This window comes from Frankia sp. KB5 (genome assembly GCF_002099325.1).
GTDB lineage: Bacteria > Actinomycetota > Actinomycetes > Frankiales > Frankiaceae > Frankia > Frankia casuarinae.
The window spans coordinates 1-44,081 of the sequence record NZ_MRUJ01000107.1; the positions used below are offsets into that span (position 1 = coordinate 1).

The window sequence follows — 44,081 nt, forward strand, 5'->3', positions numbered from 1 at the left end:
GGGGGCGCCGCCCCCGACGGCCAGCGGCAGCATCGCCCAGGCATGCTCACCCGCCGCGGCGGCGACGTCGGCGACCTCCGGCACCGGCCAGCGGGCGAGCAGCTCGTCGCGGTCGACGAGAAACAGCGCACGACCGCCCCGCATGACCTCCGCCACCGGATGTACCGCCCCCAGCGCCACCTCCGACCAGCGGGCGAGGCCGTCGGCGGGACCCGGCGGGGCGTGGAAGAGCAGCCGGTCGTGCGCCTCGTCCACGAGCGCGACGCCCCGGCCGGCGGCCCCGGCCATCCGCCCCCCGACGTCGAGGACGGTGGCGACGACGTCGTCCACGGTCAGGGTCCGGGCGAGCGCCACGGCCAACGTCGCGGTCTGTTCGGCCCGTTCCGTCGCGATCCGGGCCCGCTGGTCGGCCGTGGCCCGGTCGGCCTCGGCGGCGCGTACCTCGGTGAGGTCGCGGATCACCCCGAGCCACTCRCTGGGCCGGCTGTTCGGCCGGCCGGCCGCCGGCATGGGAACGATGCGGGCCTCGACCACCCGCATGGCGGTGCGGTCGCCTCCGCCACCGGAGATCCGGAACTCGGCCTCGAAGGTCTCACCGTGCTCGATCGCCCCGTGCCAGGCGCGCCCGACCCGCTCCCGGTCGTCGGGGTGGACCACGCCGAGCCAGCCGAACCCGGCCAGCTCCGCCGGATGCCGCCCGGTGAAGGCCCGCAGGCGGGGCAGATCGGCATCGAGTGCCCCGTCGCCTTCGGCGTGGAACACGTCCACCGCGGCGGCGTCCACGAGGCCGAGGTAACGTGCGTCGGCCCGCGCCCGCTCCCCCTCGACCGCCCGCGTCCCGCTGGCGTCGATCGCGACGAACGCCACGCCCACCAGCCCGACCTGAGGGTCGTTCACCGGATACCAGCTGGCGAGCCACGTCTGCGGCGGCCCGGAACCATCGGTGGCGACCATGACCTCCAAGTCCACCACCGGCTCGCCGGTGCGCAGTACCCGTGCCAGCAGAGCGTCGAGTTCCTGGCCGGTGTCGCCGAGGAGCTCGGAGACGGTACGGCCGAGGTGCTCGTGGACCGGCCGGCGGTCGAACCGGGCAAGTGTGTCGTTGACCCGCAGGAACCGCCCGGCCCGGTCGAGCAGGGCGAGACCGACCGGGGCCCACGCGAACAGCGCGTCCAGCATCACGAACGTGGCCGCGGGGTCGGTTCCCGGGGCGTGTCCGGGCAGGGGGAAAGCGGACCGGACACGCCCCGGCAGCCCCGCCGGATCGGACCGGCGCATCCCTGGCGCCTCCGGCGCGCGGCGCGGCTCGGTGCCGTCGATGACGTCCCGCGTGACCGGCTCGGCGGTCACGGCCGAAGCGGCCGGCCGGGCGACCATGGGCCAGCCCTCGGGTAGTCCGGGTAGCTCGGGGTCGGCTCCCCGGTCTTGACCGGGGCCGGTCTCCGGGCCGGGAGCGTGCTTCGGGCCGGGGACCTGGTTCGGGCCGGGATGCGCGCGTGGGGCGGGGTTGGTGTGTGGGGCGGGGTTGGTGTGTGGGCCAGCCGACGGTCCCCCTTGGGGATCGGGTGACCGGATTCGGTCCCGGGGAGACATCCCCCTGGCCGGACGGAACAACGCCCGATGACGGGGAGGCGGATCCCGGGGGGCTCACGGAGAAGCGCGCACCCGCGGGCCCCGCGGCCACCGACCCCAGATCCACCGACCCCAGATCCACCGACCCGAGGTCCCCCGGCAGCGCCTCCGACAGCCCAACGTTCGCCGGCCGGTACATCGGCACGAGAGACGCCTGCCCAGGCATCCCCTCTAAGGGGGTACCAGGCGCCCCGGCAACTCCCGCAGAATCAGGGGAGAGCATCGGGAATGCGCCGGAAGCGGGCCGGACAGGCGGCTGCGCGGAGTGCGGCGACGTCATGGGAGACGATTGTGGACGGCGTGCGCATGTTGTGCTGAACCACCCCGGATAGTCGCCCCGTCCGGAGTCGGGTGGTTCGGTGTCCAGAACCGCCGAGGTCCGACGTCCGCGCGGGGCGCCGACGGTCCAGCAACGATCTCCACGGACAGCACGGTCACCCGCCCGGTCGACACGATCACTGGATCCAACGTGAGATGAACCACCTCCGGCACGTCGTCGGCGAGCCGGGCGATCTTGAGGAGCAGGTCCTCCAGCGCGGCGATGTCGACCGGCGTCGAGCCGAGGTATCCCAGCAGCAGCGGCGCCGCCCGCACCGAGCGCACGAGGCGCGCCGCGTCAACGTCGGTGAGGGGAAGGATGTGATGTGCGCGGTCCTCCAGCAGCTCGGTCGCGGGGCCCGAGAGGCCGAACGAGACCAGGGGACCGTACCGGGGATGCTCCTCGGAACCGACAACCACCGACACGCCGACCGGGGCCATCCGCTGGACGACAATCGGCACCTCCGCCCCGAGCTGGGAGCGCAGCGACGCCCATGCCGCCCGCACGGCTGCCGCGTCGGGCAGGTCGAGACGCTGACCGCGCAGGTCCGGACGATGCCGGTAGGGCCGCGACCGCGCCTTGAGCGCCACCGGATAGCCGCGCTGGCCCGCCGCCTCGACGGCCCGGCGCGGGGACGTCACCAGGACGGCCGGCTCCACCGTGACGCCGTAGCAGTCCAGCAGGGCGGCAGCCCGATCCTCCGGAAGGCGACCGGTGAGTCCGGCGACGAGCGAACGCGCCTCGTCTGCTCGCACCGTCGTCGTCGGCACGGTGCCGATCGGGCGCGCCCACCACTGGGCGTAGCCCACCACCCGGCGCAGCGCGGCGACGGCAGCCTCCGGCGACGAATAGGCCGGGATGCCAGCGAGCTCGCCGGGCATCTCGACCCCCTGCACGGCGGCGAGAACCGGGATCTCGATGGTCGCGGCAGCCGCGACGGCGTCCACCGCGATCGGCCCGGCCGGGGAGGGCGGCAGCCGGACCAGCGTGGCGATCAGCGCATCCGCCCGGTCCGCGGCGGAGGTCAACGCCCGGGTGAGGTCCCCGGGGGAGCTGCCAACCGGGAGGAGCACCTCCTCGACTCTGAGCCCGGCCGCGTCGGCGGCGCGGGCCGTCAGCCGGACCAGGGCCCGGGAGTCGCCGACGACGGCGACCCGACCGCCCGCGGGCAGCGGCTGCGTGGTGAGCAGCAGCGCGACGTCGAACGCCTGGGAGACCTGGTCGACGCCGATCACCCCGGCCTGCCGCAGAAGCGCGTCGTCAAGGGTCGAACGGCCGGAGTACACGACGATCACTGGTTTACGCCGACCCACCCGCCGGGCCAGCCGGGCGAACTTGCGGGGGTTACCGAAGGTCTCCAGATGCATGATCACCGCGTCGGTCTCGGGGTCCTCCTCCCAGTACTGGAGCAGGTCGTTGCCGCTCACGTCGGCCCGGTCCCCGGCGGAGACGAAGACCGACAGACCGACCCCGCGCGCGGCCGCCGCCGCCAGGATGGCCCCGCCGAACGGACCCGACTGGGAGTAGCAGCCGATGCGGCCGGCCGGGGGCATCCGGGGCACCATCGAGGCGTTCAACCCCGCCGCCGGATTCTGGATGCCCATGCTCGCCGGGCCGACCACCCGCATGCCATCCGCCCGGGCCTCAGCCACCAGGGCCGCGTCTGCGGCGGCGTCGCGCTGGTCGGTGAGGACGACCAGCCCCCAGACTCCCGCCCGCCCGCAGGCGGCGACGACGTCGGGCACCTGCGCGGGCGGCACGCACACCACGGCCAGGTCGACCGGACGCGGCACGTCCTCGATGCCGGCGTAGGCCTGGATCGACGCCACCGCGCCGCCGGCCGCGGCCGCCGCCGGGTTCACCGGGTAGACGGGGCCGTCGAAACCGCCGGCGAGCAGGTGACGCAGGACCGCGTTGCCCACGGACGCGGCAGACCGCCCCGCACCGATGACGGCGATCGCGCGCGGATGCAGCAGCCGACCGATCGAGGCGGCCTCGGCATGGTGCTCCCGGGCCCGCATCACCCCGACCGACTTCTGGGTGGGGGTGATCTCGAAGGACAGCCGGACCGCGCCCGAGTCCCAGGTCCTCGAGACCGTGTAACCGGCATCGAGGAAGACCCGGATCATCTGCTGGTTCTCCCCGAGCACGTCGGCGTCGAAGCGGCGGATCCCACGGTCCCAGGCCGCGGCGGCAAGATGCTCCAGCAGCACCGAACCCAGCCCTCGTCCCTGCTGGGCGTCCTCCACCAGGAAGGCGACCTCCGCCTCGGTCGGCCGTGCGGCGGTGCTCTCCCAGTGGGAGACCGCGACCAGGTCGTCGCCGATCATCGCGACGATGGCGCCGCGCAGCCGCTGGTCCACGGTCGTCATCCGGTGGATGTCGGCGTCGCTCAGGGCACGGCGCACGGCGAAGAACCGGAAGTAGATCGACTGGGTCGACAGCCGGGTCCAGAAGGTCCGCAACAGCGGGCCGTCCGTCGGCAGGATCGGGCGGATGTGGGCGGTGCCGCCGTCACTGAGGATGACGTCGGCCTCCCACTCGGCCGGATAGACGACCGGAGGCTCGGTGCTCACGCGGCGCTCACCCGGTTCTCACGCAGTGCTCAGCTCTCACGCAGGGCTCAGCGGTCGACGGTGGGGTCGAGGCCGTGCAACGGCAGCACCTGACGCCGGGTCGCCGCCACCGTCCGGTCCAACGGATCGTCGGGGTCTCCCTCTCCCGCGTCCCAGGGACGATACCGGACACTCACCCCGTCCCCGAGCGTCCGGGGCATGGCGGYGGCTCCGACGGACTTCTGCCCGGTCGCCGCCCGCACCCGTCCCGGCGCCGCGGAGCGCCAGTCCTCCGGCAGGGCGCGGCCGGCATCCAGGGGCACGTGGCCGGCGATCGCCAGCAGCTGCGTCCAGGCCCGCGGCACGACCGTGTCCAGCGCGTACCCGCCACCGCCGCAGGCCAGCCAGCGTCCGTCGCAGACCTCGTGGGCCAGCGCGTGCAGCAGGTCGTAGGAGGCCCGTTGGCCGTCCACCGACAGCGCCAGATCGGCCAGCGGGTCGAAGGCGTGCGTGTCGCAGCCGTGCTGGGTCACCAGCACCTGCGGCCGGAAGGACCGCAGGAGCACCGGCACCACCCCGGAGAAGGCGCGCAGCCAGCCGGCATCGCCGGTGGCGGGGGGCAACGCCACGTTCACCGCGGTGCCCTCCGCGGCGGGAGCACCCACCTCGGTCGGGAATCCGGTGYCCGGGAAGAGGGTACTCCCCGTCTGGTGTAGGGAGATGGTGAGCACCCGCGGATCGTCGTAGAACGCCGTCTGCACGCCGTCGCCGTGATGCACGTCCACGTCGACGTACGCCACTCTGGTGGCTCCGGCGGAGAGCAACCAGGYGATCGCGATCGCCGGGTCGTTGTAGATGCAGAATCCGCTCGCCATTCCCGGCATCGCGTGATGCAGCCCGCCGGCGATCGACACGGCGTGCCGCGGCGGCCCGCTCCACACCGCCCGTGCCGCCTCGATCGTGCCACCGGTGATGAGTGCGGCGGCCTCGTGCATCCGTTCGAAGATGGGGTTGTCGGCCGTGCCCAGRCCGAACAGGGCCGCGAACCTGGCCTGCGCCGGGTCGGGCGCGGCGCGGACCGCGCTCAGGTAGACCGGATCGTGGATCAGGCCGATGAGGTCGTCGGAGGCGAGGGTCGGCCTGGAGATCCGGATGCCCGGCGCGTCGAGAACACCGAGACTCATGGCGAGGTCCATGGTGAGCTCGAGCCGCACGGGATGCAGCGGATGCGTCGGCCCGAAGTCGTAGCCGGCCATGACCGGATCCCAGGCCACGACCGTCGGCTCGACCTGCGGCTCGACCTGCGGACGGCCGTCGGTCCGCCGCTCGGAATCGCCCGGGACACCCATCTGTCGACCGTAGCCCGATCACGCTCCCAGAGATAGCGGTGGTGTCGATGACGAGGATCCGGGGCCATCGGTGAGGCACGTAGATCTGCCCGGAATGGCCTAGGGTCAGTGCCCGTGGCAGCAGACCGAGTGACACCGGACCATGCGGCGATGGAAGACGGGCGGCAGCCGGCCGGCCGTGATGGTGGGTCGGTGGCTGCCGGCACGCCACTGTGGGAACCGCCTCCCCGTCGGATCAGCCAGGCCGCGGTGACCAACTACCGCGCCTGGCTCGCCGCCGAGCGGGGGGTTGAGCTCGCCGACGACACGCGCCTGTGGGAGTGGTCTGTCACCGACCTGGACACGTTCTGGGAGTCGATCTGGGATTTCTGCGCGGTCGAGGGGGACCGCGGCACCGGTCCGGCGCTCGCCGACGCGGCGATGCCCGGCGCGGTCTGGTTTCCCGGTGCCCGGGTGAACTACGCGGAGAACGCGCTCACCCGGCGCGGGCCGGCCCCGGCCGTCATCGCCGTGCGCGAGGACGGTGCCACGGCCGTGGTGTCCTGGGACGAGCTGCGCCGGCAGGTGGCGAAGGCGGCGGCGGGACTGCGGAGCCTGGGTGTCGCCGAGGGTGACCGGGTCTGCGCCGTGCTGCCGAACACCGTCTACGCGATGGTGGGGATGCTGGCCACCGCCAGCATCGGCGCGGTGTGGTCGTCGTGCTCGCCGGAGCTCGGCCCGACGGCCCTGCGCGCGCGGTTCGGCCAGATCGACCCGAAGGTCCTGATCGGCGTTGACGGCTACAGCTACGGCGGGAAGAGCTACGACGCCCTCGACACCCTCGCCGCGCTCGCGGGCGACCTGCCGGGACTCGGGGCAAGCGTGATCGTGCCGTACCTGTGGCCGGACGCGCTCTCCCGGGCCCGGGCCGCGGGGCTGCCGGGGCTGCTCACCTGGGACGAGCTGATGGCTTCGGAGACCTCCGAGCCCGAGTTCACCCGGGTCGCCTTCGACGCGCCGCTGTGGATCCTCTACTCGTCCGGCACGACCGGCCCCCCCAAGGCGATCGTGCACGGCCACGGCGGTATCCTGCTGGAGCATCTGAAGTCGCTGGCGTTGCACCTCGATCTCGGTCCGGACGACCGGTTCTGCTGGTTCACCACGACCGGCTGGATGATGTGGAACTATCTGGTCTCCGGTCTGCTCGTCGGCGCGACCGTCGTGCTCTACGACGGAGYGCCCGGCTATCCGGCGCTCGGCACCCTGTTCGGTCTGGCGGAGGCCCTGGAGCTCACGTGCCTGGGCACGTCCGTGGGCTACCTGCAGGCCTGCGAGGACGCCGGGCTGGTCCCGCGCGAGTTCGCCGATCTGTCCAGGCTGCGCACCGTCGGATCGACCGGATCGCCACTGTCCGCAGCCGGCTATGCCTGGGTGTACGAAGCGGTGAGCCCGACCGTGATGCTGTCGTCGATCAGCGGTGGCACCGACGTCTGCACGGCGCTGGTGGCGGGCCTGCCGACGATGCCGGTGCGGGCCGGGGAGATCGGATCACGCGCGCTGGGCTGCGCGGTGCGCGTCTTCGACGAGGCCGGCGAGGAGGTCGTCGACGAGGTCGGTGAGCTTGTCGTGACCGCGCCGATGCCGTCCATGCCGCTGTGCTTCTGGGCTGACCCGGACGGCGGYCGGCTGCGGGAGAGCTACTTCTCCGTCTACCCCGGCGTCTGGCGCCACGGGGACTGGGCGAGGATCACACCTACCGGTGCCGTCGTCATCCAGGGACGTTCGGACGCGACGTTGAACCGCGGCGGCGTCCGGATCGGTACCAGCGAGCTCTACAGCGTGGTCGAGCGGGTCCCCGGGATCRCCGACAGCCTCGCGGTCGACACCGCGGACGAGCGCGGGCACGGCGAGCTGCTCCTTTTCGTCGTCCTCACCGAGCCCGGCCTGACCGAGGCGGTGGCCGCTCGGCTGCGCGAGGTTCTGCGCGCCGAACTCAGCCCACGCCACGTTCCCGACCGGATCATCGAGATCACCGAGGTCCCTCGGACCCACACCGGCAAGAAGCTCGAGGTACCGGTGAAGCGCCTGCTCGCCGGGACCGCCCTGGACGAGGCCGTGAGCCTCGACTCGGTCGCCAACCCCGATGCCCTGCTGCCCTTCGCCGCCGCCTCGGCCCGGTCGCGGCGGTCGGCGTCGGAGCCGATGACGGGAAGCRCACTGGAACCCGGCACCGGATCCGACGGAGAAGCCGAACCCGGAGCTTGATACAGCAAAGTCGGATCTTCACCCGGCAAAAACGAAGATCCGACTTTCATCGATCCCGCGATCATGACGTGACCGCCATGATCGCGGTACTCCTGTCTTCCACCCGTGCCGCACCGTGCACCCGTACCGCACCGTGCACCCGTGGACGTGCCCCCGCGGACTCGACCGCAGGTGCGCTCGCCCGATCGATCAGTCGAGGAACTCGCGCAGCCGACCGGCGACGGCGGGCTTGCGCAACTCCCGAAGCGTGTCCCGCTCGATCTGACGGATGCGCTCACGGGTCAGGCCGAGCCGGTTGCCCACCTCGGCGAGGGTGTGCTGCTTGCCGTCGGCGAGACCGAAGCGCAGCCGCATCACCTCGCGCTCCCGCGGGCTCAGGCCACCGAGGACGTTCTCGATCTCGTCCTGCATGGCGCCGTAGGAGGCGGCGTCCGCCGGGGRGGTCGCGTCGGAGTCCTCGATGAAGTCACCGAGCACGGAGTCACCATCGTCACCGACCGAGGTCTCCAGGCTGACGGTGTCCTGCGCATACCGGCGCAGCTCCACCACCTGCTCGATCGGCATGTCCAGCTCGAGGGCGAGCTCCTCGTCGGTCGGCTCACGGCCGAGCGTGGAGACAAGCTGGCGCTGCAACCGGGTGATCTTGTTAATCTGCTCGAYCACGTGGACCGGGATGCGGATCGTCCGCGCCTGATCGGCGAGCGCCCGGCCGATGGCCTGGCGGATCCACCAGGTCGCATAGGTCGAGAACTTGTAGCCCTTGGCGTAGTCGAACTTCTCCACCGCGCGGATAAGACCGAGGTTGCCCTCCTGGACCAGATCCAGCAGGGTCATCCCGCGACCGCTGTACTTCTTGGCGACGGAGACCACCAGCCGCAGGTTCGCCGAGACGAGCTGCTGCTTGGCGGCATGGCCGTCCTTGACCAGCAGACCGAGATCACGACGAAGGTCGGCGGGCAGGTCGGGGACGCTCTCGAGCTTGTACTCAGCGAACAGGCCCGCCTCGACCCGCTTGGAGAGTTCGACCTCCTGGGCGGCGTTGAGCAGCGGCACCTTGCCGATCTCGCGCAGGTACATGCGCACGAGGTCGGCGGTACCCGCGTGTTCGGCGGTGGACCGGCTGGCGGCGGTGGCGTCGTCGCTCGCTTCCTCCTCGTCGAGGAGTTCGATGCCAACGGCGTTGAGGCGCGCGATGAGAGCGGGCAACAGTTCAATACCGATGTCCGCGGACTCGAGCACATCACGCAACTCGGAGCGGCTGATCTCGCCGGCCTCGCGACCACGGGCGATGACCTCGGCCACCGCGCTCACATCGAGCTCGTCGGTATCGTCGGGAACAGCGGCCAGCGAACGGCTGGGAGCGGTGCGGACAGGAGGAGCGGCCCGACGAGCACGCCGCGGGCTACGCGGGCGGTTGTCGTCGGTGCGCTCGGCAAGTTCCAGAGCAGGCAGCGTCATCAGTGGCAAATCCGATGGTCGGTGCGGGTGGGTCGTCTCGTTCTGTGCACGTGGGAGGTAACGAACGAAGACGCGGAACCATTCCCCGTGCAGGCACACCCGGACATCAGCGATCGCCGGGCCTACCAAGCAGTGTAGACCCTAGCCCTCGAGACGCTGCACTCGCTGCCGCGAAGACTACCTGGCAGATTCCACCCTGTGGCGCGAACCGCGAACTCTCCTGAGCTTCTCTGGTGGCCGAGCAGCCTGCGGATCAGGCCAACGGCAACTTTAAGTAACAGATCCACTACTCACCGTAGAAGTTTTTTGCGTTCCACCATCCGTGCCATATTTTCTGACGATCACCAGTCGGTGCTAACCCGTAACGGTAGTCGGCAAGCCGACACCCGCGACCCGGCCCGGACCCGGGCTCTCCACCGGGACGGAAGGACCGGCGGGCCGACGCGGGCGCCGCCGCCGACGCCACCCCGACGCCACCCCGACGCCGAGGCGCTCGAGAACGGCGATTCCGTTAGGCGGGCCACACCCGACGGACCCTGCCTCTGTGCACAGCGTGTAACCGCTACTCTCACACGATGTCCGTCCCCAGCCTTCCCGCAGACCTGGCGGCACTACGGGAAACCGCGATCGACGTGCTACGAGACAACGACCTCGGCGACATCACCCGGCCCTCCCCGACGCTCTACCCGCACCAGTGGCTCTGGGACAGCTGCTTCATCGCGATCGGACTGCGCCGTCTCGACCCGGGACGGGCCGCCAAGGAGGTCCTCTCGCTGCTGCGAGGCCAGTGGCCGAACGGCATGATCCCCCACGTGATCTTCGCGGAGACCTCGGACTTCTACCACGCCGGTCCGCAGCGCTGGCGCTGCGACCAGGTGACCACGACCGCCGGCGGAGTGCAGAGCACGGGGGTCACCCAGCCGCCGATGATCGCCGAAGCCGCCGTCCGGATCGCAGCCATGATGACGCCATCCGCCCGCGACGCCTTCTACCGCGCGTTGTTCCCCGGCCTGCTGCGCTTCCACACGTGGCTCTACCTCGAACGCGACCCCGACGACGACGGTCTCGTCACCCTGGTCCACTCCTGGGAGTCGGGGATGGACAACACGCCGGCCTGGATGGAGATCACCAGGCCGGCGGCTCCGCTGGGAGTGCGGGCACTGCGCCGGATCAACGGCGGCGACGCCCTGGACGCGCTGCGGCGCGATTCCAAGGAGGTTCCCMCCGACGAGCGGCTCACCTCGGGAGACCTGTTCACGCTCTACCGGATCGTGCGTGAGCTGCGGCGGGCGCACTACAACTTCCGCGAGATCCGTCGGAGCATCGTCCCCCTCGTCCAGGACGTCGCCTTCAACGCGATCCTCATCCGGGCCAACGAGCACCTCACCGCCATCGCCGCCGAGATCGGCCAGACCATCCCCGCCTGGCTGTGGCGGTCCATGCACAGGACGCGCGAGGCGATCGAGCGGCTCCACGCCGACGGCACCTACTACAGCCGCGACTTCCGGACGGGAACGCTGCTGCGCCACGAGACGATCTCGGGGTTCCTGCCGCTCTATGCCGGGGTCGTGCCCGAGGACCGGGTCGACGAGATGGTCAAGACGCTCACCTCACCGCGCTACTGGTCCCGGTTCGGCATCGCGAGCGTGCCGCTCGACGACCCGGGCTTCCTTCCCCGGTGTTACTGGCAGGGTCCCGTCTGGGTCAACATGAACTGGCTGATTGCCGACGGGCTGGAGCGTTACGGTCGGCTCGACGCCGCGGAGAACCTGCGCCAGAACACGATCGACATGATCGCATCGTCCGGGGCGATGTTCGAGTACTACTCACCCCTCGACGGTTCCGGCGCGGGCAGCAACCGGTTCTCCTGGACCGCGGCGCTCCTGGTCGACCTCCTCGCCGCCGAGCACTGAGCCACACCGCCGAGCACTGTCTCGGAGCAGGGACCCGATGCGGAGCAGGCACCCGATGYGGACCGCGTGCCCGATGCGCATCGGGCACCCGGTCGGACCGGCCGCCGCGACGCCTAGCTGCAGCCGCTGGTCGAACCGCACTGCTCACAGACGTAGCAGCTACCAGCTGGCCGCATGGTCACCCCGCAGGTGAAGCAGAGCGGAGCATCGACCACGGTCTGCGCGACGAGCGACTCGCCGGGCGGTGCCAGCCGCAACTCCCGTGCCACGTACGCCGGGCCGTTCCCTACCGCCGGACCGGGCGGGACGCCCGGGTCACCCCGATCGGCGACGGAAGCCGAGGATCCGGTCACCGCGGCCCCCTGGGATCCGGCCGGGCCGTCGATCCCGGCGGGCTGCGCCGATCGCGCGGCCTCCACCGCCGGCGCTGGACCGTACTGACCCGCGACCCGACGGGCCCGGTCGGCCGCGGTCGAGATGCCGAGTTCGGCCCGCTGATCGGCGTCGAGATAGTCGAGCGCGAGGCGACGGAACAGATAATCCATGATTGACTGGGCGATCCGCACGTCCGGGTCGTCGGTCATCCCAGCCGGCTCGAACCGCATGTTGATGAACTTGCTGACGTACGCCTCCAGCGGCACGCCGTACTGCAGGCCGATCGAGATGGCGATCGCGAACGCGTCCATCACGCCCGCCAGGGTGGACCCCTGCTTCGACATCTTGATGAAGACCTCACCGAGACCGTCGTCCGGGTAGGAACCGGCGGTCAGATAACCCTCGGCCCCGCCGACGGAGAAGGACACCGTCCGCGACGGGCGGGTCTTCGGCAGCCGGCGGCGCACCGGTCGGTACTCGACCTCCACCGGGGCGGGTCCGACGGAGCCGGCGGTCCCGACCGCGTCTCCCGTGCCGACCCCGACTCCCGTGCCGGTCCGGGTGGCGGCCAGCTCGGCGGCCTGCTTCGCCCCCTTGACGTCGGTCAGCGGCTGGCCGACCTTGCAGTTGTCCCGGTAGATGGCGAGGGCCTTCAGGCCCAGCCGCCACCCCTCCAGGTAGATCTGCTCGACCTCGGCGACCGTGGCGGTCGACGGCATGTTCACCGTCTTCGAGATCGCGCCGGAGAGGAACGGCTGTACCGCGGCCATCATGCGGACATGGCCCATCGGGGAGATCGCGCGCTCCCCGATGGCGCAGTCGAACACCTCGTAGTGCTCCGGACGCAGGCCGGGAGCGTCGATGACGTGCCCGTACTCGGCGATGTACTCGACGATCGCCTCGATGGTCTCCTCGGGGTAGCCGAGCGCCTGCAGGGCCGCCGGGACCGTCTGGTTCACGATCCTCATGCTGGCGCCGCCGACCAGCTTCTTCATCTTCACCAGGGCGAGGTCCGGCTCGATGCCGGTGGTGTCGCAGTCCATCGCCAGACCGATCGTGCCCGTCGGGGCGAGCAGGCTGGCCTGCGCGTTGCGCCATCCGTGCTTCTCGCCGACGGTCTGCGCCCGGGCCCATTCCCGGGACGCGACGGCGAGGATCCGGGAGTCCTCGGCGTGCACGCTGCGCACCGCGTCGTTCGCGGCGGCATGCTTGCGCATCACCCGCCGGTGCGCGTCCGCGTTGCGGGCGAAGCCGTCGTAGGCGCCGACGATCCCGGCGAGTTCGGCGGAGCGCCGGTAGGCGGTGGCCGTCATCAGCGAGGTGATCGATGCGGCCAGCGCCCGGCCGCCGTCCGAGTCGTAGGCCCGGGCGCTGGCCATCAGCAGGGCACCGAGGTTGGCGTAGCCGATGCCGAGCTGCCGGTAGGCCCGGCTGACCCTGGTGATCTCCGGCGTCGGGAAGTCGGCGAAGCAGATCGAGATGTCCATCGCGGTAATGATCAACTCGACCGCCGCGACGAACGCCTCGGCGTCGAAGCTGCGGTCCGGGCGCAGGAACTTCAGCAGGTTCAGCGAGGCCAGGTTGCAGCTGGAGTTGTCCAGGTGCACGTACTCGCTGCACGGGTTGGAGGCGCTGATCCGGCCGCTCTCGGGGCAGGTGTGCCAGTCGTTGATCGTTCCGTCGTACTGGATGCCGGGATCGGCGCAGGCCCACGCGGCCTCGGCGATCGTGTGGAACAGCCCGCGGGCGTCCACCGTCTCCAGGACACGGCCGTCGAGGCGGGCCCGCAGGTCGAAGCCGCCGCCGTCGACGACCGCCCGCATGAACTCGTCGGTCACCCGGACGGAGTTGTTGGCGTTCTGGTATTGCACGGAGGCGATGTCGCGCCCGCCGAGGTCCATGTCGAAGCCGGCGTCCCGCAACGCCCGGATCTTGTCTTCTTCCCGGGCCTTCGTCTCCACGAACTCGACGATGTCGGGATGATCGACGTCGAGCACGACCATCTTCGCCGCCCGCCGGGTCGCGCCACCGGACTTGATCGTACCCGCCGAGGCGTCGGCGCCGCGCATGAAGCTCACCGGCCCGGAGGCGGTGCCCCCGGAGGACAGCAGCTCCTTCGAGGACCGGATGCGGGACAGGTTGAGCCCGGCCCCGGAACCCCCCTTGAAGATCAGCCCCTCTTCCCGGTACCAGTTCAGGATCGACTCCATGGTGTCGTCCACGGAGAGGATGAAGCAGTTGTGCACACGGAGGCCGGCGGAGAGGTACTCGCCGCTGTCGGTCTGGATGTCRTAGACCGGCATCGGCCCGCGCGGCTCAATGCGCTCGATCTGCAACCGCTTCACCGGCTTCGCGGCCTGGCCGGGCTGATCGAACGACGCCTCCAGCTTCGCGGCCTTCACCGGATCGAGGAAGCCGATCTCGTCCGCGAACGTCCGCCGGTCACCGGCGTTCTGAATGCCCAGGCTCCAGAGGTCGTGGCGGTCGGGTCGCGGATCCGCCTCGCGGCGTACCCGCGCGAAGATGCCGAACCGGGCGAGCAAACCCTGCACCCCGCGAATGAGGCCCTCGCTGATCATGTCCAGCCCGATCAGCGTCGAGCGCTCCCGGCGGGACACGTAGCCATCGGCCTGGAACAGGCTGCGCAGATAAGCCGCGACAACGGGTAGCGGAGCATCATACAGCCGGGTCGGCACAGTCATCGCCTCGATGGTCAGCGAGGCGTTCGTACCGGCGTACCGACCAACAAAACCGTCCGCCTGCAGCCGGCCCGCGAGCGCCGCCTCGGCGATCTCCCGTGAAGTGATCTCACCCTCGCCCGGGGCGATGGTGCGATGCCACTCGAGGGTGTCCCCGGCCCGCAGYGCGCCGGCGGGGACGAAGGCCCCGGCACCCGCGGAGGTGCTCCGCCACACCAGATGATCGGCGGTGACGTCGAGCGCGTGACCGGCCCTCGTCCAGATCCGCAGGACGTCCTTGACGCCGTTGGACTTGGTCGCGATCACCTGGGTCAGACCGTGCGCGTCGAAGACCTTCATCCCCACCGCGTCCGTCTCCACCAAGGCGCCGATGGGAACCAGACCGGATGGCGTGCTGACGAGGGCGTCATAGGGCTGGCACGCCGAGACCTGCTGCGGCGCGGGGGTTCCCACGTYGAACCAGACCGGCGAGTTGAAGCTGAAGACCTGGTGGAGCAGCATCCAGGTCAGTTCGTGCTCGAAGATCTCGGCGTCGGTGTCCGAGGCGAAGTAGCCGTGCTCGCGGCCGGCCGCGCCGTAGGCGTGCACGACCCGATCGATCAACTGCCGCAGCGACCACTCCCGCCCCGGCGTGCCGGGCGCCCCACGGAAGTACTTGCTGGTAACGATGTTGGAGGCGTTCACCGACCAGAACTGCGGGAATTCCACTCCCCGCTGCTCGAAGTTGACCGAGCCGTCCCGCCAGTTGGTCATGACGACGTCCCGGGACTCCCAGGTGACCTCGTCGTACGGGTGGACGCCGGCGGTGGTACGTGACCGCTGGATCTTCAACCCACTCGCTTTCGCCGCTGACCTGCTCGGCTTCGTGCCGCGGCTGTCGGTCATGACGCTCCTCGTCTTCACTCGTCAGCTTCAACCTTCAACAATGTGTTGTGGGCATCCCCGCCCCAGGCCGCAGCCAGTGGACGTCGGGACGGTGCGGGGCCGGACCTCGACGCACGGCGGTGCCCGCGGGGACGAGCACGCGCACGGCAAACACAYGCACGGCGAACGGCACCAGCCAGGTCGAGCCGGGCCGCATGCGTGCCGTCCGGGAGGTCCGCGGTCCTCGCACGGCCGCGACGCGGGATGTCACCCGTCGCCGGCGGGACCGGGCCGGCACGGCGAGCCAGGGCGATGTATGACGCTTTCGGTCGAGCGGTCCCGGCCCTACCTGCTATGCACCTGCTGGGTGCCGATCACCGGCGAGACATCGACGGCGCCACGCGGGACCGGTCGTGCTGGTCCATCCCGCGTGGTGGGAGGTCCGGCGGCCTCGGAGCGCAACGCGGCGATCGCGGACTCGAAGTCAGTCAACGACTCGAAGGCCAGGTACACCGAGGCGAAGCGGAGATAAGCCACCTCGTCGAGCTCACGGAGCGGACCGAGGATCGCCCGGCCGATCGCCTCCGCGGGYACCTCCGCCGACCCCGACGAGCGGACGGCGTCCTCTACCCGCTGCGCCAGAAGCGCGAGATCATCATCCCGCACCGGCCGGCCCTGGCAGGCCTTGCGGACACCGGCGATGACCTTGGCCCGGCTGAACGGCTCGGCCGCCCCACTGCGCTTGCGAACCTGAAGGGACGCCTCCTCCATCGTAGTGAACCGGCGACCGCAGGACAGGCAGGACCGCCTGCGGCGGATCGCCGAACCCTCCTCGGCCTCCCGACTGTCAACGACGCGACTGTCCGGATGCCGGCAGAACGGGCACCGCACGCGCTACGCCTCCTTCGCCCGCGCCGGAGCCGACCGCCCCGGACCGGGGATGAGGGACACCGTTGAGGACCCGGCATCCACGCCGGACAGACCACCTTGTGGATGGACCGCCAGCTCCCCGCGGAAGACCTGTGGAACAACCTGTGGATGACTTACACCCCGGTAAGCACCAGATGTTGTGTCCAAGGTAGCGCACGGCCCCAGAGATGAGGACAGCACCCCCGTATGGTCCGTGTGGTCCGCATCGCACGTGGCACCGCACGTGGACGAAAGACGACGGTGCGCGAGAACCCTGCGCCGAGACACTCGTGGACCCGGGAAGCCGGGCGTCAGGGAAGGAGTAACGACTGGCCCGGGGCGATCAGTGGTGACCGCAGGTGGTTCAGCCGCATCAGCCGGTCCACCATGACCCGGGTGTCGGCGCTCTCGTCGAGCGCCACTGCCACCTCCCACAGCGTCTCCCCCGGCATGACCAGATGGTGCCGCGGCGCCTCCGCGGTATCCGGCCCGGCAATCGACACCCCAGGCATGATCATGATTGCTACCRCCACGACGACCGCCACGACGATCGATACCACCACCACCCGACCCCGCCGGGTCAGCCGGAGCGGCGGGGGTGCGGGCGGGCGACCCGGCGGGGGTGCGGGCGGGCGACCCGGCGGCCGATGACCCACCCGGTCCCTGGCCATCGACAGGTCGACGACCCGCGCCCTGTGTGCGGATCCCACGGCACCCTCCCGTTCCGACGACACCGAACACCGAAGATCGAACCTTCGTTCGATCGAACGCGTGGTCGATTGTCGCATCGGGAACCGGAAACCGCCAGGGACACGCTCGAACAGACGTTTGAGATTCTGCGACCCGCCGGTTACCGTCGAGTCGGTCGGGTGTGAACCGGGCGGTTTCCCCCGGTCACGGACGGCGGCGAGTCGGTGGGTGACCGCTTCCGGAGCGGGACGGTCCGCCGTGCGGTCGCCGGCCGGCCGGTGGCCGCACGGCGGAAGAAAAACGCGACGAGGAGAGCGGTAAGCGATGACTAGCCAAGGCAGGGGTACGCGCCGGGGCGGAACCCGCGGCAACGTGCGAGCCTTTCCCGAAGGCCCCACGGACGCGGGCCTGACCCCCCGGCAGCGCAGGGTGCTGGAGGTCATCCGGGCCGCGGTGGAGCGGCGCGGATATCCGCCCAGCGTGCGGGAGATCGGTGAGGCGGTCGGCCTCACCAGCACCAGTAGTGTGGCTCACCAGCTCAAGGTGCTCGAGGAGAAGGGCTACCTGCGGCGGGACCCGAACCGCCCGAGAGCGATGGAGGTGCTGACCGTCGAGCACCCCCGGCAACGCGCGGATGTGGGCGCGGGCGCGACGACGGTGGCGGGCACGATTCCCATCGTCGGTGAGGCGGCGCCGGGCACCACCGAAGGAAGCAAGTCGGACGCGGCCTACGTGCCGGTGCTGGGCCGGATCGCCGCCGGTGGCCCGATCCTGGCCGAGCAGGCGGTCGAGGACGTCTTCCCGCTACCCAGGGAGATCGTCGGCGAGGGCACTCTGTTCCTGCTCCGGGTCGTCGGCGACTCGATGATCAACGCGGCGATCTGCGACGGTGACTGGGTGGTCGTCCGCCAGCAGCCGGTCGCGGACAACGGGGAGATCGTCGCCGCAATGATCGACGGGGAGGCGACGGTCAAGCGTCTGCGGGTTCGGGACGGCAAGATCTGGCTACATCCGGAGAACTCGGCCTTCGCCGACATCCCCGGTGAGGATGCGACCATCCTCGGCCGGATCGTGGCTGTGCTCCGCAGGGTTTGATGTGGATCGGCCGGCCGCCCGGCGGGCGGCCGGCCGGGTTGCCTCGCGTCTGATCRCTCCTGGGCTCAGGCCCGGTAGGCGTGCAGCTCCGCCGCGAGTCCCGAGGAAACCCGGGCGGACAGCCGGGTACCGGTCTCGGTGTGCTCCATCGTGAGCACCTCGCCGTTCGCGTGCACCCGGGAGACCAAGTCGCCCCGGGTGTAGGGCACGAGCACGCGCATCTCCACGTCGGGATGCGGCACCCGGGCACAGAGCGCGTCGACCAGCGCGGCCAGCCCCTCGCCCGTGCGTGCCGAGACGAACACGGCGTCCGGGGCGAGCTGGCGCAACCCCGCGACGACCGTCGGCTCCACGGCGTCCACCTTGTTGACGACGATCAGCTCGGGAACGCCGCCCGCGTCGATGTCGTTGAGAACCTCGCGCACGGCGGAGATCTGCGCGGCCGGCTCCGGCGATGATCCGTCCACAACGTGCAGGATGAGATCGGCATCGGCGACCTCTTCCAGCGTCGAGCGGAACGCCTCGACGATCTGATGCGGCAGATGCCGGACGAATCCGACGGTGTCGGTCAGGGTGAAGGCCCGGCCGTCCGGCAGGGTCGCCCGCCGCACGGTCGGATCAAGGGTGGCGAACAGCGCGTCCTCGACCAGGACACCCGCGCCGGTCAGCCGGTTGAGCAGCGACGACTTACCGGCGTTGGTGTAACCGGCGATCGCCACGCTGGGGACCTCACCCCGCCGCCGGGCGGAACGCTTGGTCTCCCGCACGGTCGTCATCGCGGCGAGCTCGCGGCGCAACCGCGCCATCCTGGCCCGCAGCCGCCGACGATCGGTCTCGATCTTCGTCTCACCGGGACCACGGGTACCGATGGGCGCCCGGCCGCCGCCACTGGCCGCGGCCCGCGACATCGACTCACCCCACCCACGCAGCCGGGGCAGCATGTACTGCAACTGCGCGAGCTCGACCTGGGCCTTGCCCTCGCGAGAGGTCGCGTGCTGGGCGAAGATGTCCAGGATGAGGGCCGTCCGGTCGATGACCTTTACTTTGACGACCTCCTCCAGCTGCCGCAGCTGACCCGGGGTGAGCTCGCCATCGCAGACCACCGTGTCCGCGCCGGTCGCCGCGACGACCTCGGCGAGCTCGCGGGCCTTGCCCGAACCGACGTAAGTCGCGGCATCCGGCCGGTCGCGACGCTGCACGAGCGCGTCGAGCACCACCGAACCGGCGGTCGTGGCGAGCGCCGCGAGCTCCGCCATGGAGCTCTCGGCCGACCGCGGGGAACCCGACGTCCATACGCCGATGAGGACGACACGCTCCAGCCGCAGCTGCCGGTACTCGACCTCGGTGACGTCGTCGAGCTCGGTGGCGAGACCGGGAACCCGCCGCAACGCGGCGCGATCCTCCAGGTCGAAACCGTCCCCAGAATCGTCGAAGAAGTTCGGCAGGTAAGACGAATCGGCTTCGGTCGGCTTGATGAGGGATCTGTCGAGAGTGGACGCATCGAAGGCGTCARCAGGAAGTGTCATACCATCCGTTCTCAACGCGGCCCGCTACCGCACCATTCCGCGATCATTCCGTGCCGCTTGCTCCGGCCGGGCCCCACGACCCGGTGGCCCGAGGAGGATCCGCCGGACCGGAAGACCCTGCCGCACTCGTGGCGCGCCTCCCCCTCGTTTCCCGGCGAATCCCGTCGCCAACCAGGGTCCCACGTCACCACGTCGATCGCGAACCGTTTTGCCGCCCCGCCGACGTAGCCTCTGCGACGTGTACCACGAGTACCACGAAAGACGGGCCCACCGCCTCGCCGCGACGATCTGGGACAGCTCGGGCCGCCCGACTCCCCCTGGACACCCCCCGGACACCACGCGGACGACGGCGGACCGGCATCCGGACCGCACCGGACCCTCGGACCGCACCGAGCGCACCGAGCGCACAGGTGTGGTGGGCAGTCGGCGAGTGTTGCCGGACGGATGCATGGACATCATCTGGAGTTCCGACGCCAATCTGATCGTCGCGGGGCCGGACACGGCGGCGAAGCTGGTGCGCTGGGCACCAGGCGTGCGGCACGTCGGGCTCCGCTTCGACTCGGGCTCTGGACCATCCCACCTCGGAGTGGCCGCGGACGAACTGCGCGACCAACGCGTCCCGCTCACCGACCTGTGGGGCGACGGACCGGCGCAGCGACTCGCCGAGCGGCTCGCCATGGCCGCTGATCCCCTGGTCGCATTCGAGTCGTCGATCGCCGCCCGGCCCGTTCACCCGGCGCTCGTGGACCGGTTGGTTCCCGCCGTTCTGGCGGGTGCCCGCGCCCGGGCGCCTGTGGACGACCTCGCGCGCACAGTCGGGCTGAGCGAACGCCAGCTGCTGCGTCGCTGCCGGCGTGTCTTCGGATATGGCCCGAAGACGCTCGCCAGGATCCTCCGGATGCAGGACGCCCTGCACGCGGCGCGGGCCGGCATCCCGTTCGCGGTCGTGGCGGCCGAGGCCGGCTACGCCGACCAGGCGCACCTCGCCCGGGAGGTACGCGCGCTCGCCGGAGTTCCGCCGACTCACCTCATCCGAAATGTCAACGTTCAGGACGAGCTGGACGTCTCGGTGTCGGATGTCGCGGATGTCGCGGCCGCTACGGGCAGTGGGGCGTAGAGGTCGACGTGGTTGCCGTCTGGATCGAGCACGACCGCGTACCGCTGGCCCCAGAAGGCGTCCCAGGGCGGAAGGTGGCCGGCGTGACCGGCGCCGACGAGGTCGGCGTAGACCTCGTCGACCTCGTCCGGCGTGTCGCAGGCGAAGGCCAGCCCGACCCGCGGCGAGCCGGTACCCGCCGACCAGCGCGGATCAAAGGATCGGATGGTCGCCTCGCTGTCGAACGCGAGGCGCGGACCGCCGGGCAGCTGCACCTCGACGTGCGGCTGGGCGTCGGCCCCGGCGGGCAGGTCGAGGCCGAGCCGGCGGTAGAACGCCAGGGACCGGGCCATATCAGCGACGATCACACCGGTCAGGGTGAACGATGGTGGCATGAGGGCACCGTAGGGCAGGCAGGCGGGCCGGGTCTTGYAGGAAACGGACACCTCACCCGACCGGGTCGTGGGCCTCCGCACGGCGCAGCACGCCGTCGAAGACCAGCTCGGCGGGCCCTCGCAACAGCACGGTCTCCGGCTGCCAGATCACGACCAGGCCGCCGCCGGGCACATCCACCTCGACCTCGACCGGCGCACCCGCCGGCCGGGCACCTCGCCGGGCCGCCCAGGCCACCGCGACCGCGCAGGCACGGCGCACCCGCCGGCCGGGCACCTCGCCGGGCCGCCCAGGCCACCGCGACCGCGCAGGCACCGGTGCCGCAGGACGCGGTCTCCCCGACCCCACGTTCGAACACCCGCATCGCCACCCCAGCCGGCCGGTCGACGACGATCTCCACATTCACCCCGTCCGGGAAGTCAACCGGGGAGAAGGACGGTGGTCGGGTCAGGTCGAGCCGACGCAGCCCGGCGACGTCCAGGTCGCCGGCGAAGCAGACCGCGTGCGGATTACCCATCGAGACCGCGGTCGCGGTGAAGTCACGATCGGCGACGGTGACCGGGGCCCCGGGTCCGTCGATGATCCGCGGCGGTCCCATGTCGACCGTGACGTCACCGTCCACCGCGGCCTCGACGAGCCGCAACCCGGCGCGGGTCGCGACGTGGAACCGTCCGGGCTGGGCGTATCCGGCGTCGACGAGGTAGCGGGCGAACACCCGGGCGCCGTTACCGCACATCTCGGCAACCGAACCGTCAGCATTGCGGTAGTCCATGAACCAGCGCGCCCGGCCGGCCAGACCGGCCGCCTCGGGAACCGCGGCGCAGAGCACCACCCGCAGCACCCCGTCGCCCCCGATGCCGGTCCGTCGGTCGCACAGCGCGCGCACCAGGTCCGCGGTGAGGTCGAGGTCCCCGTCGGGATCCGGCAGCAGGACGAAGTCGTTGCCCGTCCCGTGGCCCTTGACGAATCGCAGTTCCAGCTCGTCCCGCACGTCGCCGATCGTACGGGGGATGCCGCTCGGCACCTGACGACCGGGCTCCCGCGGCGGCGTCAGCCGGCTGCGGCCCGCGCCCACTCCCGCATCCGGTCGTCGGAATGCGACGGCTTGTACCAGCGGTCGGGCCGGCCTCGCCCGAGAGCGATCATCCGAGCGTCCTCCACCGGCACCGGCGGACAGAACACCGGTCCGATGGCGCGATCGCAGTCGAGATCCACCACCCGGGACGCCAGGCGCGCGGTGTCGACATCGTCGGCGACGACGGGCAGGCCGCGTTGGTGGGCAAGCCGGACGATGGCCGCGAGCACGGCCTCACCCTCGAGGTCCTTCATCGTCGCCCGCAGGAACAGACCGTCGATCTTGACGAGGTTCAACGGCAGCTGGTCGAGCACGGCCAACGAGCCCAGCCACGTGCCGAAGGACCCGACGGCGATCGCCACCCCGAGGGCACGCAGCCGGGTCAGCAACCGGGGCACCATCGGCGCGGCGAGTCCGAGGGTCTGCTCGCTGAACTCAAGGCCGATCGCCCCGGCCGGCAGCACCCGGCCCGAGACGAGCCGGTCGACCTCGGCCGCGAAGGCGAGGCTGGCAAGCTGGCGGCCATCGATGTTCACCCACAACCGGGGCGGGCGGATCGGCGTCCCGACCGCCATCCGATGCCAGGTGCGCGCCTCGGTCACGGCCATCCGCAGCACCCACTGGTCCACCTGATGGACGAGGCCCGCGGCYGCGGCGATCGGCATGAAATCCGCCGGACCCAGCACCCCGCGTTCCGGGTGCAGCCACCGCGGATGGGCCTCCATCCCCGGCACCGACCCGTTGCGCAGGTCGACCTCCGGTTGGAAGTGCAGCCGCAGAGAACCATCGTCGAAGGCGGCATAGAGCGCGGGGACGAGAGTCAGGTCGGGTGGGGTACCAGCATCGTCGGGTGGGGTACCAGCATCAGAGGTGGGCGCGGTCACATCGATCTCTCCAGACGCCGTGCGGGACCGGCCGCCGCGCACCGGTCACCGGCGACGCCGCGCATTGGCGGCGGCCCCGATCGACCCCGACCCGGTCGGCCGATCACCCGTCAGAGCGAACCCACCAGCCGTCGCACCTGGGTGACATCTGGTTGGTCCAACCAGGCTATCCGGTTATCCCGCCGGAACCAGGATCTTTGTCGACGGGCAAAGCGCCGCGTCGCCGTAATTGTGGCGAGCTTGGYCTGTTCGGCGGAGTCCATTGCGCCGTCGAACCAGGCCAGAACCTGGGCATATCCCAGTGCGCGAGACGCGGTTCGGCCTTCCCGCAGGCCGCATTCCACCAACCTTCGCACTTCGTCAGGAAAACCAGCACCCCACATTTTCTCCACCCGGTCCGCAATCCGTTGGTCGAGATCGGGGCGATCCACGCCGATCTGCACGACCTCATAGACCGAGCGGTGCTCCGGCAGGGTGRCCGTGAAGGTTCCGGTGAGCTCGACGACCTCCAGGGCACGCACGATCCGCCGGCCGTTGCTGGGCAGGATCGCCGCGGCGGCCTGCGGCGCCCGCGCGGCCAGCCGGTCGTGCAGCGCCGGGGCGCCGACGCGGGCCAGTTCCTCCTCCCACCGCGCCCGGACGCCCGGATCGGTCCCCGGGAAGGCAAGATTGTCAAGAACCGCGCGGACGTAGAGCCCGGAACCGCCGACCAGCACCGGAATGCGCCCGGCGGCGAGCAGGCCGTCGATTATCCGGCGGGCGTCCGCCTGGAAGCTCGCGACGTCCGCGGGATGCGTCACGTCCCACACGTCGAGCAGATGGTGGGGCACCCCGCGACGCTCCGCCTCGGGAACCTTGGCGGTACCGATGTCCATCCCACGGTAGAGCTGCATCGAGTCCGCGTTCACCACCTCGCCGCCGAGGGCGAGCGCGATCTCGATGCCGAGGTCACTCTTGCCGCCGGCGGTCGGCCCCACGACCGCCACCACCGGTCCCCGGCGCGGTTCCTCCTGCCCGTTCATCCTCGCTCGGCAACATCCCGTGTCCAGAGGGCAACCAGATAGCCGACACCATACGGCGCGTCGTCATACCGGAGGTCACTGTTCCATGACCCCGGGCCCAGGGACCCCGGGCCCGGGGACGCCGGGCCCGGGCCGTCCCGGGTCGCGGCGAGCAGGGCGCCGGCCAGGACCTGCCAGGACGCCCGGCCCGCGGCGAGCAGCTCCCGGGCCAACCCCGGGTCCAAGGCGAGCAGGCCGGCCGGATCCCCTGCGGCCAGCGCCGCGGCGGCGGTCGCGTCGAACGCCGCGGCCCGTGGGTCCAACCCGCCGGGAGCCTTCAGCGTGCGACAGGCCGAGCCGTCGCCCATCACGAGCAGGGCGAGGCGCTCCTGCGGAGCGGAGCCCGCGACCAGCCGCGATCCGAGTGCGACGGCCCCGTCCGGGGAGATCTCCGCGGGCACCCCGACGGCGGTGCGGGCGCCGGGCCAACCGACGACGCCCAGCAGCCAGGCGCCGATCGTGATCGACAACGGTAGAGCGGGCGACGACAGGACGGACGACGGCTCGGGGGCCGGCGCGGTCGGGCCAAGATCCACCCGGAGATCCACCCCGAAGCCGGCCAGCGACCCGGACGCGGCGGGGCCGTAGGACACCTCGGTCGCCGCGTCACCCACCACCACGATCGTGTCCGGCTCGGCGGCACACAGCAGGCGCACCGCGTCCACCGCGACGGCCCGCGCCTCGACCGGCTCACCACGGCCGACCTCGGGAACCAGCAACGGAGGATGAGGACAGACCGCGGCGGCGACGAGGGTCATCGACGTACCGGAGTACAGCAGGCGTCCGCGCCGGCCGACGCCGCGTCGGCCGACGCCGGGCCGACGGGATCGGGCGAGGACGGCCGCAGGGACGGGATGCCCAGGGTGACGATCGGCCGTCCGTCTGCCGGCTGCTGCGCGGCTGCCGCACCGCCACCGTCACCGTCACGCCCGAGCGCCCACGCGTCCCCCGCACGGGTCGCCCGGTGGGACCGCAGGGGGCCGTCGGCGGTGAGGTGATGGGGTGCTGCCCGCGTCACCACCGTCTCGACGACGTCGCCCGGGCGCACCGTAGGCGCGACCGCCACCGCGACCGCGGGCGCGGCGCCGCCCGCCCTCGGGCCCGAGCCGGTGGACGAGCTCGCGGCCTCGTCCGCGCGGAAGTGCACGAGCCGTCCGTCCCGAGCCCGRCCGGACATCCGGCCGGTGGCGCCGTCCTTGCGCCCCTCCCCCTCCGAGACCAGCACCTCGACCCGCCGGCCGACCAGGGCCCGGTTCTCCGCCCAGGAGATCTCGTCCTGCAGGGCCACCAGCCGGGTATACCGGTCGGCCACGGTCGCCCGGTCCACCTGGGCGTCCATGGTCGCTGCCGGGGTGCCCGGGCGAGGCGAGTACTGGAAGGTGAAGGCGCCGGAGAACCGGGCCGCCCGCACCACGTCGAGGGTATCGGCGAAGTCCGCCTCGGTCTCGCCAGGGAAGCCGACGATGATGTCGGTGGTGATGGCCGCGTCGGGCATGGCCGCCCGCACCCGCTCGACAATGCCGAGGAAACGGTCCCGACGGTACGAGCGGCGCATGCGGCGCAGCACGGTGTCCGACCCGGACTGCAACGGCATGTGCAGCTGGTGGCACACGTTCGAGGTGGTCGCCATGGCCTCGATGACGTCGTCGGTGAAGTCGCGCGGATGCGGTGAGGTGAATCGGACACGTTCGAGACCGTCGACGCGACCGCAGGCGGCCAGCAGCTTCGCGAAGGCACCGGGATCGCCCAGCGAGCGCCCGTAGGAGTTGACGTTCTGTCCCAGCAGTGTGATCTCCAGGGCGCCCTCCGCGACCAGGGCCTCGACCTCGGCGAGCACGTCGCCCGGCCGGCGGTCACGCTCGCGGCCACGCAGGCTGGGGACGATGCAGAAGGTGCAGGTGTTGTCACATCCCACGCTGATGCTGACCCAGGCCGAGTGATGGCTGGCCCGCCGGGTCGRCAGGGAGCTCGGGAAGACCTCCAGGGCCTCGGCGATCTCGACCTGGGCCGCCGCGTTGTGCCGCGCGCGCTCCAGCAGCACGGGCAGTCGGTGCAGGTTGTGCGTGCCGAAGACCACGTCAACCCAGGGCGCCCGGTCGAGGATCGCGGCCCGGTCCTTCTGGGCGAGGCAGCCCCCGACCGCGATCTGCATGCCCGGATGGCCCTTCTTCACCGGGACTAGCTGGCCGAGGTTGCCGTACAGGCGGTTGTCGGCGTTCTCCCGCACCGCGCAGGTGTTGAACACGACCACATCCGCCTCGCCGCCGGGATCGACCGGGGAGTAGCCGGCGGATTCCAGCAGCCCACAGAGCCGTTCGGAGTCGTGGACGTTCATCTGGCACCCGAACGTGCGGACCTCGTAGCTGCGGCCGTTCACCCGACCAGCCTACGGCGCGTGCACCGGGCCGTAGCCGGGTCCGGGGTCGAGTCTGGGGTCTGGGCTGGGTTGGGGTCTGGGCTGGGTTGGGGTCTGGGCTGGGTTGGGGTCTGGGCTGGGTCCGGCGGGGACGGGATCGCGTCGCGGGCCGCCTCTCCTGCGGGGCCGGGACCCTCCCCGTCGGGAGCTGAGGCGCCCCACCCCGGCCTGGACACCGCCCGAGATATCAGGCAACACCCCGCTCGATATATTTGCATAGCTGCAGGGATACTATTCTCGAATGTTCCCGTCAGTGCGCCGAAATCCGCGCGAGACGACCGCTCCAGCTGTCGGCTCCACGACTGATCCGCGCGCCTGGCCGTTCCATCATGAGGCCGCCGGGACGCTCGGCCCAACACCACACCGCCATTGTGTCGGGAGGTCGACATGCCTTTGGTGACTCTGGAAGGCGTCGGGAAGTCGTTCGGCGACAACCGGGTCCTGGCCGACGTCGACCTGTCCGTCGAGGCGGGCGAGGTCGTCATCATCATCGGGCCCTCGGGGTCGGGGAAGTCGACCCTGTGCCGCTGCGTCAACCGGTTGGAAACGATCGACGAGGGCCGGATCCTCTTCGAGGGCCGTCCCCTGCCCACGGAGAGCCGTGAGCTCGCCCGGATGCGATCACGGGTTGGAATGGTGTTCCAATCGTTCAACCTCTTCGCGCACAAGACGGTGCTCGAGAACGTCACCCTGGGACCGGTCAAGGTCCTGGGGCACAACCGCTTGCAGGCCCGCGCCCGGGCCCAGGAACTACTGGAACGCGTGGGGATCGCCGACAAGGCGGACCGGTTGCCCCGCCAGCTCTCCGGCGGCCAGCAGCAGCGCGCCGCCATCRCCAGGGCGCTGGCGATGGATCCCGTGCTCATGCTCTTCGACGAACCGACCTCGGCGCTCGACCCAGAGATGATCTCCGAGGTGCTGGACGTGATGAGGTCGCTGGCCACCAGCGGCATGACCATGATCGTCGTCACCCACGAAATGGGATTCGCGCGCTCCGCCGCGGACCGGGTGGCCTTCATGGCGGACGGTCGCATCCTCGAGATCGCCCCGCCGGAGAGTTTCTTCGCCGCGCCGCGGACCGAGCGCGCCCGGGACTTCCTGGCCCRGGTCCTGCAGCACTGAACCTCCACCGACCCGACCCGGTCACGCCCACCGCCCACCGCGCCGCCGGCACCCGGAGGCACACCAGCAGGCACGCACCACCAGCAGGCACGCACCACCAGAGGGACGCAGTTCCTCAGGGGGACACACACCACCCGACGCCAGATCACCTGCTCCGGACCCGCGGTCCGGAGCACTGCGAGAGGATCGGTCATGCGTACACCGTTCAGCCGGACGCGACGCCCCGCCGCCGGGCATCCCAACGGGAGCTCCGGCGGGATGTCACGCGAACGCCGCCGCAGGCGCGGCGGCGCGCTCCTCGCCGGCGCGACGCTGCTCGCCGCCCTCGGACTGAGTGCCTGTGGGAGCAGCGGCGATGACACCTCGACACCCACCCCCTCGGTGACCTTCACCGCCGGCACCACCATGGCCCGGCTGCACGACGCCGGAAAGATCATCATCGGGACGAAGTTCGACCAGAACCTGTTCGGGCTGAAGAACCTCAGCGGCCAGCCCGAGGGCTTCGACGTCGAGATCTCGAAGATCGTCACGGATGCCCTGGGCATCCCGCGCGACAAGGTCTCCTACGTGGAGACAGTGTCGGCCAACCGTGAACCCTTCATCCAGCAGGGCCGGGTCGACCTCGTGGTGGCCACCTACACAATCAACGACAAACGAAAGAAGGTCGTCGACTTCGCGGGGCCGTACTACGTCTCCGGCCAGTCCATCATGGTCTCGAAGAACAACACCGACATCACCGGCAAGGACACCCTTGCCGGCAAGAAGGTGTGCTCGGTCAGCGGATCCACGCCGGCCGAGAACATCCGCCGGGTGGCGCCCACCGCCCAGCTCGTGCTGTTCGATGTGTACAGCAAGTGCGCCGACGCGTTGAAGAACGGTCAGGTCGACGCGGTCACCACGGACAAGGGCATCCTGCTGGGTCTCGTCGACAAGGACCCTGACGCCTTCAAGGTGGTGGGTGGCACCTTCACGAAGGAGCCCTACGGCATCGGCCTCAAGAAGGGTGACGACGCGTTCCGGAACTTCATCAACGACACGCTCGAGGCCGCTTACAAGGACGGGCGCTGGGAGAAGGCGTACACCTCGACCCTCGGCAAGGTGGAGCCGACCGTGCCCACTCCCCCGGCCGTCGACCGGTACACGTCCTGATCCGCTCCGCGGGTCGAGGGCCGTTGAGCGGCGGCCGTTGACCGGTAGCAGGTGATCGATATCAGGTGACCGGCACCGGCTGAACGGCATCCGCCGATCATCGCTCGGGGCACGACCGGTCGGCCTCACCCGCGCCGACCGGTCGTCCACCCGCCACCGCATGAGGGAGGACAGCGATCGACGCCGTCATCGACAACCTCGACATCTTCGCCGAGGGCTTCCGCCGGACGGTCGGGCTAAGCCTGTTCGCGTCCGTGGCTGCGCTGATCCTCGGTACCGTCCTCGCGGCGATGCGGGTCTCCCCCGTGCCCCCGCTGCGCTGGACCGGCACCGCCTACGTGCAGACGGTCCGCAACACCCCGCTGACCGTCGTGTTCTTCTTCGTGGTGTTCGTCCTGCCACAGCTGGACATCGTCTTCTCGTATTTCACGTTCGCGGTGGTCGCGCTCTCGATCTATCACGCCGCGCTGGTCTGCGAGGCGGTGCGTTCCGGGATCAATGGGGTCGACCTCGGTCAGGCCGAAGCGGCTCGTGCGCTGGGCCTGACCTTCTCCCAGACACTACGAATGATCATTCTTCCGCAGGCGTTCCGCAACGTGCTGCAACCGCTGGGCAGCGTGGTGAGCGCACTGATCCGCAACACCTCGATCGCCGCGGCGTTCGGCGTCCAAGAGCTGACCGGCATGGTCCAACGGCTCACGACCGCCAATCCGGACGCGGTGATCGCCGTGCTGCTCGGCGGCGTGGTGGCATACTTGATCCTCACCGTGGTGCTGGCAGCCGGGCTGTCCCTGGCCGAACGACGGGTGGCGAGGGCGCAATGAGCACCGAGATCATCCTGGCCGATCCACCGGGTCCGCGTGGTCGGCGTCGCATCCTGATCGCGAGCGTGGTGGCCGCCGCTGTCCTCGTCGGGCTGGTCACGCTGGCGGTGCTCCGCCTCGCCGACTCTGGCCAGCTCGACGGCAAGCGCTGGAGTGTCTTCGTCGATCAGCCGGCGCTACGCACCCTGCTGTGGAACGGGCTGCTCGACACGCTGCGCGCCGCGCTGACCGCGATGCTGTTCGCCTCGGCGGTGGGGACCCTGCTTGCCCTGGCCCGGCTGTCCCGGCGCCGGGCGGTACGCATCCCGGCCACGCTGCTGGTGGAGCTGTTCCGCAGCCTGCCCGTCCTGATGCTCATCCTGTTCGCCTACCTCGGTCTGCCGGCGCTCGGCTGGCGGCTCTCGGCGTTCTGGGCCCTGGTCATCGGGCTGACCGCCTACAACGGGGCGGTGCTCAGCGAGATCTTCCGCGCCGGGATCCAGTCGGTCGACCGGGGGCAGACGGAGGCCGCGGCGGCGGTCGGGCTGCGGCCGGTCCAGATCTTCCGCCTCATCCAGTTTCCCCAGGCGATCCGGCGGATGAGCCCGACGCTGGTGAGCCAGCTGGTGACGTTGCTCAAGGACACCTCGCTGGGCTACGTCATCGCCTACAGCGAGCTGCTGCGGTCGGGGCGCGGGGCGGTCGAGTATCTGGGCAGCAGGTACGCCCTGCCCATTTACACCGTCATGGCGGTGATGTACATCGTCACCAACGGGTTGCTGTCGCTGCTGGCCCGATGGCTGGACCGCAGCCAGGACCGCCGCCTCGGCGGCCGCGTTCCGGCTCAGCGGGCGGTGCCCACCGCACGGGTCTCGCGCACGACGGTCACCCGGATCTGACCCGGATAGGTGAGCTCCTCCTCGATCTGCCTGGCGACGTCCCGGGCGAGCAGATGGGCGGCGAGATCGTCGATCTCCTCGGGCACGACCATGACACGCACCTCCCGGCCGGCCTGCATGGCGAACACCTTGTCGACACCCGGACGGTCACCGGCGATCTGCTCGATGCGCTCGAGCCGTTTCACATACGACTCCAGGCTGTCGCGGCGGGCGCCAGGCCGGCCACCGGAGATCTGGTCGGCGGCCTGGGTCAGCACCGCGCAGATCGAGCGGGGTGCGACCTCGTTGTGATGGGCCTCGATCGCGTGCACGACCTGCTCGTCCTCACCGTAGCGACGGGCCACATCCGCCCCGATCAACGCGTGAGAGCCCTCGATCTCGTGGGTGAGCGCCTTGCCGAGGTCGTGCAGCAGAGCCGCTCGTTTCGCGAGTGGAAGCGGCATGCGCAGCTCGGCGGCCATGATTCCGGCGAGGTGGGCGCTTTCGATCAGGTGCGCGAGCACGTTCTGGCCGTAGCTGGTTCGGTAACGCAACTGGCCCAGCAGGTTAACCAGCTCGGGGTGCATCTCGGAGATGCCGGTCTCAAGCAGGGCGTCCTCGCCCGCCCGCACGCACCGCTCGGCCACCTCGAGCTGGGCGCGGGCGTACTCCTCCTCGATGCGGTGCGGATGGATCCGGCCGTCGGACACCAGAGCCGCCAGCGTGATGCGACCGACCTCGCGACGCACCGGATCGAAGCAGCTCAGCAGCACCGCCTCGGGCGTGTCGTCGATGAGCACGTTGACCCCGGTGACGGACTCGAAAGCCCGAATGTTGCGCCCCTCCCGCCCGATGATCCTGCCCTTCATCTCATCGCCGGGAAGATGCAGGACCGTCACGACGGACTCGGTGGTCTGGTCGGACGCGACCCGTTGGATGGCGGTGGTCACGATCCTGCGGGCGCGTTCCTCACCCTCCTCCTCGGCCCGGGCCTCGATCTCGCGGACCGTCAGCGCCGCCTCCCGCCGGGCCTCCTGCTCGATGACGGCGATCAGCTCTCCCCTGGCCTGCCCGGCGGTGAGCCCGGCCACCTGCTCCAGCGCGGCATGACGGGCACGTTCGAGGTCGGCCACCTCGGCCGTCCGACGGGTCAGGTCGTTCTCCCGGTCGAGCAGGTCGCGGTCGCGGTCCGCCAGCCGGCGACCATGATCGTCGAGGCTGGCCATCCGGTCCTCGACGCGCTGTTCCCGGGCGGCTATCGCAACCTCCCGGCTCTGCAGTTCCGTCCGCCAGGCCTGCTGCTCACCGTCGAACGCCGCCCGAGTCGCGGCGATCTCGGTCCGGGCGGCCTCCTGCTCGGCGCGGACGGACTCTCTCGCCGCGGCCTGGACTCGCGAGGTTTCGACCGCCGCCTCGGCGAGCATCCGCTCGCGCAGTAGGGCGACATCCTCCTCGCCGCGCCGCCGGATCTCGGCGGCATCCCGCTCAGCCCGCGCCAACCGTTCCGCCGCCTCCCGTTCGGCTCGGGCCACAATCTGCGCCGCCTCCTCCGCGCTACCACCATGAGCCGCGCGGAGGCCGCCGTCGGAGCGACCGGCGGTCACGGCCGAATCCCCGGTCCGCGCGGCGGTGCCGTCCCGATCGGCGGGTGAGTCGGCGTCCGTCGTGGCCGGAGCACCGGAACCCTCCCAGGGGGCGGGCAGGACCCGGACCGTCGGCTCCTCGTCAAAGTCCGCCGGACCCGTCACGTCCCCGACGCCCCGGGCGGCCGGGGTTCGGGGCACCACCGGAGCGGGGTCGGGTACCTTGTCGACCCGGGTCGCCCGGACCAACCGCGCCACGGCGAGGATCAGAACGCTCAGGACAACAAGTACGAGTGACAACAGGACGACGAGGACGCCCTCCATCGCTGCTCCCTCCGCTTCCGTCGGACCCGCACAGGCGGGCTGGAGCGGCGAAGGACCCTCGTCTCGGCACGATCACAGCCGTAGAGGGGCAGCACGCGGATTACGCCATTGCGATATKGAGCCCGGACGGCCTCCCGAACCGGCCAATCCAACGTCGACCGGCCGGCGGGCATACCGCCTTCGAGCACCCACGCGCAGCGGCTGCCTCCGTGTGAGTTGGACGAGCTATCAAGACCGCGTCGCCGCGGGAGTCCTGTCACCTTTCAAGAAAGACTAGGTCTCGCACAATCCCTGGTCAAGAAATAAGGGCACATTGACGGCCCAGGCTCAATCTCCCCACCACTCACACCGAGCCGTCGTCTTCGTCGCCATCGACCACCCAGCCCATCCGACCTCCGCCGTCGGGCCCCTGAGCGACCTGCTCGCTCACGACCCGGACCGCCAGTTCGACCGGATAGCCCTTTCGGGTCAGCATGGCGAGGAGCCTTCGGGTACGAACCTGCTCGGGCAGGCGGTCCATCGACCGCAGCCGACGAAGGACGAGCTCGCGGGCGCTCTCCTCCTCGTCGTCCGCTCCGACCAGCGCCATGGCGGCCTCGACGGTGTCCGGATCCACTCCCCGCTTACGCAGCTCTGTGGCCAGGGCCTGCCTACCCAGCCCACGACGGGCCCGAGCGGAGGAGACGAAGGCGGCAGCGAAGGCCTCGTCGTCGATTAGACCGACGGCGGCCAACCGGTCGAGGACCACAGCGGCGATCTCATCGGTGACCCCCCGTCGCCGCATGGTCGCCGCAAGCTCCGCTCGGCTCCTCGCTCTGGTCGCCAGCTGATGCAGACAGATCTCCCGCGCGACCGAGATCGGATCCTTCGGCCGCGGCCCCCCGTCCACCACGACCACCGTCCGGGCGAATGACGGACCGGCCGCGGYATTCCCCGGATCTGCTCCTGCCATCGGCTACAGATCGACCGGAACGGGCGCCACGGCATCGGATTCGAGACTGGGCAGGATGCCGAGCTTCTCCTTGATCTTCTTTTCGATCTCGTTCRCCAGATCGGGGTTGTCCCGCAGAAAAGACCGGGCGTTCTCCTTGCCCTGGCCGAGCTGATCGCCGTCGTAGGTGTACCAGGCACCGGACTTACGAATAATGCCGTGCTCGACACCCATGTCGATCAGGGAACCCTCCCGACTGATACCGCCTCCGTAGACGATGTCGAATTCGGCGGTCCGAAACGGCGGCGCCACCTTGTTCTTCACCACCTTGACGCGGGTCCGGTTACCCACGGCCTCCGTGCCGTCCTTGAGAGTTTCGATACGACGGACATCGAGGCGCACCGACGCATAGAACTTCAGTGCCTTACCACCGGTCGTGGTCTCCGGGGAGCCGAACATCACCCCGATCTTCTCGCGCAACTGGTTGATGAAGATCGCGGTCGTACCGGAGTTCGCCAGCGCCGCGGTCATCTTGCGCAGGGCCTGGGACATCAGGCGGGCCTGGAGGCCGACGTGACTGTCCCCCATCTCGCCCTCGATCTCGGCCCTCGGGACCAGCGCGGCCACCGAGTCGATGACGATGATGTCCAGCKCGCCAGACCGGACGAGCATGTCCGCGATCTCCAACGCCTGCTCGCCGGTATCAGGCTGGGAGACCAGCAGACCGTCGGTGTCGACGCCGAGCTTTCCCGCGTACTCGGGGTCGAGCGCGTGCTCGGCGTCGATGAACGCCGCGATACCACCAGCCGCCTGCGCGTTCGCCACCGCGTGCAGGGCGACGGTCGTCTTCCCGRACGACTCCGGGCCGTAGATCTCAATGATGCGCCCCCGCGGCAGCCCGCCGATGCCGAGCGCGACATCCAGAGCAATCGAACCGGTGGGGATGGCCTGGACCGGCGGCCTGGTGTCGTCCCCCAACCGCATGACCGATCCCTTGCCGAACTGCTTGTCGATCTGCGCCAAGGCGTTATCCAACGCCTTCTCACGGTCGAGTCCTGCCATTGGAGTTACTCCATGCTGAGGTCGTCGAGTCTTGGCCACGAGGATGACGTTAGGCCGTGGGTCCGACAGTTTCGAGAGTCGAGGATGATCTGTGGACAAGTAGCCGCACGAGGACGACTCTAGACGAACATGCGTTCGACGACCCGACGACACGCCGGACGGTGGCTCAGCGCTCCCGCGCCGGCACATCGAACTCCTCGCACACGGCCCGCCAGACGGTCTTGGCATCGTCACCACGGGCCAGGGCCACCTCGACCGTCGCGCCACCGAGACCGGGCAGCACATGATCACGCGCAAACGACTCCGCGTACGCGGAACCGAACCGTGTGTTCATCTTCGCCCAGAACTCGGTCAACCGCACTTCGCCAGTGTGCACCGTCCGGACGGGACGGGACCACCCAAGGGGGTCCTGGTCGGGGATCCCCACCGGGGGTCCCCACCGGCGGAACCGCGGCCACGGGAAGCACGACCGCGGGAAGCACGACCGCGGGAAGCACGACCGCGGGAAGCACGACCGGGTCGAGGCCGGGCCCCACGGCGGGCCCGTCATGAACCACACCGGCGGAAGGTTGTCGGTCCCTCGACGCAGACTGGTCAACGTGCCCAGCTTCGCTTCCCCCGATCCGCCGGATCCGCTCACGGCGTTCTCCGCCCCGACCCGGAGCTGGTTCGGCGCGGCCTTCACCGCCGCGACCCCCGCCCAGCGGGGCGCGTGGGAGGCGATTCGCACCGGCGGCAACGCGCTGGTCGTCGCACCCACGGGTTCGGGGAAGACACTGGCCGCCTTCCTGTGGTCGCTGGACACCCTGGCCCGCTCGGCGCCGCCGGCCGAGCCCACCCGGCGCTGCCGGGTGCTGTACGTCAGYCCACTCAAGGCGCTGGCCGTCGACGTCGAACGGAACCTGCGGGCACCGCTCGCGGGGATACGCTCCGCCGCGCAACGGCTCGGTCTGCCCCAGCCGGACGTGACCGTGGGTCTGCGGTCGGGCGACACCCCCGCCGCCGAACGACGCGGTTTCGGCACCCGGCCCCCCGACGTCCTGATCACCACCCCGGAGTCGCTCTTCCTCATCCTCACCAGTGCCGCGCGGGAGTCGCTGCGCGGCGTCCGGACAGTGATCGTCGACGAGGTCCACGCGGTGGCGGGCACCAAGCGCGGCGCCCACCTCGCGCTGAGCCTGGAGCGTCTGGACGCCCTGCTGGACACCCCGGCCCAGCGGATCGGCCTGTCCGCCACGGTGCGGCCGGTCGAGGAGGCCGCCCGATTCCTGGGCGGAACGGCCCCGGTGGCGGTAGTCCGCCCGCCCGCGGCCAAGACCCTCCAGATCGACGTCGTGGTGCCGGTCGAGGACATGACCCAGCTCGGCGGACAGCTCCTCGACGGGTCCCCGGACGGCTCGGCGGCCTCCGCCCCGCACCGAGCGTCGATCTGGCCGGCGGTCGAGCAGCGTGTCCTCGACCTCGTGTTGGCTCATTCCGCCAGCATCGTCTTCGCCAACTCGCGCCGGCTCGCGGAGCGACTCTGCGCCCGGCTGAACGAGCTGTACGCCGAGCGGCTCGCCGCGGCCACCGCCGCGGACGAATCCGTGGCCGGGGACGGGCCGGGGGAAGCCGGCCGGACGTCCCCCGCGGCGCTGATGGGCGCCTCGGGCCAAGGCGGCGGCACGGCGGGCTGGCCGGAGATCGCGCGGGCCCACCACGGCAGCGTGAGCCGCGAGCAACGGGCCGGAATCGAGGAGGATCTCAAGGCTGGCCGGCTGCCCGCGGTCGTCGCGACCTCCAGCCTGGAACTCGGCATCGACATGAGAGCCGTCGACCTGGTCGTGCAGATCGGGTCCCCGCCGAGCGTCGCCGCCGGGATGCAGCGCACCGGCCGCGCGGGCCACCAGGTCGGCGCCGCCAGTCGCGGCGTCATCATCCCGAAGCATCGCAGCGACCTGCTCGAATGTGCCGTGGTCGCCGAGCGGATGCGCTCGGGGGCGATCGAGCGGCTGCGGTACCCGCGCAACCCCCTCGACGTGCTGGCGCAGCAGATCGTGGCAATGACGGCGATGGAGGACTGGCACGTTGACGAGCTCGGCGCGCTGGTCCGGCGCACCGCGACGTTCGCGACGCTGCCGACCTCCGCCTTTGAGGCGGTCCTGGACATGCTCGCCGGCCGCTACCCCTCCGACACGTTCGCCGAGCTGCGCCCCCGCATCACCTGGGACCGCGTCACCGGGATCCTCACCGCCCGCCCGGGCGCCCAGCGGCTCGCCGTGACCAGCGGAGGCACCATTCCCGACCGGGGCATGTTCGGCGTCTTCCTCGTCGGGGAGCGCTCCAGCCGGGTCGGGGAACTCGACGAGGAGATGGTCTACGAGTCGCGGGTCGGCGACGTGGTGCTCCTCGGCTCATCCAGCTGGCGCATCGAGGAGATCACCGCCGACCGGGTCCTGGTGACGCCGGCTCCGGGACGGCCCGGCCGGCTCCCCTTCTGGCATGGCGACGCCCCAGGCCGACCCGCCGAACTCGGCCGCGCGCTCGGCGCGTTCCTGCGCGAGATCACCAGGTTGCCGGCGCAGGCGGCGGCCGACCGCGTCCGGGCCGCCGGCCTCGACGACCGGGCCACCGCCAACCTGCTGCGCTACCTCGACGAGCAGAAGGCTGCCGTCGGCCGTCTCCACGACGATCGGACGATCGTCGTGGAGCGTTTCCGGGACGAGATCGGCGACTGGCGCCTGGCGGTGCACTCCCCGTTCGGTGCTCCGGTGAACGCGCCCTGGGCGCTCGCCCTGGGCGCCCGGCTGCGCGAGCGGTACGGGGTCGACGTCCAGATCATGCACACCGACGACGGCATCGTCGCCCGGATCCCGGATGCCGCCGAGCCGCCCGGCGCCGATCTCGCGCTGTTCGAGCCGGACGAGATCGACGCGATCGTACGGGCGGAGATCGGGAGCAGCGCCCTGTTCGCCAGCCGGTTCCGCGAGTGCGCCGGGCGGGCCCTGCTGCTGCCCCGCCGGACCCCGGGGCGGCGGACCCCGCTGTGGCAGCAGCGCCAGCGCAGCGCAGCGCTGCTGTCCGTCGCCGCGACGTTCGCCAGCTTCCCCGTCGTGCTGGAGACCATGCGAGAGTGCCTGCAGGACGTGTTCGACGTTCCGGCGCTCGCGGAGCTGATGCGCGAGGTGTCGGCCCGCACGCTGCGGGTGGTGGAGGTGGAGACGCCGTCCCCGTCTCCGTTCGCCTCCGCCCTGCTGTTCGGCTACGTCGCCGCCTTCATGTACGACGGGGACGTACCGTTGGCCGAACGCCGGGCGCAGGTGCTGTCGCTGGACAGCTCCCTGCTGGCCGAGCTCCTCGGCGAGGCGGACCTGCGGGAGCTGATCGATCCAGCGGCGCTCGCGCAGGTCGCCGCCCAGCTCACGCGGCTCGCCCCGGACCGCCACGCCCGCGATGTCGAGGGAGTGGCCGACCTGCTGCGAATGCTCGGTGACCTCACGACCGAGGAGGCGGTCGCCCGGGGTGCCACCCCGGGCTGGCTCGCCGAGCTCGAACAGACCCGCCGGGCCCTGCGGGTCCGTATCGCCGGCGAGGAGCGGTGGGTCGCGATCGAGGACGCCGGCCGGCTGCGCGACGCCCTGGGCGTACCGCTGCCGGTGGGAGTTCCCGACGCCTTCACCGAACCGGTGCGTGACCCTCTCGGCGACCTGATCTCCCGCTATGCCCGTACCCACGGACCGTTCGACACCGAGGAACCGGCCGCCCGGCTGGGGCTGGGCACGGCGGTGGTCGCCGGTGTCCTGGACGGGCTGGTCCGCAGCGGCCGCCTCGTCCGCGGTGAGCTGCATCCCGACCGCGGCGGTGAGCAGTGGTGCGACGCGGGCGTGCTGCGGGCGCTGCGACGACGCAGCCTGGCCGCCCTGCGCAAGGAGGTCGAGGCGGTGCCGCCCCGGACCCTCGGTGCCTTCCTGCCGGCCTGGCAGTCGGTCACCAGCGGACGTGGCCGGGGGGTGGACGGTGTGCTGCGCGCCGTCGAGCAGCTGCAGGGCGCGCTGATCCCGGCGAGCGCATGGGAACAGCTCGTCCTCCCGGCCCGCGTCGCCGACTACTCACCGACGATGCTCGACGAGCTGTGCTCCGCCGGCGAGGTGCACTGGGCTGGCGCCGGCGGGCTGCCCGGGGACGACGGCTGGTTGACCCTGGTCCTCGCCGACACCGCGCCCCTGCTGCTGCCTCCGCCCGACCCGGAGATCGCCTCGGGTCCGCTGCACACCGCGATTCTCGACGCGCTCACCGGCGGGGCGGCCCTGTTCTTCCGGGCGCTGTCCGACCGGATGGGCTCGCTCGACGACACGGCGCTCGCTACCGCGCTCTGGGATCTCGTCTGGGCGGGGCGGGTAACCAACGACACCCTCGCCCCGCTGCGTGCCCTGCTGGGTTCCGCCGGCCGTCCGTACCGTGCCCCCCGTCCCCGGGCGGCACGGTACGGACGGCCGGCGATGCCGCGGCGGGCCGGCCCCCCGACGGCCGCCGGCCGCTGGTCGCTGCTGCCCGAGCGGGACACCGACCCGACCCGGCGCGCCCACGCGCTGGCCGAGGCGCTGCTCGAGCGCCACGGCATCGTCACCCGCGGCGCGGTGACCGGCGAGCGGCACCCGGGCGGGTTCGCCGGGGTCTACCGGGTCCTCAGCGCCTTCGAGGACGCCGGCCGCGCCCGCCGGGGCTACTTCGTCGAGTCCCTGGGCGCGGCCCAGTTCGCCGTCCCGGGAGCGGTCGATCGGCTGCGCTCCATCGCCGCGGCACAGCGGGACGCCGAGGCGGCCCCGGCCTGGGCGCAGCCGGCGGCCGGCCCACCGAGCTCATCGTCCGCGCAGGCCGTCGTCCTGGCCGCGGCCGATCCGGCCAACCCGTTCGGTGCCGCGCTGCCCTGGCCGACCCGACCGGGGGATGACGCGGACGGCGCCGCCGGCCACCGGCCGGGGCGCAAGGCGGGCGCGATGGTCGTCATCATCGACGGGGAACTCATCCTCTACGTGGAACGCGGGGGCCGTTCCCTGCTGTCATGGACCGAGGACGACCATCGGATGGCCCCGGCGGTGGAGGCGTTGGCCCGCGCCGTGCGGGACGGCCTGCTCGGCAGGCTCACGGTGGAGAAGGCGGACGGCCAGACGATCGTCGGCAGCGCCCTGGGTGCCGCCCTGGAGCGCGCCGGTTTCCACCCGACCCCGCGGGGCCTGCGGCTGCGGAGCATCAGTTCCGAGAGAAGGAAATAAGACGGGCACGTCCGCGGGTGAACGCTCCCTCGGCCGCCTTGAGACTGATCTCCAGATCCGCGGCCGCCTCCCGGGTACTCTTCCCGGCCGCCCGAGCCATGATCACCTCACGCTCCCGGCCCTGCAGTCCCCCGGCCCGGGCCAGCAGCCAGCGGGCTTCCGCAYGGTCACAGACGGCGTCGTCCGGGGCCGGCTCCCACGGCTGCAGATAGCCGCGCACGACCGCCCGCTCCGCACGCTGACGAGCTCTATGGTGATCAACGCAGAGACGTAGCACCGTCGTCGTCAGAAACTGCCCGACCCGGCTCGCGTCGAGATCCCGAAATCCGGYGGCGCGGATGAATGCCTCGTGTACGCAGTCCTCCGCGTCGGCCTTGCTCGGCAACCGCCTACGGGCTATGTGGATGAGCCGATCACGGTGCGGGAGCATCAGCGACCAGCGCTGCTGGCTGTATGGCCGGTCCAGCTCGACCACGGGCGCAGCGGATACAAAATCAACCGAGGGCGTGTCCCCGGCAGGGCATGTCACGGTTTGCTCCACCTGTCATGCTCAGACCGCGCCACCCCCCAGCACGATCGCCTACCTTCCCGGAGCGCGCCAGCACCGAGAACCGCGATGTGCCTTGGTCAGTTGGACCCGCTGCTTGCCAGAACAGCGGACTAGGACAAGGCGGACATTACCATCCGCTCCCGGGTAGGCCAGCAGCGGCATATCCCGGTGGGCGACGTACCCGCCCGATCGATACGCACCGTGTTATCGCCTGGCCGTGACCCGAGCTTATCGAGAGCCGCATTGGCGCCATCAACCGGTCAGTACACCGCCAAAACGGGCGAGATAATGACGTTCTGCTTCGTAAGCTCTTATGGAGTCACTCGCCCTCGGTCACTGTGGGTACACGAAGGAACTGGGCGGAACGTCTCGACGACCTACCCGATGGCGCTACCCGGTCTGGTACACGACGCCTGATACACGACACGAGGTACGACAGCCCGTCCCCGCTGTCGGGTGTCATCGAAGATTTTAGTATGACATCCTATTTTCGGCCTAGATTTCAATAGGAAGCCAAAGGTTTTACTAGCTGACCCGGTTTGGTGACGGCACGGCGCGGTGCAGGCCCGGAGCGGGAGCCGTTCAGGTGCGACTGCGTGGGTATCCGGTGGGGTATCGCGGGAGCGTGCTGCCCACGCCGCCACCGGGGATCTCCGAGCGCGACGAGCGGCTGCTGGTGCTGACCTGGCAGGCGATGGCCGACGGCACCCGCGAGATCATCCTGACCGACGACGTGATCGGCGAGCTGACCGGCGAAACGTTTGACGACCGGTACATCCCGCCACACGTAGAGTTGTCCGCCCGCATCCACGCCGCCACCACCCAAGCACTGGATCGGGGCGACTTCCTGCTCACCGTCGCGCCCGCCCGCTCCGCCGGCACCCTCACCAGCCGGTTCACCCCGACGGCCACCGGGTCCGGCCTGGCGCGGGCGTACCGGGCACTGCCCGCCGCCACCGCCGGGGCGCTGCGGGTGCAGATGTCCTTCGGGCCGCTGTACCCGCACGCGGAGAACGTCTGCCGCGTCCCGGCCTACCTCGACCACGTGCTCCCGCTGGGCGAACACCGCCAGCCCGGCGACGACAGCCTGCTCACGATGGACGACCTGGCCATCACCGCGACCCGCGACCGGCTGCACCTGGTCAGCATCTCGCGTCGTCAAGTGGTTGAGCCGCAGGTGTTCCACGCGCTCGCACGGGACAAACAGCCCCCGCCGCTGGCCCGGTTCCTGGCACACCTGCCAGGGCGTTCTCCGCCGCCTGGTACCAGTTCGATTGGGGACCGCGCGTCCGGCTGCCGTTCCTGCCACGGGTGCGCTACCGGCGCACCGTCCTGTCCCCGGCCCAGGGGCGGCTTGCCCCCCGACGACCTCCCACCCGGCCAGGCCGGTCCCGGCCAGTGGAGGCAGGTACTCGACCGGTGGCGGCGCCGCTGGGACTGCGCTGGGACTGCCCTGACGTGGTCGAGCTCCGCGACGCGGACCGCACGCTGCGCCTCACCCTCAACGAGCCCGCCCACGCCACCCTCCTGCACGCCCACCTCAAACGGCACGGCCAGGCGATCCTGTACGCGGCCACCCCGGCGGCCGACTACGGGTGGATCGACGGCCACGCCCACGAAATCGCGCTGCCCCCGGTCACCATCTGCCCCGCTGCACCCGGCCCGCTGCACGGCCTCCTACCCGTCGTGACGAACACACACGGGCACCTGCCCGGCGCCCCGGACGCCACCTGGCTCTCGGCGAAGCTGTTCACCCATCCCGAACGGATCGGCGAGATCGTCGCCGAGGCGCTTCCCGGCCTGCTGGCCACGCTCGACACACCCGCGTGCTGGTGGCTGCGATACCGCAGCCGACAGGAGACAGACCACCTGCGCCTGCGGCTGCGCACTACCCCCGACTGTTATGCGCAGTACTCGAACGCGGTCGGGGAGTGGGCGCAGCGGATGCGCCAAGCAGGACTGGCCGGGCGGCTGGTGATCGACACCTACTCCCCGGAAGTCGGCCGCTACGGGCATGGCGAGGCACTGGACGCCGCGGAGAACGTCTTCGCCGCCGACTCCGCCACCATGGCCGCCCTGCTGCGGCACCAGCCCACCACCGAGGTCGACCTCGGGCTGGTGGTGGCGAACATGGTAGGCATCGTCAGCGGGTTCTTCGGCGATCCCAACGAGGCGATGGACTGGCCGCCCGGCCGGCCCCGGCTGCCGCTGCGGCCCTCGACCGGGCGGTGGCCGAGCGAGCGACCCAGCTCGCCACCGACCCGGCCGGGCTGTGGTCGCTGTCCGGCTGGACCATCGACATCGGGCCGGCGTGGGACAACCGCGCCGACGCGCTGGCCAGCTACCACAAGGCGCTGCCACCGGAGGCGAACACCGACGTGGTGCCGGAGTCGCTGCTGCACATGCACCACAACCGGGCCGTCGGCATCAACCGGGACAGCGAACGCACCTGCCGCCGCCTGGCCCGGCAAGCCGCGCTCACCTGGCGAGCCCGCCGTAGCAGTGGTGCCCGGTGACCTACACCGACCCGTACACGCCACCGCCCGAGCACCATCCCGCACCCGGCGGGGGTCAATCCCTGGCAGACGGGGCCGCCGGGCTGGCGCTGCTGCACATCGCCTATGCCCGCGCCGGGATCGGAGACTGGGCCACCGCCCACCAATGGGTCAAGGCCATGACCGCCGAACCCGTGGCCGCGGACACGGGCGCCGGCCTGTACCGGGGCGCCCCGGCGGTCGCATTCGTGCTGCGCACCGCCGGCCAGCCCGTCTACACCGGCGCACTGCACACCCTCGACGAGCACATCGCCGCGATCACTTGCACCCGCCTGGAGGCAGCGCACGAGCGGATCGACCGCGGCGAACTGCCCGCGCTGCGGGAGTTCGACCTRATCAACGGGCTGACCGGACTCGAATGGGTCAACGCCGCCGCCGACCAGCCGGGTCCGCAACGCCCGTCCTGGTGCTACGGCGCCCCCGGCCTGGCCCGCGCCCGCCACCTGACCGCCCAGGCACTGGACACCCCGAACAGGGTGGCCGACGCCAAGGCCACGCTCGTCGCGTGTCTCACCGACGAGGCTCAACTCGCCCAACTCGGCGACGACTCGCTGTGCCACGGCTGGGCCGGGCTGGTGCACGTCTCCCGCCGGATACTCGCCGACACCGAACCCGGCGGCGAATTCGCCGAGGTCCTGTCCCGGTTGGAACACCGCTGGCGTCACCGCCGCGCCCAGGCGGCCCGAAAACTATCGGAGGTGAGGGGGATGCTGGAAGGCGACGCCGGAATCGCGCTCACCGATCTGCCGCCGGGCACCGGATGGGACGCCTGCCTGCTCACCGTCCCGCCCACGGCCGGACCAACGCACTCGCCCGTATCCGCAAGTACACACACGAAGGAACCGGATGACCAACGCCACCAGCACCCGCCCCGAGGACCTGCGCGAGCAGATGATCAGCAACATCCGCACCGCTGGTCACCTGCGCTCCGAGCGCATCGAGCAGGCGTTTCGGGCCGTTCCCCGGCACCGGTTCGTTCCCGCGGCCTCGGTCGAGGAGGCGTACGCCAACAAGGCGATCACCATCAAGCCCGGCGCAGACCGGCCCGCCAGTTGCATCTCCGTGCCGACCGTGGTGGCGATGATGCTCGGTCAGCTCGAACTGACCACGCCCGCCGYGCCCTGGCCGAGACCAGCTACGACCGAGTGCGGGTGGTCACCGGCGACGGCGCCATCGGCGACGCGGACCACGCCCCCTACGACAAGATCATCGTTACGGAACTGCTGACCGGACTTTCCTGAGGTCGAACGGCGTGTCGTAGGGCAGGGTCGGACAGGTCGGAACAGTCTGCATCTCTCTGATCTTGGAGGGTGCTGGGT

Annotated in this window: 31 protein-coding genes and 1 pseudogene; 12 read left to right on the forward strand and 20 right to left on the reverse strand. The window is 71.0% G+C overall.

Annotation, left to right across the window (positions count from 1 at the left end):
- From KBI5_RS11945 to KBI5_RS11960, 3 genes are all read right to left on the reverse strand, one after another.
- Positions 1-1,377: PAS domain-containing protein (locus tag KBI5_RS11945; protein ID WP_241882834.1), on the reverse strand; the 1,377-nt coding region annotated here is incomplete at its 3' end.
- Between the two features lie 531 nt (positions 1,378-1,908).
- A complete protein-coding gene (locus KBI5_RS11955) occupies positions 1,909-4,527 on the reverse strand; it encodes a bifunctional GNAT family N-acetyltransferase/acetate--CoA ligase family protein (RefSeq protein WP_011437880.1) in 2,619 nt (872 codons plus the stop codon).
- 47 nt (positions 4,528-4,574) lie between these two features.
- Positions 4,575-5,855: an acetoin utilization protein AcuC gene (locus KBI5_RS11960; RefSeq protein ID WP_085015264.1), complete on the reverse strand. Its 1,281-nt coding sequence runs from the start codon at positions 5,853-5,855 to the stop codon at positions 4,575-4,577.
- A 150-nt stretch (positions 5,856-6,005) separates the two neighbouring features.
- Here KBI5_RS11960 and KBI5_RS11965 point away from each other — a divergent pair, with 150 nt between their 5' ends.
- Complete coding sequence (locus KBI5_RS11965; RefSeq protein WP_198537662.1) at positions 6,006-8,099, forward strand: acetoacetate--CoA ligase; 2,094 nt, start codon at positions 6,006-6,008, stop codon at positions 8,097-8,099.
- A gap of 189 nt (positions 8,100-8,288) precedes the next feature.
- Here the strand turns inward: KBI5_RS11965 and KBI5_RS11970 are convergent, their stop codons facing one another.
- The gene (locus KBI5_RS11970) at positions 8,289-9,557 is read right to left on the reverse strand and encodes an RNA polymerase sigma factor (RefSeq protein ID WP_085015266.1); all 1,269 of its coding nucleotides are present in this window, start codon (positions 9,555-9,557) and stop codon (positions 8,289-8,291) included.
- A 575-nt stretch (positions 9,558-10,132) separates the two neighbouring features.
- On the opposite strand from KBI5_RS11970, the gene KBI5_RS11975 reads away from it, so the two are divergent.
- Positions 10,133-11,470 (forward strand): trehalase family glycosidase, encoded by a 1,338-nt coding sequence (locus KBI5_RS11975; protein WP_085015267.1) that lies wholly within the window; start codon positions 10,133-10,135, stop codon positions 11,468-11,470.
- A 113-nt stretch (positions 11,471-11,583) separates the two neighbouring features.
- On the opposite strand, the gene KBI5_RS11980 is transcribed toward KBI5_RS11975, so the two are convergent.
- The 3 genes from KBI5_RS11980 to KBI5_RS11990 form a co-directional block, all read right to left on the reverse strand.
- On the reverse strand, positions 11,584-15,429 hold the full coding sequence (locus KBI5_RS11980) for a vitamin B12-dependent ribonucleotide reductase (protein ID WP_085015268.1): 3,846 nt from the start codon (positions 15,427-15,429) through the stop codon (positions 11,584-11,586).
- Positions 15,430-15,753: 324 nt separating this feature from the next.
- The gene (gene nrdR, locus KBI5_RS11985; RefSeq protein ID WP_011437886.1) at positions 15,754-16,299 is read right to left on the reverse strand and encodes a transcriptional regulator NrdR; all 546 of its coding nucleotides are present in this window, start codon (positions 16,297-16,299) and stop codon (positions 15,754-15,756) included.
- A 329-nt stretch (positions 16,300-16,628) separates the two neighbouring features.
- Entirely contained in the window at positions 16,629-17,027 is a 399-nt protein-coding gene (locus tag KBI5_RS11990; RefSeq protein ID WP_085015276.1) for a LysM peptidoglycan-binding domain-containing protein, read from the reverse strand.
- A 304-nt stretch (positions 17,028-17,331) separates the two neighbouring features.
- Here KBI5_RS11990 and lexA point away from each other — a divergent pair, with 304 nt between their 5' ends.
- A complete protein-coding gene (gene lexA, locus KBI5_RS11995; protein ID WP_011437888.1) occupies positions 17,332-18,102 on the forward strand; it encodes a transcriptional repressor LexA in 771 nt (256 codons plus the stop codon).
- Positions 18,103-18,167: 65 nt separating this feature from the next.
- Here the strand turns inward: lexA and hflX are convergent, their stop codons facing one another.
- Complete coding sequence (hflX, locus tag KBI5_RS12000; protein ID WP_085015269.1) at positions 18,168-19,628, reverse strand: GTPase HflX; 1,461 nt, start codon at positions 19,626-19,628, stop codon at positions 18,168-18,170.
- 430 nt (positions 19,629-20,058) lie between these two features.
- Here hflX and KBI5_RS12005 point away from each other — a divergent pair, with 430 nt between their 5' ends.
- The gene (locus tag KBI5_RS12005; RefSeq protein ID WP_347272495.1) at positions 20,059-20,745 is read left to right on the forward strand and encodes a helix-turn-helix domain-containing protein; all 687 of its coding nucleotides are present in this window, start codon (positions 20,059-20,061) and stop codon (positions 20,743-20,745) included.
- Here the strand turns inward: KBI5_RS12005 and KBI5_RS12010 are convergent.
- The 6 genes and pseudogenes from KBI5_RS12010 to miaB form a co-directional block, all read right to left on the reverse strand.
- The gene (locus KBI5_RS12010) at positions 20,676-21,119 is read right to left on the reverse strand and encodes a VOC family protein (RefSeq protein WP_049761117.1); all 444 of its coding nucleotides are present in this window, start codon (positions 21,117-21,119) and stop codon (positions 20,676-20,678) included. The genes KBI5_RS12005 and KBI5_RS12010 overlap by 70 nt on opposite strands.
- A gap of 52 nt (positions 21,120-21,171) precedes the next feature.
- Positions 21,172-22,108: pseudogene (gene dapF / locus KBI5_RS12015) on the reverse strand (diaminopimelate epimerase).
- A 59-nt stretch (positions 22,109-22,167) separates the two neighbouring features.
- Positions 22,168-23,076 carry an EAL domain-containing protein gene (locus KBI5_RS12020; RefSeq protein ID WP_011437893.1) on the reverse strand — a complete coding sequence of 303 codons (909 nt, stop codon included), beginning with the start codon at positions 23,074-23,076 and terminating at the stop codon, positions 22,168-22,170.
- Between the two features lie 110 nt (positions 23,077-23,186).
- Positions 23,187-24,098: a tRNA (adenosine(37)-N6)-dimethylallyltransferase MiaA gene (gene miaA, locus KBI5_RS12025; protein WP_085015270.1), complete on the reverse strand. Its 912-nt coding sequence runs from the start codon at positions 24,096-24,098 to the stop codon at positions 23,187-23,189.
- The gene (locus tag KBI5_RS12030; RefSeq protein ID WP_011437895.1) at positions 24,095-24,895 is read right to left on the reverse strand and encodes a class III extradiol dioxygenase subunit B-like domain-containing protein; all 801 of its coding nucleotides are present in this window, start codon (positions 24,893-24,895) and stop codon (positions 24,095-24,097) included. Before KBI5_RS12030 ends, miaA begins: the two co-directional genes overlap by 4 nt.
- Positions 24,892-26,514 carry a tRNA (N6-isopentenyl adenosine(37)-C2)-methylthiotransferase MiaB gene (gene miaB / locus KBI5_RS12035; RefSeq protein WP_085015271.1) on the reverse strand — a complete coding sequence of 541 codons (1,623 nt, stop codon included), beginning with the start codon at positions 26,512-26,514 and terminating at the stop codon, positions 24,892-24,894. Before miaB ends, KBI5_RS12030 begins: the two co-directional genes overlap by 4 nt.
- A 426-nt stretch (positions 26,515-26,940) precedes the next feature.
- Between miaB and KBI5_RS12040 the strand changes: the two genes are divergently transcribed.
- From KBI5_RS12040 to KBI5_RS12055, 4 genes are all read left to right on the forward strand, one after another.
- A complete protein-coding gene (locus KBI5_RS12040; RefSeq protein WP_085015272.1) occupies positions 26,941-27,675 on the forward strand; it encodes an amino acid ABC transporter ATP-binding protein in 735 nt (244 codons plus the stop codon).
- A gap of 192 nt (positions 27,676-27,867) precedes the next feature.
- Entirely contained in the window at positions 27,868-28,824 is a 957-nt protein-coding gene (locus tag KBI5_RS12045) for a glutamate ABC transporter substrate-binding protein (protein WP_082456635.1), read from the forward strand.
- 176 nt (positions 28,825-29,000) lie between these two features.
- The gene (locus KBI5_RS12050; protein ID WP_049760978.1) at positions 29,001-29,648 is read left to right on the forward strand and encodes an amino acid ABC transporter permease; all 648 of its coding nucleotides are present in this window, start codon (positions 29,001-29,003) and stop codon (positions 29,646-29,648) included.
- Positions 29,645-30,526, forward strand: a complete 882-nt coding sequence (locus KBI5_RS12055; protein ID WP_011437900.1) for an amino acid ABC transporter permease — start codon at positions 29,645-29,647, stop codon at positions 30,524-30,526. The genes KBI5_RS12050 and KBI5_RS12055 overlap by 4 nt, the downstream gene beginning before the upstream one ends.
- On the opposite strand, the gene rny is transcribed toward KBI5_RS12055, so the two are convergent.
- The 4 genes from rny to KBI5_RS12075 all read right to left on the reverse strand — a co-directional run bounded on the left by rny (position 30,472) and on the right by KBI5_RS12075 (position 34,766).
- A complete protein-coding gene (rny, locus tag KBI5_RS12060; RefSeq protein ID WP_011437901.1) occupies positions 30,472-32,412 on the reverse strand; it encodes a ribonuclease Y in 1,941 nt (646 codons plus the stop codon). The two genes, KBI5_RS12055 and rny, sit on opposite strands and share 55 nt — an antisense overlap.
- 343 nt (positions 32,413-32,755) lie before the next feature.
- Positions 32,756-33,364, reverse strand: coding sequence for a recombination regulator RecX (gene recX / locus KBI5_RS12065; protein WP_085015273.1), 609 nt, complete (start codon positions 33,362-33,364; stop codon positions 32,756-32,758).
- Positions 33,365-33,367: 3 nt separating this feature from the next.
- Positions 33,368-34,405, reverse strand: a complete 1,038-nt coding sequence (gene recA, locus KBI5_RS12070) for a recombinase RecA (RefSeq protein WP_085015274.1) — start codon at positions 34,403-34,405, stop codon at positions 33,368-33,370.
- A 166-nt stretch (positions 34,406-34,571) separates the two neighbouring features.
- The gene (locus tag KBI5_RS12075) at positions 34,572-34,766 is read right to left on the reverse strand and encodes a DUF3046 domain-containing protein (RefSeq protein ID WP_011437904.1); all 195 of its coding nucleotides are present in this window, start codon (positions 34,764-34,766) and stop codon (positions 34,572-34,574) included.
- Between the two features lie 187 nt (positions 34,767-34,953).
- On the opposite strand from KBI5_RS12075, the gene KBI5_RS12080 reads away from it, so the two are divergent.
- Positions 34,954-39,657, forward strand: coding sequence for an ATP-dependent helicase (locus KBI5_RS12080; RefSeq protein ID WP_085015277.1), 4,704 nt, complete (start codon positions 34,954-34,956; stop codon positions 39,655-39,657).
- Here KBI5_RS12080 and KBI5_RS12085 read toward each other — a convergent pair.
- Complete coding sequence (locus KBI5_RS12085; RefSeq protein WP_241882835.1) at positions 39,635-40,132, reverse strand: sigma-70 family RNA polymerase sigma factor; 498 nt, start codon at positions 40,130-40,132, stop codon at positions 39,635-39,637. The two genes, KBI5_RS12080 and KBI5_RS12085, sit on opposite strands and share 23 nt — an antisense overlap.
- Positions 40,133-40,793: 661 nt before the next feature.
- On the opposite strand from KBI5_RS12085, the gene KBI5_RS12090 reads away from it, so the two are divergent.
- Positions 40,794-41,897, forward strand: coding sequence for a lantibiotic dehydratase (locus KBI5_RS12090; RefSeq protein WP_157902487.1), 1,104 nt, complete (start codon positions 40,794-40,796; stop codon positions 41,895-41,897).
- A 316-nt stretch (positions 41,898-42,213) separates the two neighbouring features.
- Here KBI5_RS12090 and KBI5_RS28390 read toward each other — a convergent pair whose 3' ends face one another.
- The gene (locus tag KBI5_RS28390; protein WP_277870097.1) at positions 42,214-42,339 is read right to left on the reverse strand and encodes a hypothetical protein; all 126 of its coding nucleotides are present in this window, start codon (positions 42,337-42,339) and stop codon (positions 42,214-42,216) included.
- 48 nt (positions 42,340-42,387) lie between these two features.
- On the opposite strand from KBI5_RS28390, the gene KBI5_RS12100 reads away from it, so the two are divergent.
- Together KBI5_RS12100 and KBI5_RS12105 are read left to right on the forward strand one after the other, a co-directional pair.
- Complete coding sequence (locus KBI5_RS12100; RefSeq protein ID WP_347272496.1) at positions 42,388-42,723, forward strand: lantibiotic dehydratase C-terminal domain-containing protein; 336 nt, start codon at positions 42,388-42,390, stop codon at positions 42,721-42,723.
- Positions 42,720-44,003: a lanthionine synthetase LanC family protein gene (locus KBI5_RS12105; RefSeq protein ID WP_011437908.1), complete on the forward strand. Its 1,284-nt coding sequence runs from the start codon at positions 42,720-42,722 to the stop codon at positions 44,001-44,003. The genes KBI5_RS12100 and KBI5_RS12105 overlap by 4 nt, the downstream gene beginning before the upstream one ends.
- The last annotated feature ends 78 nt before the right edge of the window (positions 44,004-44,081 follow it).

Coding starts and splice junctions, on each gene's coding strand:
- lexA (WP_011437888.1), top strand. CDS start 17,332: ATGACTAGCCAAGGCAGGGGTACGCGCCGGGGCGGAACCCGCGGCAAC.
- KBI5_RS12010 (WP_049761117.1), bottom strand. CDS start 21,119: ATGCCACCATCGTTCACCCTGACCGGTGTGATCGTCGCTGATATGGCC.
- KBI5_RS12030 (WP_011437895.1), bottom strand. CDS start 24,895: ATGACCCTCGTCGCCGCCGCGGTCTGTCCTCATCCTCCGTTGCTGGTT.
- KBI5_RS12045 (WP_082456635.1), top strand. CDS start 27,868: ATGCGTACACCGTTCAGCCGGACGCGACGCCCCGCCGCCGGGCATCCC.
- KBI5_RS12055 (WP_011437900.1), top strand. CDS start 29,645: ATGAGCACCGAGATCATCCTGGCCGATCCACCGGGTCCGCGTGGTCGG.
- rny (WP_011437901.1), bottom strand. CDS start 32,412: ATGGAGGGCGTCCTCGTCGTCCTGTTGTCACTCGTACTTGTTGTCCTG.
- KBI5_RS28390 (WP_277870097.1), bottom strand. CDS start 42,339: ATGTTCGCCACCACCAGCCCGAGGTCGACCTCGGTGGTGGGCTGGTGC.